This is a genomic window from Arcanobacterium hippocoleae (assembly GCF_031456295.1).
Classification (GTDB): Bacteria; Actinomycetota; Actinomycetes; order Actinomycetales; family Actinomycetaceae; genus Arcanobacterium_A; species Arcanobacterium_A hippocoleae.
Genome location: NZ_JAVDUJ010000001.1, coordinates 403,701 through 461,371, shown reverse-complemented (window position 1 = coordinate 461,371; position 57,671 = coordinate 403,701). Strand labels below are relative to the sequence as shown.

At 47.0% G+C, this 57,671-nt stretch carries 41 protein-coding genes, 3 tRNA genes and 1 riboswitch (2 of these 45 cut by a window edge); of the genes, 32 read left to right on the top strand and 12 right to left on the bottom strand.

The genetic code is table 11. From position 1 onward, the window contains the following. Positions 1-197, top strand: the 3' end of a protein-coding gene (locus J2S36_RS02040) for an RNA polymerase sigma factor (RefSeq protein WP_309955032.1). Its footprint begins 1,348 nt before the window's first position; 197 of the gene's 1,545 nt are visible here — the last part of the coding sequence; its start codon lies beyond the left edge, outside the window; it ends in the stop codon at positions 195-197. A 73-nt stretch (positions 198-270) separates the two neighbouring features. On the opposite strand, the gene J2S36_RS02035 is transcribed toward J2S36_RS02040, so the two are convergent. After that, entirely contained in the window at positions 271-1,035 is a 765-nt protein-coding gene (locus tag J2S36_RS02035) for a 3'-5' exonuclease (RefSeq protein ID WP_309955030.1), read from the bottom strand. Between the two features lie 110 nt (positions 1,036-1,145). Here J2S36_RS02035 and J2S36_RS02030 point away from each other — a divergent pair, with 110 nt between their 5' ends. The 7 genes from J2S36_RS02030 to J2S36_RS02000 all read left to right on the top strand — a co-directional run bounded on the left by J2S36_RS02030 (position 1,146) and on the right by J2S36_RS02000 (position 11,160). Beyond that, positions 1,146-1,367: a DUF7455 domain-containing protein gene (locus tag J2S36_RS02030; protein WP_309955028.1), complete on the top strand. Its 222-nt coding sequence runs from the start codon at positions 1,146-1,148 to the stop codon at positions 1,365-1,367. Between the two features lie 180 nt (positions 1,368-1,547). Further along, positions 1,548-3,710 (top strand): DNA gyrase/topoisomerase IV subunit B, encoded by a 2,163-nt coding sequence (locus J2S36_RS02025; RefSeq protein WP_309955025.1) that lies wholly within the window; start codon positions 1,548-1,550, stop codon positions 3,708-3,710. Between the two features lie 587 nt (positions 3,711-4,297). Beyond that, a complete protein-coding gene (locus tag J2S36_RS02020) occupies positions 4,298-5,281 on the top strand; it encodes an ABC transporter permease (RefSeq protein WP_309955023.1) in 984 nt (327 codons plus the stop codon). 4 nt (positions 5,282-5,285) lie between these two features. Further along, positions 5,286-6,278, top strand: coding sequence for an ABC transporter permease (locus J2S36_RS02015; RefSeq protein ID WP_309955021.1), 993 nt, complete (start codon positions 5,286-5,288; stop codon positions 6,276-6,278). Then, on the top strand, positions 6,275-8,335 hold the full coding sequence (locus J2S36_RS02010; RefSeq protein ID WP_309955019.1) for an ABC transporter ATP-binding protein: 2,061 nt from the start codon (positions 6,275-6,277) through the stop codon (positions 8,333-8,335). Before J2S36_RS02015 ends, J2S36_RS02010 begins: the two co-directional genes overlap by 4 nt. Before the next feature lie 51 nt (positions 8,336-8,386). Continuing rightward, positions 8,387-10,072: an ABC transporter family substrate-binding protein gene (locus tag J2S36_RS02005; protein WP_309955015.1), complete on the top strand. Its 1,686-nt coding sequence runs from the start codon at positions 8,387-8,389 to the stop codon at positions 10,070-10,072. 113 nt (positions 10,073-10,185) lie between these two features. Continuing rightward, positions 10,186-11,160 carry an N-acetyltransferase gene (locus J2S36_RS02000; protein WP_309955014.1) on the top strand — a complete coding sequence of 325 codons (975 nt, stop codon included), beginning with the start codon at positions 10,186-10,188 and terminating at the stop codon, positions 11,158-11,160. 102 nt (positions 11,161-11,262) lie between these two features. Here J2S36_RS02000 and J2S36_RS01995 read toward each other — a convergent pair whose 3' ends face one another. After that, complete coding sequence (locus tag J2S36_RS01995) at positions 11,263-13,746, bottom strand: DNA gyrase/topoisomerase IV subunit A (RefSeq protein WP_309955012.1); 2,484 nt, start codon at positions 13,744-13,746, stop codon at positions 11,263-11,265. 185 nt (positions 13,747-13,931) lie between these two features. On the opposite strand from J2S36_RS01995, the gene J2S36_RS01990 reads away from it, so the two are divergent. Then, a complete protein-coding gene (locus J2S36_RS01990; protein WP_309955010.1) occupies positions 13,932-15,116 on the top strand; it encodes an alkaline phosphatase family protein in 1,185 nt (394 codons plus the stop codon). Between the two features lie 2 nt (positions 15,117-15,118). Next, complete coding sequence (locus J2S36_RS01985; RefSeq protein WP_309955008.1) at positions 15,119-15,754, top strand: thymidine kinase; 636 nt, start codon at positions 15,119-15,121, stop codon at positions 15,752-15,754. A 106-nt stretch (positions 15,755-15,860) separates the two neighbouring features. Here J2S36_RS01985 and sepH read toward each other — a convergent pair whose 3' ends face one another. Continuing rightward, on the bottom strand, positions 15,861-17,009 hold the full coding sequence (gene sepH / locus J2S36_RS01980) for a septation protein SepH (RefSeq protein WP_309955006.1): 1,149 nt from the start codon (positions 17,007-17,009) through the stop codon (positions 15,861-15,863). Positions 17,010-17,375: 366 nt separating this feature from the next. Here sepH and J2S36_RS01975 point away from each other — a divergent pair, with 366 nt between their 5' ends. The 4 genes from J2S36_RS01975 (at position 17,376) to J2S36_RS01960 (ending at position 19,605) form a co-directional block, all read left to right on the top strand. After that, complete coding sequence (locus tag J2S36_RS01975; RefSeq protein ID WP_309955004.1) at positions 17,376-17,675, top strand: DUF4193 domain-containing protein; 300 nt, start codon at positions 17,376-17,378, stop codon at positions 17,673-17,675. 106 nt (positions 17,676-17,781) lie between these two features. Continuing rightward, the gene (locus J2S36_RS01970) at positions 17,782-18,450 is read left to right on the top strand and encodes a DUF3710 domain-containing protein (protein ID WP_309955002.1); all 669 of its coding nucleotides are present in this window, start codon (positions 17,782-17,784) and stop codon (positions 18,448-18,450) included. A gap of 5 nt (positions 18,451-18,455) precedes the next feature. Beyond that, positions 18,456-18,707 carry a hypothetical protein gene (locus J2S36_RS01965; protein ID WP_309955000.1) on the top strand — a complete coding sequence of 84 codons (252 nt, stop codon included), beginning with the start codon at positions 18,456-18,458 and terminating at the stop codon, positions 18,705-18,707. 67 nt (positions 18,708-18,774) lie between these two features. Continuing rightward, complete coding sequence (locus J2S36_RS01960) at positions 18,775-19,605, top strand: DUF3159 domain-containing protein (protein WP_309954998.1); 831 nt, start codon at positions 18,775-18,777, stop codon at positions 19,603-19,605. A gap of 72 nt (positions 19,606-19,677) precedes the next feature. On the opposite strand, the gene J2S36_RS01955 is transcribed toward J2S36_RS01960, so the two are convergent. Then, a complete protein-coding gene (locus tag J2S36_RS01955; protein ID WP_309954996.1) occupies positions 19,678-20,382 on the bottom strand; it encodes a potassium channel family protein in 705 nt (234 codons plus the stop codon). Next, on the bottom strand, positions 20,379-21,047 hold the full coding sequence (locus J2S36_RS01950) for a potassium channel family protein (protein WP_309954994.1): 669 nt from the start codon (positions 21,045-21,047) through the stop codon (positions 20,379-20,381). The genes J2S36_RS01955 and J2S36_RS01950 overlap by 4 nt, the downstream gene beginning before the upstream one ends. Before the next feature lie 45 nt (positions 21,048-21,092). Here J2S36_RS01950 and J2S36_RS01945 point away from each other — a divergent pair, with 45 nt between their 5' ends. From J2S36_RS01945 to dxs, 14 genes are all read left to right on the top strand, one after another. Further along, positions 21,093-22,898: an APC family permease gene (locus tag J2S36_RS01945; protein WP_309954992.1), complete on the top strand. Its 1,806-nt coding sequence runs from the start codon at positions 21,093-21,095 to the stop codon at positions 22,896-22,898. Positions 22,899-22,934: 36 nt separating this feature from the next. Beyond that, positions 22,935-24,194 (top strand): class I SAM-dependent RNA methyltransferase, encoded by a 1,260-nt coding sequence (locus J2S36_RS01940; protein WP_309954990.1) that lies wholly within the window; start codon positions 22,935-22,937, stop codon positions 24,192-24,194. 104 nt (positions 24,195-24,298) lie between these two features. After that, entirely contained in the window at positions 24,299-24,946 is a 648-nt protein-coding gene (locus tag J2S36_RS01935) for an NUDIX hydrolase N-terminal domain-containing protein (protein ID WP_309954988.1), read from the top strand. Between the two features lie 167 nt (positions 24,947-25,113). Continuing rightward, a riboswitch (ZMP/ZTP riboswitch) is annotated at positions 25,114-25,196 on the top strand. An 84-nt stretch (positions 25,197-25,280) separates the two neighbouring features. Continuing rightward, a complete protein-coding gene (purE, locus tag J2S36_RS01930; RefSeq protein ID WP_309954986.1) occupies positions 25,281-25,763 on the top strand; it encodes a 5-(carboxyamino)imidazole ribonucleotide mutase in 483 nt (160 codons plus the stop codon). A gap of 241 nt (positions 25,764-26,004) precedes the next feature. Next, the gene (locus tag J2S36_RS01925) at positions 26,005-27,507 is read left to right on the top strand and encodes an amidophosphoribosyltransferase (protein ID WP_309954984.1); all 1,503 of its coding nucleotides are present in this window, start codon (positions 26,005-26,007) and stop codon (positions 27,505-27,507) included. A gap of 3 nt (positions 27,508-27,510) precedes the next feature. Next, a complete protein-coding gene (gene purM / locus J2S36_RS01920; protein ID WP_309954982.1) occupies positions 27,511-28,554 on the top strand; it encodes a phosphoribosylformylglycinamidine cyclo-ligase in 1,044 nt (347 codons plus the stop codon). A gap of 58 nt (positions 28,555-28,612) precedes the next feature. Next, the gene (gene purN, locus J2S36_RS01915; protein WP_309954980.1) at positions 28,613-29,230 is read left to right on the top strand and encodes a phosphoribosylglycinamide formyltransferase; all 618 of its coding nucleotides are present in this window, start codon (positions 28,613-28,615) and stop codon (positions 29,228-29,230) included. A gap of 74 nt (positions 29,231-29,304) precedes the next feature. After that, positions 29,305-30,003, top strand: a complete 699-nt coding sequence (locus tag J2S36_RS01910; protein ID WP_309954978.1) for an IMP cyclohydrolase — start codon at positions 29,305-29,307, stop codon at positions 30,001-30,003. A 59-nt stretch (positions 30,004-30,062) separates the two neighbouring features. Further along, positions 30,063-31,247: a phosphoribosylaminoimidazolecarboxamide formyltransferase gene (locus tag J2S36_RS01905; protein WP_309954976.1), complete on the top strand. Its 1,185-nt coding sequence runs from the start codon at positions 30,063-30,065 to the stop codon at positions 31,245-31,247. A 75-nt stretch (positions 31,248-31,322) separates the two neighbouring features. Further along, a complete protein-coding gene (gene purD / locus J2S36_RS01900) occupies positions 31,323-32,600 on the top strand; it encodes a phosphoribosylamine--glycine ligase (protein WP_309954974.1) in 1,278 nt (425 codons plus the stop codon). Next, a complete protein-coding gene (locus tag J2S36_RS01895) occupies positions 32,597-36,349 on the top strand; it encodes a phosphoribosylformylglycinamidine synthase (RefSeq protein WP_309954972.1) in 3,753 nt (1,250 codons plus the stop codon). The genes purD and J2S36_RS01895 overlap by 4 nt, the downstream gene beginning before the upstream one ends. After that, the gene (locus tag J2S36_RS01890) at positions 36,327-38,069 is read left to right on the top strand and encodes a formate--tetrahydrofolate ligase (protein ID WP_309954970.1); all 1,743 of its coding nucleotides are present in this window, start codon (positions 36,327-36,329) and stop codon (positions 38,067-38,069) included. The genes J2S36_RS01895 and J2S36_RS01890 overlap by 23 nt, the downstream gene beginning before the upstream one ends. A gap of 400 nt (positions 38,070-38,469) precedes the next feature. Further along, positions 38,470-41,148: an aconitate hydratase AcnA gene (gene acnA / locus J2S36_RS01885; RefSeq protein ID WP_309954967.1), complete on the top strand. Its 2,679-nt coding sequence runs from the start codon at positions 38,470-38,472 to the stop codon at positions 41,146-41,148. Positions 41,149-41,319: 171 nt separating this feature from the next. Beyond that, complete coding sequence (gene dxs, locus J2S36_RS01880; protein WP_309954965.1) at positions 41,320-43,221, top strand: 1-deoxy-D-xylulose-5-phosphate synthase; 1,902 nt, start codon at positions 41,320-41,322, stop codon at positions 43,219-43,221. A 13-nt stretch (positions 43,222-43,234) separates the two neighbouring features. Here the strand turns inward: dxs and J2S36_RS01875 are convergent, their stop codons facing one another. The 3 genes from J2S36_RS01875 to mprF form a co-directional block, all read right to left on the bottom strand. Beyond that, positions 43,235-44,437, bottom strand: a complete 1,203-nt coding sequence (locus tag J2S36_RS01875; RefSeq protein ID WP_309954963.1) for an HRDC domain-containing protein — start codon at positions 44,435-44,437, stop codon at positions 43,235-43,237. Then, positions 44,434-45,033 carry a DUF3000 domain-containing protein gene (locus J2S36_RS01870; protein ID WP_309954961.1) on the bottom strand — a complete coding sequence of 200 codons (600 nt, stop codon included), beginning with the start codon at positions 45,031-45,033 and terminating at the stop codon, positions 44,434-44,436. The genes J2S36_RS01875 and J2S36_RS01870 overlap by 4 nt, the downstream gene beginning before the upstream one ends. Positions 45,034-45,221: 188 nt before the next feature. Next, the gene (gene mprF / locus J2S36_RS01865) at positions 45,222-47,969 is read right to left on the bottom strand and encodes a bifunctional lysylphosphatidylglycerol flippase/synthetase MprF (RefSeq protein ID WP_309954959.1); all 2,748 of its coding nucleotides are present in this window, start codon (positions 47,967-47,969) and stop codon (positions 45,222-45,224) included. A gap of 326 nt (positions 47,970-48,295) precedes the next feature. Here mprF and J2S36_RS01860 point away from each other — a divergent pair, with 326 nt between their 5' ends. Next, entirely contained in the window at positions 48,296-49,708 is a 1,413-nt protein-coding gene (locus J2S36_RS01860) for an alpha/beta hydrolase (RefSeq protein WP_309954957.1), read from the top strand. Between the two features lie 146 nt (positions 49,709-49,854). Here J2S36_RS01860 and treZ read toward each other — a convergent pair whose 3' ends face one another. The 3 genes from treZ to glgX all read right to left on the bottom strand — a co-directional run bounded on the left by treZ (position 49,855) and on the right by glgX (position 56,615). Continuing rightward, positions 49,855-51,690, bottom strand: a complete 1,836-nt coding sequence (treZ, locus tag J2S36_RS01855) for a malto-oligosyltrehalose trehalohydrolase (RefSeq protein WP_309954955.1) — start codon at positions 51,688-51,690, stop codon at positions 49,855-49,857. 13 nt (positions 51,691-51,703) lie between these two features. Continuing rightward, positions 51,704-54,271 carry a malto-oligosyltrehalose synthase gene (treY, locus tag J2S36_RS01850; protein WP_309954953.1) on the bottom strand — a complete coding sequence of 856 codons (2,568 nt, stop codon included), beginning with the start codon at positions 54,269-54,271 and terminating at the stop codon, positions 51,704-51,706. An 88-nt stretch (positions 54,272-54,359) separates the two neighbouring features. Continuing rightward, a complete protein-coding gene (gene glgX / locus J2S36_RS01845) occupies positions 54,360-56,615 on the bottom strand; it encodes a glycogen debranching protein GlgX (protein WP_309954951.1) in 2,256 nt (751 codons plus the stop codon). Between the two features lie 198 nt (positions 56,616-56,813). Here glgX and J2S36_RS01840 point away from each other — a divergent pair. The 3 genes from J2S36_RS01840 to J2S36_RS01830 all read left to right on the top strand — a co-directional run bounded on the left by J2S36_RS01840 (position 56,814) and on the right by J2S36_RS01830 (position 57,146). Further along, a tRNA-Gly gene (locus J2S36_RS01840) sits at positions 56,814-56,886 on the top strand. Positions 56,887-56,918: 32 nt separating this feature from the next. Then, positions 56,919-56,989, top strand: a tRNA-Cys gene (locus tag J2S36_RS01835). Positions 56,990-57,074: 85 nt separating this feature from the next. Continuing rightward, positions 57,075-57,146, top strand: a tRNA-Val gene (locus tag J2S36_RS01830). A 37-nt stretch (positions 57,147-57,183) separates the two neighbouring features. Here the strand turns inward: J2S36_RS01830 and J2S36_RS01825 are convergent. Next, a protein-coding gene (locus J2S36_RS01825) for an arginine deiminase-related protein (protein ID WP_309954949.1) crosses the window boundary here: on the bottom strand, positions 57,184-57,671 show its 3' portion. The gene runs 418 nt beyond the window's last position; the window shows 488 of its 906 coding nt (coding positions 419-906); its start codon lies off the right edge, out of view; the stop codon is at positions 57,184-57,186.

Genomic DNA, 57,671 nt, shown 5'->3' with positions numbered 1-57,671 from the left:
TTGATACGCTTTCTGAGCGTGAAGCAGGTGTCATTTCAATGCGTTTTGGACTGACTGATGGGCAGCCGAAAACTCTTGACGAAATCGGTAAAGTTTATGGTGTGACCCGTGAGCGGATCCGGCAGATCGAATCGAAAACGATGTCAAAGCTGCGACATCCTTCACGTTCGCAAGTACTTCGTGACTATCTCGAATAATTCTTGATTTTGTACTGAGAGCGCAATCGACAAAGTTTTAGCAACAATTGGGCTTGTGTACCTGAACTATCAACTACCGTAGTTTTGGTGCACAAGCCTCAGTAATATACATACTCGGAAATACTTTTTCCCCACTATGGCTACGCGCCATTTGCGTCTGCCGGATCCCAGCTAACTCATTTTTGACAAAATACAATAACAAATCGCTGGCTGAGCGTGCATCATCAAGTGCACAGTGCGCTTGACGCTGTGGTAATCCGATGCGAGCGACAAGCTGTTGGAGCGAATGCGAACCAGGAGTGCAGAAAATCCGCGACTGATCAAGAGTACAAATTGTTTCTGAAAGATTGACGCGAAACTGGTGAGCAGCCCGCACAAATTCCATATTCAGAAATCCAACATCGAAACGAGCATTGTGCGCAACAATGATTCGCCCAGCTAGAAGGCGGGAAAGCGGAGCTGCAATTTGGGAAAATCGTGGTGCGTTGCCAATGCTTGCATCGGTGATGCGATGTACAAAATGTGCGCCTAAATCACGGTCTATTTTTAGAAGAGTGGAAAATTCACCTTGTATCGCACAATCAGCAGCGAGCAAGACTAATCCGATTTCAACCACGCGGTCTTTTTCTGGGTGCAGTCCGGTTGTCTCAAGATCAAGTACTGCAAGCGGAGCTGCAAAAGAAACGTCAAAGCGGTGTGAAAAATTTTTATCACGGAAAATCGCGGAACTGACTGAACCGATTTGGGTAGTTTCATCCCGATTCCGCCCAAGTTTTTGCAAAGCTGCAAGCTGAAATTCGATTGTATCTGCGATGCCGTCATGATTCGTAATCTTCACAGAGAACAGCATACACTCGCAAGAATGAAAATCATCCGTGCGGTTTCGTCGTTCGCGAAAGTATGAAAATCAAAGGAAAAATTTTTCGATTATTGTGATTATATTTAAGTATGAATGAAAAGCACGAAGAGTTTTTGGAATCATCAAATCAAGATACATATAAGCTCACTACGCTAGATCGCTGTGATGCGTGCGGTGCACAAGCATATGTGCGGGCGCAGATGCCATTTGGGGTACTGCTATTTTGCGCGCATCATGCGAAAAAATATCAGGAGAAAATTTCCCAACTTGCCACTTCAGTGCTTGACGAAACTTATCGGATACAAGCATAAAAAATTCGATCTTGCAGAATTGTGAGCACATCTCTGGGAAAAATAAGTGACGATATTTGAGATCTATGATCCATCCTGATTTGTGCCAGTAAATACATCGCGGCTCATTTGAGTCGCGATGTGACTTTTCTAGCGTGTGCCGTTTAGCGGATCGAGAATCGAAATAGATACTATTGCAAAGTGACTGAGACTCAAGTAAAAGAAGCTTATACCGCACGGCACCTTTCAGTTTTGGAAGGTTTGGAAGCCGTTAGAAAGCGCCCTGGAATGTATATCGGCTCTACCGATTCGCGGGGCTTGATGCATTGCGCATGGGAAATTATTGACAATGCCGTTGATGAAGCGATCGAAGGTTACGCAAGTGAGATTTTCGTGACCTTACATGCTGACGGATCAGTAGAAGTGCAAGATGATGGGCGTGGGATCCCAGTCGATGAAGTGCCTGGTACTGGCGCTTCAGGCGTGGAAGTGGTGTATACGAAGCTCCATGCGGGCGGCAAATTTGGTGGCGGTTCTTATTCCGCATCCGGTGGTTTGCATGGTGTGGGTGCTTCTGTAGTGAATGCGCTTTCGGCGCGTTTGGAAGTTGCAGTAAACCGTGACGGGAAAACTTGGGCGATGTCATTTCGTCGCGGTGAACCGGGTATTTTTCAAGATAAACCGGGTACGATTTCGCCAGATTCGCCTTTTCAGCCATTTGTGGAAGAATCACAGCTGCGAGTGATCGGCAAGGTTGCAAAAAAGATCACTGGTACACGTGTGCGTTACTGGGCAGATCCGCAGATTTTCCCGATTGATGCGCAATTTAGTTTTTCTGAATTGCGTGAGCGTGTGCGCGAAAAAGCATTCCTGATTCCGGGGTTGAAGATTCACTTGCGCGATCAACGGATGCAAGCTCAAGGACGCTCCAGAGACGAAACTGAAATTGCAGCTAACGGCAATGAAGGGCAGCTAGAAGTATTTTGTTACGCAGGGGGAGTAGTTGATTTTGTAGATTTTCTGGCGCAAGATCCGGCAGTCACAGGCGTGATGCAGATCCACGGTTCAGATACTTTCACGGAAATAGTGCAAACTCTGGATAAAAATACCGGGCATTTGACGCCACAGGAAGTTGAACGTGAATGCATAGTTGATATTGCACTCAGATGGGGTACTGGGTATGAGAAGATCGAGCAATCTTACGTAAATATCATTGCTACACCAAAGGGCGGTACACATTTACAAGGATTTGAAAACGGGCTGGTAAAAGCAATTCGTGCACAGATCGAAGCGAAATCACGGCAATTGAAAGTAACTGCACGCGATGCGAAAATCGAGAAAGACGACGTGCTTGCCGGGCTTACTGCCGTCGTAACGGTAAAATTTCCAGAACCGCAATTTGAAGGCCAGACGAAAGAAATTCTTGGTACAGCACCGATTCGCCAAATCGTAGCGAAAATTGTCGATGCACAGGTGACAGAAATTCTGAATTCGAAAAAGCGTGATCAAAAAACAGAGAATGCGCGGTTGCTTGAAAAGATTGTGGCTGAAATGCGGGCGCGAATTGCTGCGCGAACGCAGAAAGAGATTTCACGCCGGAAGAATGCGCTAGAAGCATCGACATTACCTGCAAAACTGGCAGATTGCCGTTCAGATGATATTGCAAAATCGGAACTTTTTATTGTTGAGGGCGATTCTGCACTCGGTACTGCAAAGCTTGCTCGTTCTTCAGAATTCCAGGCGTTATTACCGATTCGTGGAAAAATTTTGAATGTGCAGAAGGCTTCAGCAGCCGATATTTTGAAGAATCAGGAAGTTTCGTCAATTATTCAAGTAATCGGTGCTGGTTCTGGGCGGACCTTCGATCTCGATAGTGCACGTTATGGCAAGGTCATTTTTATGACGGATGCTGATGTTGATGGAGCACATATTCGGACTCTCTTACTTACATTGTTTTTCCGATATATGCGTCCGCTTGTGGAAGCTGGGCGAGTCTATGCTGCTGTGCCTCCGTTGCATCGCGTTGAAGTGCTGGGCAAAGGTAAAGCAAAGCGTGAATATATTTATACTTACTCGGATGCGGAGCTGCATCAGGTGCTTGCGAAATTGGCTCGGCAAGGTCGCACGTATAAAGAGCCAATCCAGCGTTATAAAGGTTTGGGCGAAATGGACGCTGATCAGTTGGCAGAAACTACGATGGACCCCTCACGGCGGACATTGCGGCGGATCGCAATGTCGGATGAGGCTGCATTGCGGGATGCGGAGCAAACTTTTGAGTTGTTGATGGGGTCTGAGGTTGCACCGCGTAAAGATTTCATTATTGCTGGGGCTGCTTCAATTTCGCGTGAGCAGATTGATGCCTAAGAGTTAAAGATGATTCCAATCGGGCGTGAAGGATTATCTGATTATTTGATATTTTCGGAGCGTGGCGAACACAGAAGAGCTTGTATATTTATCCATGCCTATGTTTTACTATAAGTAAATATGGGTGCTATTTTCTTTTTGCGCAATCATCTAAAAAGTAAATAAATAATAAAACTTTGCGGAAAATACAGAAAAAGCGATTTAAGTAATGAAATAGTTTCTAAATCTCATTTCAGATTTACTATTTCTTTACTTATTTTAGAGGTGGTTTTGAATCAGAGAATATGTGAAGTATCTCTATACTTAGTATATTATTCGCCTTTTGAGGCAAAGAAATGACCATCTATGTAATAGAATATCAACAACTTGTAACTCTTTATCCACACCGTTGCACAATAAAATCCAATTCATGCGCTTTCAATAGCTGCTGAAAATGGGTAATGAATGCATTTTAATTCATTGGCATAAAGATTTACTGCAATAAGACAATGTCCACGGAATGTTGAGTGAGAAATATCGATACTTGGCAGTCCTCGATCATTTGGTACGGGATTCTGCGTCGCAGATCTTGTATCCAAGGAGAACCAATGGTTCGTTACTTAGCGAAGAAAGCGATTTCGTGGTTCGTGACGATATTTCTCGCCACGAATATCACTTATTTCTTGGCAAATTACTTTCTTGATCCAACCTCAACGTATGTTGGGCGACGGCCTCCATTGCCGCGTGAACAGATTCTTTCCACGCTTCAGCCACTGAATTTGAATCCGGAAGAGAATATTTTTGTCCGCTGGTGGCGGTGGATCACCGGAATTGTGACAAATTGGGATTGGGGTTATGCACCGCTCGGAACTCCAGTTGGTGAAGAAATTTCATACCGGATCTGGGTTTCTGCGCAGTTACTTTTGGGTGCAACGATTATTGCGGTGCTCATTGGGATAGCTCTGGGTGTATTCACTGCTGGTCGGCAATATTCAGGTTGGGATCGCGTGGTCCAAGGGATTGCAATTTTCGCTTTGAACTTACATATCGTGGTAGCTGGAATGCTGGTAGTGCTGCTGGCGCTGTGGATCAATAACGCGGCAGGAGTGCGGCTGCTCTATGTGACGGGAGCTGCTTCGCTTGATGTGGAAGGATTCTGGCCGCGGATGGTTGATATCCTGCAGCATTTAACATTGCCGACGATCGCGCTCGTTGCAACTTCCTTTGCTGGGTATTATTTCATGCAGCGTTCACTCCTATTGGACAATATCGAAGCTGATTATGTGCGTACTGCACGTGCGAAAGGTTTGACTCGTTCGCAGGCAATTCGCCGGCATGCCTTGCGCACTTCGGTGATCCCAGTTGCTACTTCCGTAGCTTTCTCGATTCCAGGCATCTTCACCGGTGCAGTGCTGACAGAAACAATTTTTAACTGGCATGGAATGGGTGAGTACTTTATCAAAACTCTCGCAGCAAATGATGTGCACGGCGTGGTAGCTGTGGCAGCTTTTGGCGCATTAACTACTGCAATTGGCGCAATCCTTGCCGATTTCCTTGTTGTCTATCTTGATCCGCGAGTGAGAGTGAGCTAAAAAGATGTCAAATAACTTTGAAAGCCGCACGACTACTTCCGATATCAATGCTAATTCTTCGTGCGAGACACAATCCCCACAGGCATACGTACTTCCAACGAATGAAGAATTGCGTGAGGAAAATGATGTGGCAGCTGAGCAGGAACTCTCGAAGCTAACGCTTTATCGGAAGCGTTTCTTCCGGAACAAGGCTGCCGTTGTAGGGCTGATCGTATTTGCGATTTTGGTACTTGCGGCGATCGTCGGGCCAATAATTGCCAGATTCTCATATGATTTTCTCGATTTTGCAGCTTTGTCTGAGCCGCCAAATGCGATTCACTGGTTTGGTACCAATGGCGATGGCGGCGATTTATTCGCAATGTCAATGCACGGGCTGGGGCGTTCGATCATTATCGCTGTTTCAGTTTCCTTCGCAACGGTACTGATATCCGCTATCGTTGGTTGTGTAACCGCATTCCTTGGCGGAAAAGTGGAAAAAGCAATGCTCACGGTGATCCACTTTCTGTTAGTGATTCCTTCTTTCCTGATTCTCGCATTGGTTGTTTCTTCCTATGGTGGAGATTGGAAGATTTTAATTGTGGCATTGATTGCCTTTGGCTGGATGTACCAAGCTCGCGTGATTTGGTCGCTTGCAATCTCTGTGCGGGAGCGTGAATACGTTACTGCCGCACGTTTTATGGGAGTGCCGGGTTTCAAAATCGTGCTGCGGCATATGATCCCAAATATTGGTTCGCTGCTCGTCATTAATCTGACGCTTGGCGTAGTTTCGACCGTCATGAGTGAAACTGGTTTATCATTCCTCGGGTTGGGCGTGAAGATCCCAGATGTTTCTCTTGGTACATTGCTCAGCGCTGGTGTGAATTCACTCGAATCTCAGCCGTGGTTATTCCTATTTCCAGCTGGTATTTTGACACTTTTGACAGTATCGATGGCACTTATTTCTGATGGCTTACGTGATGCCCTTGATCCAAACTCTGCTGCGGGAGGTAGAGCATGAAACCAATTCTTTCTGTGCGAGATTTACAAGTATCTTTTCCATCTGAAGCCGGGAGAGTAGATGCGGTCCGTGGTGTCTCATTTGACCTCGAACCAGGCAAGACGCTTGGGATCGTGGGCGAATCAGGCTCAGGAAAATCCGTTACTTCATTGGCAATTATGGGCTTGCTTCCAGAGTATGCAGCTGTGAGCGGTTCGGTAAAATTTGCTGGCGAAGAGCTCGTTGGGATGACGGATGCGCAGATGGCGAAACTTCGCGGAGCTGGGATCGGGATGATTTTCCAGGATCCGCTTTCCGCGCTCACTCCAGTTTTTGATGTTGGCACACAAATCGTGGAAGCTTTGCAGATTCATAATGATATTTCAAAAGAAGATGCCTGGAAGCGTGCTGTGGAATTACTGGAGATAGTCGGGATCCCGAATGCGAAAGAGCGGGTAAAATCCTTTCCGCACGAATTCTCCGGTGGAATGCGGCAACGTGTGGTGATTGCGATTGCAATTGCAAATAATCCAAAAGTATTGATTTGTGATGAGCCAACTACTGCACTCGATGTCACAATTCAGGCTCAGATTTTAGATGTGATCAAGACGGCACAGCGCGAAACTGGTGCAGCCGTAATCATGATCACCCACGATATGGGTGTGGTGGCAGGTAGCGCCGATGAAGTACTCGTGATGTATGCTGGCAAACCAGTTGAGCAAGCTCCGATCTATGAGCTTTTTGCTGCTCCGCGGCATCCCTATTCGGTTGGTTTGCTTGGTTCGATCCCGAAGGTGAATCAACGCGAGCATGAAGCTCTGGTGCCGATTGAGGGGAACCCGCCAATCGTCATTGATCTAGCTGATGAGTGCCCATTCATTTCCCGTTGCCCGGTGGCTACAGCGAAATGCCGGCTGGGTGAGCCACCACTTGTTGATGTGGCTGCTGAATATGTTTCAGATGCAGCGCATCAATCAGCTTGCGTACTTGCTGGGCAAATTCACAATGGAAAGATCGCTGGAAAAGATATTTTCCCAGTGCCAACACTTTCTGAGGCGAAATTCAAGGATGTTCCGCGTGAGGAACGCCAGACCGTGCTTGAAGTGCAGAATCTTGTAAAGACCTTCCCGCTGATCAAGGGCGCTTTGCTGAAGCGTCGTGTGGGAAGCGTATATGCGGTCAATGATATCTCCTTCGATTTGAAGGAAGGCGAATGTCTCGCGATCGTTGGTGAATCTGGCTGTGGTAAGTCCACTACTTTGCTCGAAATTATGGATCTTGGTGCGCACGTTACTGATGGTGTGGTGGTCTTGAATGGGGAAAATGTTTCCACTTTGAGCAAGCGCGATCGGCGGAATATGCGCAAGGATATTCAGATGGTATTTCAAGATCCAATGGGTGCCCTTGATCCGCGTCTTACAGTGAAAGAAATTATTCAGGAACCATTGACTGCTTTTGGACAAAAAGAAGGCTTGCGTGAGCGAGTGCAGGAATTGATGGCTTTGGTTGGTCTTGATCCAAAGCATATCGATCGTTTTCCAGGAGCATTTTCTGGCGGGCAGCGGCAGCGAATTGGCTTGGCACGTGCGCTTGCTACGAATCCGAAAGTAATTGTATTGGATGAGCCAGTATCTGCACTTGATGTATCGATTCAAGCGGGCATGATCAATTTGCTTGATGAGTTAAAGAATACGCTTGGGATTTCCTATCTTTTCGTCGCACACGATTTATCGGTGATTCGGCATATTTCAGATCGTGCTGCGGTGATGTATTTGGGGAAGTTTGTAGAAGTAGGTGATACTGATGCAATCTTTGAAGATCCGGTGCATCCATATACGCAGGCGCTGCTTTCCGCAATTCCGATTCCAGATCCAGAAGTTGAACGGAATCGTGAACGGCTGACGCTGGAGGGGGATTTGCCTTCGCCGACTTCAAATGAGCCAGGCTGCAGGTTTAAATCGCGCTGCCCGCTCTACAAGTCTTTTGATGGCGATGCTAAGGAGAAGTGCGATCATCAGACGCCGCTTTTGCAGGTGCGTCCAAATCATGATCATGCATATGCATGTCATCATCGGTAAAGATATACTACTTAAACTATCAGATACACACAACGAACAAAGGAGAAACGAATGCGTAAATCAGCAAAAGCTTTCGTCGCTCTTAGCGCAGCAGCAATGCTCGCACTAAGTGCATGCGGCGGAAAGAATGTTACGTCTTCTGGCTCTGCTGAGAAATCAGGGAAACAGGTTGAAGTAAAAGGTGTAGATTACACCAAGGCAAAGTATGAAGACTTGAAGGACGGCGGTACCCTTACGTTGCCTTTGGTTGAACTTAGTCCACAACAAAATCCATTCCATCAAGACGGTAGTGGGTACACGACTGATGTCTGGTACCTCTATAATCCACAAGTGGCGCTCTTCGATGACAAGGGTGAATGGTATGCAAATCCTGCATATTTGACCAATGTGAAAGCAGAAGAAAAGGACGGCAATACCGTCGTTACTTTCGATATTAACGAAAAGGCAAAGTGGAACGACGGCACCGATATTGACTGGACTGTATTCCGCGATACTTGGACGATCAATTCAGGTAAGGAACCAGATAAGTACCCTGCGGGCGGTACAGATGGATACGACCAGATTAAGTCTGTGGAGCAGGGCGCCAACGCTGATCAGGCAGTTGTGACCTTTGATGGCATTTATGCGTGGTGGCAGGGTCTGTTTAATATGTGGGCAAATCCGCATCTTGTTGACGCAGACGTATACGCAAATGGCTATTTGAAGACGCTGCACCCAGAATGGGGTGCTGGCCCATACAAGGTGAAGGAAGTTGACTTCAATCAAGGTGTGGTTTCTTTCGAGCCAAATGAAAAGTGGTGGGGAGATAAAGCAAAGCTTGATACCATCACCTACCGTCAGATGGAGACAAAGGCTGCAATTAACGCATTCAAGAACGGCGAAATTGATTACGTTTCTGCCGCAACGAAAGAAACGTATGCTGCTGTGAAAGAAATGAAAGACATCAAGATTTACACGGCAATGATTCCAAACAATTCCTTGCTGATGCTTAATTCTGAGTCTGAAGCACTGAAAGATGTAAAGGTTCGCGAAGCAATCATGGGCGGTATTGATCGTGCACAGATTTCAAAGATTCGCTTTGATGGTATTCCTTACACCGAAGAACTTCCAGGTTCATTCCTGCTCTTTGGTTCACAGCCGGGCTATGAAGATAATTTCGCAAAGAGTGTAAAGTTTGACGCGGAAGGTGCAAAGAAACTTCTTGATGAAGCTGGCTGGAAAGCAGGCGAAGATGGCATCCGTGAAAAGGATGGCAAGAAGCTTTCACTGGTTTACCCAGTTATCGGCGATGCTGAAGTAAGCAAATCAATTGCAAAAGCATTGCAGCAGATGATGAAGCAAATCGGTGTGGACTTCCAAATCAAAGAACGTCCTTCAAATGAATTCTCCCAGGTGTATACCAAGAAGGAATTTGATGCTTTCATGATGAGCTTTAGATCCTCAGATCCATTTGGTGTAGCATACTTCGATCAGATTTACGCATCTGATTCTGGACTCAATCTTTCCGGTACTGGTACTCCAGAATTTGATCAGAAGATTGCAGAATTGAAGAAGGTCGCTGATCCAAAAGAACAGATCGCTGCTGCAAACAAGCTCGAAGTTGAAGCTTTCAAGCTCCACGGGATTATGCCAGTGTTCAATGGTCCAGATGTGCGGGCGGCAAAAGACGGCTTAGCTAATTTGGGCGCAATGGGATTTGCAAAGAAGCCATGGGAGCATATTGGCTGGGTGAAGTAATTTCGCAAGTTACTGCATAATGCACAGACAGTAATCAAGAAATAGCAACTCGTAAAAAGGGTTGTCTGGGAAAGATTCCCAGACAACCCTTTTTCTATATTAAGATGAAGAACATGAATCATCAACAATGGTATTGGGAGTTTTTAACGCCAGCATGTATTGGCGAAGTAAGCACACTCATAGCTGCTGTTGAAGCCGCAGACCAGGCACCGATTCGGACCGCACGGCAAGAAGTAGAATCATATTTCAGTACGGTAATGCCATGGAAAGCACAAGGTGCAAGATCACTTCAGACTAACGAATTAATTGCTTTTGGCTTTGCACGTGCAGATACTGTGCTTGGCGAGTCAGTGATCACAATTTCAGGTGGTGTACATCCACAATGGCGCAGGCAAGGAATTGGTGCTGAACTGCTTACATTACAAATTGATCTGGCGCATCATCTCGGGGTGGAACTGGAGCTGGAGCAGTACACGATGAAAATGTTTATCGATGAGCGGCAGCAAGATTTTGCGCAACTCGTCAGTGCCACTAACTTCGTGCATGATTACACTTTCATCCAGGCACAGTTAAAGCTGCCAGCATTGAACGCAGATACTACCATTCCGTCTTTCATTGAAATTAAGCAACTTCCAGCAGAATATCTTGATGCGGTATTCGATGCGCGCAATAAACAAAGAAATCTCACTTTGGCACAGCAGGAGAAGGCAATCACTTTTAATGATTATACTGAACTCGGTTTTGAGCCGCGTTGGTGTTTCATCGCAGTTGATTTATTTGGCGATCGCCCTGAGCTTGCCGGGTATTTGCTGTGCTCAAGATTTAATCTGAGTAGTGAGATGGAAATCAGTGAAGAAGCCTATCTCGAAGAATTAGCTGTTTTTGAAAAATGGAGCGGACGCGGCATCGAAACCGCCATGTTTACTACTGCATTGGCGCAGTTCAGTGCGGATGGGATGGATCTTGCAGGTGTTGATTTGATCCAAAAAGCTGATGGCAGCGAAAAAGAAATCAATCAAATTCTGCGAGACCTTGGGTTCTCGCCGGTAGCTCGGACGAAGGTAGTACGTTGTGAAGTGAAGAATTGATCCAGCCTGCACCTGATACAATCAGCGCAAGCTATGATCTATGATCAGCGATTGTAAGCAGGCCAAGCAAAGGATCAAATTCCGGCGAAAGCTTCTTTCAAATCAGCCAATTCCAGTGATCATCCCAGTTACACGTGTGCCAGAAGCATCGCGGCGTTCATCAACTTCAGGTAATTCAACTGGTGCGCCACTTGTGGAAATCGCACGAGCTGGAGCTTGCCCAACCCACGCAATCGTCAGCTCATCTTCGCCACGCAAGAAACGCTGCGCCCGCACGCCACCTGTAGCTCGTCCTTTTGCCGGGAAACGATCAAGCGGAGTGACTTTTGCAGATCCAGGCTGTGTACCTGGAATTGCATCTGCAGAACTGGCAATAGTGACCACTAATTGCGCAGCTAAATCATCGCTTGGCACGGCTCCGAAAGCGATCACACTTGCTCCATCATTCAATCTGATTCCCGCAATACCTTGCCCACTGCGCCCTTGCGGACGCACACTAGTTGCCGGGAAACGGAGTAATTGGGCGTCAGAAGTAATGAAGACCAGTTGTGAATCATCATCAGCTACCGTGGCATTCACGATTTCATCGCCAGGAGCTAATTTGATCACTTCAAATGGTGCACGATTCGGATAATCTGGCACTACTCGCTTCACTTTGCCCTGTTTCGTAGCAATGGTTAAAGGAGGCAAAATATTTGTGCCAGAATCCGTGGCGGGATCCCCATGCGCTACCGGATCTGGGGAAGCGGGCAGCGGAATGATATTTACGATTTTTTCGGATTTTTCGAGCATCAGGATTTCATGCAATGAATTTCCTGCGGAAAGGCTCGGTGCATGTTCAGTTCCCGGAATTGCGGGCACATCAACTACTCTTAAATGATGTACCTCACCATTGGCAGTGAGCACGCCGATAGTGGAAAGATTGGAAGTAGCGATACAGCCAGCGATCGCATCATGCTTCGTCCGCGGACCTTCAAAAGAAATTGGTGTACTGCCAACGATTCGTGCCACTAATCCAGAAGCAGAGAAAAGTACATGGCAGGGATCATCCGAAACTTTCAACTGCAGATCCTGCTCCGCAGCAATTTGATTGCTGCTACCGTCAGTTTCCAAAAGGATCGTGCGGCGCGGTGTGCCAAACTCGTCAGCTATTTCCTGCATTTCCAGTGAAACCACTTGTTTCAGTTCATCTTCTGAACCGAGGATTTTTTCCAGCTCAGCAATTTTTGTGCGCAGTTCATCTCGTTCAGCGCTAAGTTCGATTTGAGAAAATTTCGTCAGGCGCCGTAAGCGCAGTTCGAGAATATATTCAGCCTGCAATTGACTCAAATTGAAAACATTCATTAAACGCTGGCATGCCGTTGTGGCATCTTCAGAAGTGCGGATCAGTTGAATTATTTCGTCAATATCGGCAATTGCAATCAGCAAACCTTCTACCAGGTGCAGCCGGTCGAGTGCCTTGTGCAGCCGAAATTCACAGCGACGCTTCGTCACACTCAAGCGATGATCAAGATAAACACGGAGCAACTCAAGCAATCCCAATGTGCGGGGTTGGCCAGCTACAAGTGCAACGTTATTAATCCCAAAAGATTCTTCCAGCGGTGTGTGCTTATAGAGCGCAGCTAATACAGCTTCTGGATGGAAAGCATTTTTTACTTCCACTACTAGCCGCATCCCATGATGCCGATCAGTGAGATTTTGCACTCCGGAAATGCCTTGTAATTTCTTTGACTGCACTCCATCTTTAATTTTTTCAATAATTTTTTCCGGACCTGTGAGATAGGGCAGTTCAGTAAAAATAATTCCCTTTTTCCGCGCTGTGATATTTTCAATCCGCGCTGTTGCACGGGTCTTAAATACTCCTCGACCAGTTTCATAAGCCTGTTTGATCCCGTCTAACCCAACGATTTTGCCGCCCTCAGGTAAATCAGGCCCTGGAATAAAACGCATTATTTCTTCGAGTGTGGCTTCAGGATGCGCCAATAAATGGCGTGCTCCAGAAATTACTTCACCCAGATTATGCGGCGCCATATTTGTAGCCATCCCAACGGCGATCCCAGCAGATCCGTTTACAAGTAGGTTTGGGATGGCAGCAGGCAATACTTCTGGCTGCAGCATGGTGTTATCGTAATTTGGCACCATATCGACTACATCTTCGTTGAGCGAAGCCGTCATTGCAAGAGCTGGCGGAGCCATCCGGACTTCAGTGTACCTTGGTGCAGCTGGCCCGTCGTCGAGCGAACCAAAATTTCCGTGGCCGTCAACCATTGGCAAACGCAATGTAAAATCTTGCGCAAGACGCACCATTGCATCATAAATTGCTGCATCACCATGTGGGTGCAAGCGCCCCATTACATCGCCGATCACACGGGAAGATTTTACGTGCCCTTTATCTGGACGTAAGCCCATCTGATCCATTTGAAATAAAATCCGCCGCTGTACTGGTTTCAAGCCGTCACGCGCATCAGGTAAAGCACGTGCGTAAATTACCGAATAGGAATACTCCAAAAAAGAATTGCGCATTTCCTGCGATACATCGATATCGATAATTTGTTCATTTACAGCTGTGTCTTTACTTTTTGCCATTCCTTAATTATCACTGAAAATCGGTAAATATCCGTGCTTGGCGCACCAGATGCTGCCGTGATGTTCCTGACGCTTGGCGCGCTTTACCGGCAAGGGCAGCAAAGCGTGCGAAAATGGGAAGGCTGGAGTGAATAATGTGAGGATGGATCGATTTGAGGTCGGCAAAGTGCGAGGAGCGAAAGCAAATGCAAAAAGATGATCACAATTTGGCAGCTGCAATATTTCCTCAAGCACCAAACCTCTCACATCTACTCTGGGGTGCATTTGGTGCACTCGAATTTGATTTTGCTGCATGTGATGATTTTGCATTGAATGAGCATCCAGCTGCGATAGAAGCCGAAGCTGCGCGAGCTTTGCTTGGTTTCCCATCCGTGCAACGAGTTTGCGTAGTGCTGGTAGACGGACTTGGATCACTGCAGTTACAAGCAAGACGTGGGCACGTGCCGAATTTGCGGCAGCTGAACTTGGAGTCGAAAATAACAACTGTAGTTCCTTCTACCACGGCTGCTGGAATTTCTGCTTTTGGTACGGGAATGCTTCCAGGGCAAAATGCAATGGCGGGATATTCCCTGCGTTCTCCGCGCACGGGAAATACATTCAGCCTCATCAAATGGGACGGATCGGGATACAATGCGCCGCAATGGCAAAGCGAGCCAACACTATATGAGCGTTTAAGCGCAGCACAACGTGCGCAAACGGCAATTATTCAGCCGCGTGAATATATCGGCTCGGGTTTGAGTTTAGCTGCTTTTCGCGGTGCGCCAGCGATTGCTGCAAAAACGCTCGAAGCACGCTTAGCTGCCGCTACCGCGCAATTTCAAAAAGGGTGCCGGATGGCATATGTGTATTGGGGCGAATTAGATAAGGTCGGGCATAAGTACGGGTGGCAATCTGATCAATGGATCGACGAACTGGAAAATCTGGATCGTGAGATTGGCATATTTTTGCGTTCTTTGCCGCCACAAACGCTGGTGATTTTCACAGCTGACCACGGAATGGTGGATGCTACTGAAAAAATCGATATCGCGCAAGAAACATTCCTTTCGAAAGGAGTTTCTCAAGTGGCTGGAGAGGAACGCGCCTTCCAAATTTATACCGATGAACCCCAGGAATTAGCGCAAAGGTGGCGTGAGCGCCTGGCGGATATCGCCTGGATCTTGACGAAAAATGAGCTGATTGAAAGCGGTTTATTCGGGCCGGTGAAAGATTTTACGGCACAAGTGATTGGCGATGTGATTGTTTTTTCCAAAACTGGTATTGGTTTTGTAGACTCAAGAGTGCATTCAGCAAGCGCGATTGGATTGATCGGGGTACACGGTTCTTTAACCGCGCAAGAGATGTATATTCCGTTGATTTGGGAGGTTTGCTAGCAGTGGCTGAACTCGTTTTTTATTCGGGCACAATGGATTGTGGAAAATCTACACTTGCACTGCAAACTGCATATAACTATCGTCAGCGTGGTCTGCGCGGAATTATTTTCTCGATGAATGACCGAGCAGGGGAAGGCAAATTATCCTCACGGCTCGGATTGATTTGGGATGCCTATGAAGTTCAAGCCAAGACGGATTTCTGGAAGGTGATCCACCAGCTGCGCCTCGAAAGCAGGGTGGACTATATTATTTGCGATGAGGTGCAGTTTTATAGTCGTGAGCAAGTAGATCAATTAGCGCGAATCGTTGATGAGGCTGGAATCAACGTCTATGGTTTTGGGATCACCACAGATTTTTTGACTCGTTTATTTCCTGGATCACAGCGGATGCTGGAACTGTCTGATCGTGTTGAACGGCTTCAGGTTGAAGCCTTGTGTTGGTGCGGAGCTCGTGCCACTCATAATGCGCGTACCGTCAACGGCAAGATGGTACGCGAAGGGGCGCAAGTGGTAGTAGGTGATACTGATGCTGGGGAAGTGGCTTATGAAGTACTCTGCCGGAAGCATCATATGCAAGGAATGACGGCAGTATCAGTGCACGCTAATGCACTTTCACAGCCAACACTCCTTGAAAAATAGTGCAGCAAAACTAGTGATAAAAATTGCATCAAGCTGTCAAAGATAAAGCAAAGCCAGCGTAGCTCTGAATTTGGCTGCAAAATTTCGATTGCCGGGTATTTCAGGTTTAATCACTATCTTTTGAATAGCCGTAGATGATCTCATCCCATGATGGCATCTCCGGGCGACCGCGCCGTGCTTTATTCTTAGCTTTCTCACCATTTGCACGTGAATTCTGGGGAGAATCAGCGCTTCTTGTATTTTCAAATCCTGGCAATGCCTGTTCTGTTTGTTGATTTGGTGTTGATGCTGGTGCAGAGTCGCCTTGCGCCTCCTGCAAATTTTGCGCAGAGTTTGCAGCACGTGCGGTCGGGAATTGTAAAATTTGTGCGTCCGTAGCATTTTCTGGCTCTGAATAGGCAGGATGTGCGCCAGCAAATGCTGGGTCTGTATCGATTGACGGAGCTGGACGCGAAATGCCGCGTTGTTCGTCAAGTGATGCCAGCATTGCGTCGATATCGATCGCAGGAGTAGCAGATGCGTCGTTTTGTGCTGGTACTTGAATCTCTGCAGATGCATTCCGATCGGTTTCAGCAGGCGAAGCAGGATCTGGATCTATTTGATTCCCACGTACCGCATTGATTTCGTTCACTTGCGGGGTGTTGAGCGGGCGCCACGGGTCGTTGGGAGCTGGGATCGGGGTATCCGTAAGCCAGGTGGCTTCATCATTTAATGGAGTAATGAATCGTGCCTTTGAATTTACCTGCCAGCGCGCTTCAACATCATTTCCCGCTACGCGATAGCGTGCAAGGAGGATCCACGGAGTGCCGGGGTGACGAATTGCATCCCACTCGATTTCTCCATCCGCTACGCCGCGGGAAATCAAACGTGAGGTGACGATTTCATCGATCGTCATTTCTGCCGAATCTTGATTTTTTTGAAATTGCCGTGCTTGATTCGCGATGAATTTTCGTTCGGCGATGATTGGTGAAGCAAGTTTTGATAGCTGTAGCGGGGGTAATGTACAGAGCTCTGAGACTTCGCTAATCGTTTTTCCTTGCCGGAAATAGGCTTGAATTTCTTTTGGTGAGGCGGGTGTTAAAGGGGCATCATGTGACTCTGCGGCGGCTTCATTTGCCGATTTTACTGGGATATCGCGCCGGAGCGCACCCCGGAGCTGGGGTGTGATTGCAGTTTCATAGCGATTACCGTCAGCATCATTGAAACTAAGTTTCTCGCCATTTGCATCTAAACCTAGAAACTCAAGTTCAATCATGAAAATTCTCCCAGCTGAAATTTACATTTTGTGAAATAACTAAATCCAGTGTTCATTCTCGCAGACCTTGCTTTTTGGAAATAAACACTTACAAGTTTGAATTTTAGTCGATTTGCACGAAAAAATCGGTCAGCAACACTGATTCTGATCACAGTGAATGAAATCGCTGAAAAGAAACTGTAATCTGCTCTTGCAAAAACTGCGCAGCTTTGATACAAAGACTTCGGACAAGAAAGTGCGTTTTACTCGGATTCCGCCTTCTGCAACATGTATCATTGCCGGAGTGATCCTTCGGTTTTGCCAATACTTGTTGCTTGGGATCACAGCGAAACGCAATTGGCACACACTTCCTGAAAGGCAGCCCAAATGGCCACCGATTATGATTCCCCACGTAAACAAGACGAAGAATTGAAGGCAGATTCGCTCGAAGAACTTGCCTCGCGTCGTTCGGATAATCAATCCAATGCGGTAGATGTAGATGAAGCAGAAGCTGCCGACGGCTTTGAACTTCCTGGTGCTGACTTATCCAATGTAGAACTTTCTGTGGCTGTGATCCCACCGCAGGATGATGAGTTTACCTGTTCACAGTGTTTCTTAGTGCATCACCGTTCGCAGCTGGCGTATGAAGAAGCTGGTTTGCCGGTCTGCTCCGAATGTGCTTCCTAAGATTGTGAAGATGATGGCGGGTAATTGAAATCCGCTGAATTTGCGAGAGCAAATTCTCGCCCTACGGCAACGGAAAATGCAATAAGAATTTGAGCTTGGAGGAATTATGGCTTTATTTTCCCGAAAAAAGCAAAGTAAGGCTGAGTCTGCACAAACAAATGAAGTGCAATTAGATGCTCCTTTCGCAGCTACTAATGGTGCAGATTCCGCTGATGCAAGTGCTCCGGTGGCAGAAAAGTTTTCACGTGCTGACGGTCCATTTGATGCCGCTGAATTAGCTGGGCCGGGAAATCGCTTGGAGGCAGGCTCGCTGTGGTTGCCAGTGACTCCCGATACGAGATTGCAGTTTTCAACGGATGAACGCCAGGAGACGATTCTCGGGGTGGTTTATTTAATGGAAGATTCGGCGTTGCAATTGCAAGCTTTCGCCGCTCCGAAGTCACGCGGGATCTGGGATCAGGTGCGCCTCGATATGCGCACTTCGATCGCTCAGCAAGGCGGTTCCTCGCAAGAGGTCGATGGTCCTTTCGGCAAAGAATTAATGGCAATGATGCCATTGGCAGAAAGCCAAAATTTTGCCCCACATCGTTTTCTCGGGATCGATGGGCCGCGCTGGCTCTTGCGTGCAACCTTGTATGGGCGTGCTGGTGCTGATCCGCAGGCAGCAGCGCCCTTGATCGCGATTTTGCAAAATATTGCAGTAAATCGGGGTGCTGATCCGTTGGTCCCGCGCTCACTTCTTCCGTTGCAGCTTCCGCAGCTGAGCCAAGAGTAAAGATTTTGAACAATAATTTGAGCCGCTGGATTGATGGTGTGGGAGTAGTGCGTGCAATTTCGTATCCCGGAAAAAGTTTGCACCCAGCTGTGCGCGTGACCATCGACTTCAACGGAGAGCCATTACTGCTTGTGTTCCAATCGCAGACGAATCTGCGTGCAATTGATATTGGTCAGTCATTGTATGTGCAAGGAAACTGTGTTGTAACAGGTGCAATGCGGATTTTATACAATCCGTCCTATCGAATAGTTAGTTGAATGATATCTGTGTACAGCACGGCAGGTATCTCAACAAGGTGCGGGCATGTAGAATGAGTGGATCAATTTGAAAGCGGAAAAAGAGGAAGTAGCTACTGTGAATTTTGCAAGCAATCACGAAAATAATATCGCTCCAGATGCCGTCTCTGCAGATACACAAAGTACACCGGATCGTGGGCACGCTAGTGAGAGCAAGATTGCAAACTCGCAAAAAACAACGAATAGCAGTGTCGCGCTGATTCTCGGATCACAATTTGACGTGATGGAAGCTGTCGGAGGAATTCGCGGGATCGTGGAAGCAGTTCTCCCGACGCTTGCATTTTTGCTTGGATTTATGCTGCTTTCAGATCATTTGATCCCTGCCTTTATCGCGCTTGCAGTATGCGTGGTGTTCATTTTTGTGCGGCTGCTGCAAAGAATTGCAATCACACCGGCACTCGGCGGTTTGCTGGCAATGGGAATTTCAGTATTTCTCGCGTGGCGTTCAGGCGAGGCAAGCGATATTTTTCTTTGGGGAATTTTGCTCAATGCAGTGTACTTTTTTGTACTTGCAATATCCGTGCTCGTGAAATGGCCAATAATCGGCGTTTTCATCTCATTATTACAAAATGACGGGATGGGATGGCGCAGTCAAAACAATAGTTCTTTGCGGCGTTGTTATTACCAGATCACCTGGATTTGGGTCGGGGTATTTGCGCTGCGGCTGCTTGTGCAGTTACCGCTTTATTTTGCTCGCGCTACACAGATTCTAGGTTTTGCCAAACTGATCCTGGGACTGCCACTTTTTGCGCTCGCCTTGTGGTTCTCATGGTTGATATATCATGCTGCACGAAAGGCAGAGGTTAATTTCGGCGCTGCCGCAAAAGAAGCTGCTCCAGCAGCTGCAAATGATCAGTAAATCAAGGAGCAAGATCCGGTTAGCTTGCTCAGCAGCTGAATCCGACTGCTTAAATTGTAAAGATGGCGTTGATTAAGCAGAAGCAACAGGTGAATTTTCTAATTCTGTTTGCGCTGGACCAAAAAGTCTCGTCACTTCATCCATTTCAGCTTTACTGGCCTGATATCCCATGATGATCAAGCGGTCTTGCGCTACTAGCTGGATTGCTCCCTGAGCTGGCAGCGGTACTCCTTCACGGACAATGGCGGAAATGAAGAATGGCTCGGGGAGCCGTAAATCTACCAAACGATTGCCGATCGTAATCGAATCGGGAGAGACAACAGCCTGATACAATGCGCATTGCCCATTATCAAATTCGCTTGTTTTGATCAGTTCCCCAGAAGCGACGGCTTCATCGATCACCATTGTCATGATTTTTGGCGTGGAGACAGCGAAATCAATACCCCAAGAATCATTAAAGAGCCATTCGTTTGAAGGATTATTTACTCGCCCTACTACGCGTGGCACGCCAAATTCTGTTTTGGCAAGTAAACCGAGTACCAGATTTACTTTATCATCGCCGGTAGCGGCTACTACCACATCAAAATTTTCGAGGCCAATATCTTTCAGCGTTGCCACTTCGCAGGCATCAGCCAGCACCCAGTTCGCTTTTGGGACGCGTGCAATACGCATTGCGTGCGGATCGGAATCGATCAATGTAATTGAGTATTTGCGTTGGATGAGTTCTTGGGCAATCGAACGTCCCACAGAGCCTGCACCGGCAATCATTACTTTCATCGAGCCTCCTGGGTGAGCGGATGGTTGAGGATCCGTTGAATTGCGGTTGCTTGCCTGGTGGGCGCGGTGAGATAGAGTTCGTCTCCGTCTTGGATCACGAGATTTGCCTCAGGGATGATGGCTTTCGCTGCTCTGCCTAAATAAGCGATCCGGGCATTGGTAAGACGCTCAATTTCGGCACATGAAATGCCGTACCATGAGTGATGCAAATCAGCTAAAAAGAGCGAGATCTGATAGTTTGCATCCTGGAAAATCGTGTATGGACCAAAATCGATCAGTTTCCGGATCATTGATTCGGTAGTCCATTTCACTGTGGGGACGGTCGCGATCCCAAGCCGTTCGTAGACATTTGCACGGGAAGTATCGTAAATACGCGTGACCACATTTTCAATGCCGAAGTTATCGCGGACCACTCTTGCAGCGATGATATTTGAGTTATCACCGGAAGAGACGGCTGCGAATCCGGCGGCATCTTCGATCCCCGCCTGGCGTAGCGCGTCTTGATCAAATCCAATTCCAGTAACGCGCTGACCAGCAAAATTTTCCGGAAGCCGTCTGAAAGCGTCCGGATTCTTATCAATGATTGCAACTGAATGGCCAAATTCTCCAAGATCCAATGCAAGTGCTGCACCGACCCGACCACAACCCATAATGACGAAATGCACGTATTTAACGCTACCTTAAACTTTGGAAGAGCGTAACCTATTCATGTGTCAATTTATAAACACCAAGACTTTCATCCTCGTTTTGCGATATCTGCTGCAGCGATTTTGTTATCTGCAATAGTGGCAATCGTGCCGCAAATCGTACTTCGTCCGACCGCTGGGATCGAGGCCAGTTTCGCTGTGTTTCTTCCTGGATTTCTTGGATTTTTCATCTTCACCGTTTCGATTGCAGTGATTCACCAACTAAATCTGGTGGTGCCACGCAAACCGTCGCGGAAAATCGTCAGTGAATATCTCGGACACTCGCTTGGCGTAGCTACTGGTGCGGCACAGATTCTGGCGTATGCGATTTTGGTTGTCTTAGGTGTGGAGATCATTATTGGTGCGCTGCGCTTCATTTTTCCCATCGGAGCATCAAAATCGCTGCTCACAGCATTACTGGTAGTTATTTTCGCGCTTCCTACATTATTTCGTTGCCCGAAATGGGCGCCCGCTGCAATTATTTGGATCGCGCGCCTGGCAGCGTTTTGCTTTGTTTTTGTGATCAGCGTGGCATTGGTTTCTGAAGCCTTAGAAATTGGAGTTTTTCGCTCTCAGGTAACTGATTTTCCCGATACTTCTAGCGAGTTGAGTTACTCTTTGGCAGCACAAGTAGAGTCTTTCCTGGCAGCTTGTCTCCCTGCAGGGACGATTATTTTGCTTGGCGAGCGGATTCTGGTGGCGCCCGAGAATTGCCGGGTGCGGCTCAAACGCAGCATTCGTTTCTTTTTCCCGGTACTTTTGCTGATCGCGTTGACACTCTATATTTCAGTAATTTTATTCCATCCGTATCAGCTCGATGTGATGCCGATTGTGGCAATTTCAATGCTGGTATTGCCACGCGGAGTCACGTATTTTGTGCTTGGGATATTAGTGTGCTTAGGCAGTGCCCTCACTCTCAGTTCCTATTGGCAATTACCACGTATTTTGCGTGAAATGGCGTTGGAAGGCTTACTGCCAAATAAACTCGGGGTCCAAGATTCAGTAAATGCGCGCAGATTTATTGTGCTTGCGATCGCAATACTTGGCGGGTGCTCGACCTTCTTTATTTCGACGGCGCAGTCCTTGGCAATGATCTTTATTTTGGCTGCTTATCTCATTGCACTATTTACGTGTTTAGCGATGATCTCCCGTTCGCAGGCGATTTTACGCACTTCGCTGGTCGGTGATGAACGGCAGGATGCGAAGAAATTACGATGGATCTTTGGCGGATATTCACTTGTGCTGCTTTCAATTTCGGCAAGTTTCCTGATTATTTCTGTGAAATGGGTATTCTGGACGCTGATTTTGCTTGCTGGCCCGGTTCTTGTTTTAGGATTCTATAGTTTTGGGCGCGGACGGGTGAATCGTGCACTGAATGTTGAAGATTTTCTTGCAAATCGCGAAATTCCAACAAAAGTGCATGGTGTTATTTTGCTTTCGCAGTTAAATGAGGCAGCCTTGAAAGCAGTAGATTGGGCAAAAGCGATGCGTTTTGCTTCGACCCAGGCAATTTGTGTAGATATTGATTCAGTGCGCACAAAGCAATTGCGGAACGACTGGATCGATGCGGAGATCCCGTTAAGCTTGACGATTCTTGGTACACCTGCGGGTGCGCTGCGCGGTCCAGTGATTGAGTTTATCCAGTCTTTCAGGGCTCTGCATCCGCATGAGCCAGTAACAGTGATTCTTCCGCGAGTGATGGGCATGAATGCAATTTCACAACTTTTCGGCAAGCTTTATACACCAGGGATAGTCTCGCAATTGCGCCGCGAGCCGGGTGTAATGATTCTGGAAGTGCCCTATCTCGTTGATACGATTTCCCAAGACTGATTTCAAAAGCAAAACACGTACAGGTAAGGCGGTCGCATGCTTGAGGTAGGTTCGTTAGTTGAACTAGATATTGTGGATGCTGCTTATGGTGGCGAATTTATTGCCCGCTATGAAGATCTGGTGGTTTTTGTACGTGGCGCAATCATTGGTGAAAAGGTAATTGCGCAAATCACGAAGCAGCAGGCAAAGTTATGCCGTGCGATAGTGCGGGAAGTGATTAAAAGCGCCCCAAACCGGATTGTTCATCCGTGGCCGCTGGGTGCGGTTGAAGCAACGGGTGCTGCCGATTATGGGCATATCAAGCTTTCTGGGCAGCGTGAAATGAAGTCGCGGATGCTTGCAAATCAGTTACGGAGGATTGCGGGTGCCAAGATCAGTGCACAATTTAGTGCGCAGATGTTGCAGGTGGAGAGTGTTGAGTTTGGGCGTGATGGAGGGCTGCGCGGGAATCCGGATGCGCAAGGATGGCATTACCGGACCCGCATCGATGTGTTGAAGTTAGACACTGGTGTGGGCATGCATTTATTGCGTACAAATCAGCTGATTGCATTGCAGGAGATGCCACTGGCAACTCGCCGTCTGGATGAATTAGATTTATTTGCGGCGGCTTGGGATAAATATGTGCCGCCGAAAACTCGCATGCGCCTGGTGGCGCCGAGTGCTTCGCCAGTGATTGCAGTGATTGACGGGAAAACTTATCGCGAGCCAGGAATGCTGGTTGATCCAAAAATCAAGGAAGTGGTGCAGTACCGCGGAAAGAGTTATGAATACAAAATTGCGGCGGGAAGTTTTTGGCAGATCCACGAAAATGCCCCAAATTCTTTGGTCGCACACGTATTTGACGGGCTTGAATTACAGCCAGGTGACCGGCTCGTTGATTTATATTCTGGATCAGGGTTGTTTTCATTGATCGGTGCAGATTTAGTGGGCCAGCGTGGCAGCGTTCGCAGTTATGAAGGTGACCAGCGGGCTACTCTTTCAGCGCAGGAAAATTTACGGGCAATGCCGTGGGCAAAAGCGGAAGCGGTAAATATTCGTGCAGAAAATATTGCAAAGTTAGTGGCTGGTGCGGATTTTGTGATTGCCGATCCGCCGCGTGCTGGGCTTGGTGTGGATGCTGCGCAAGAATTGGCAAAATCGCAGGCAAAGAAAATTGCGCTTGTTTCGTGTGATGCTGCGTCGATGGCGCGTGATGTGAGTGCAATGCTTGCAGCCGGGCGGAAATTAGATTCTTTTACGGCAGTCGATATTTTCCCGAATACGCATTATGTTGAGACGGTGTGTATCTTTTCTTGATTCAGTTTTCGGAGAAAATTTCTGGTAGTGCAGATCTGTCAGTTGCTGTTGCGAAAATTGAGCAGGCTTCGCAGATAGTAGCCTGAGACGGTAGATTGGATGCTATGAGTAGTGCATTTTATCCTTCTGAACCACAGTGGCTTTCCTGGGCGAAAGAATTGCAGGCGCTTTCGCAATCTGGTCTGGCATATAGTCAAAATGCTTTTGAGCGTGAGCGCTATGAGCGGATTCGTGAGATTTCCGCAGAAATGCTTGCGGCATATGCAGCGGAAGAGATTTCGCTTGAAACGGTAAAAGCCTTGTTTTGTAATGAAGACGGATATCAGACTCCAAAGCTGGATTCGCGGGCAGTGGTTTATGACGCAGTTGCAGATAAGATGCTGCTCGTTAAGGAAAGCAACGGGTTATGGTCTTTGCCTGGCGGATGGGTAGATGTTGATGAAACTGTTGGGACGAATACGATCAAGGAGGCGCGTGAAGAAGCTGGGGTGGATGTGCGCTTAGAGCGTTTACTGGCAGTGTTGATTCGCGATAACCGTTCGAGTAATTCGTGGATCCATAATATTGTGAAAATTTTCGTTCTCTGCACTGAATTGAGCGGGCAATTCAAACCAAACCTAGAAACGCTTGATGCGCAATACTTCGGCGAAGATGAGCTGCCTGAAATATGTGAAGACAAGGTCACGACTGCACAAATCAAGCTTTGCTTTCAGGCGGCAAAAGATCCGCATTGGCAGCCAGTACTGGTGTGATGAGAGTTTGCAGGAAATATTATCAGCCGGTAAATAATGGTATTCACGTCAAAATTCACCACTTGTTTCAAATTGTGAAACGGGTGGTGAATTTTTCGTATCGAAATATGATACGAATTTATTTTATTTAGCAACTGAGCCGCTCACACTGTTAAATTAAGGGTGTCAACAGTTTTGGCGACTGACGGTTTGAGCTGAATTAACAGCATGAAGCCAAAGCTGATTCCTATCGTCCGTCTGGGTATAGTCAAATACTTTGCATCGATCCTGGAAATCTCAGAATGGATGCAACAAGTGCTCATAATTTGGGGGATTCGTGAAAAAAATTGGCATCGTGATGGGATCAGATTCCGATTTGCCGATCATTGAAAAAGCGATTAATTATTTACAGGAAACCGGTGTGGAATTCACCGTCAATGTATATTCTGCCCACCGTACTCCTGATGAAGCTATTTCCTTTGCACGTAATGCGCAGCAAAATGGCTATGGCGTGATTATTGCCGCAGCTGGGATGGCAGCGCATCTTGCGGGTGTGCTTGCGGCAAATACAATCCTGCCGGTTATCGGGATCCCCTGTAAATCAAAAGCGCTTGATGGTATGGATGCGTTACTCTCAACTGTGATGATGCCACCAGGGATCCCCGTAGCGACGGTAGGTGTAGATGGTGCAAAGAATGCTGCGATTCTCGCATGTGAGATTCTTGCCCTTGCTGATGCAGAACTTGCTTCAAAACTTGCTGCACAACGCGCTGAAAATACGTCAACGATACTTCAGAAAAATGCCGAAATAGCTGGCAAATATTCTTCGGTGCAATAGAAAGCAGTGATTATCTTGAGCGGCTTTCTTTTCGCTCAAGGAAGCAGCGAAAACTTGTGCCGGAAGAAGAATCGAAATTGTGAGTGATTTGCAAAAGCTGAACACGCGAGGCGCGTATTAAGTTCAGCATTTTGCATCAATCGCGATCATGTATCACACAAATTGCAGATGCATAGATTGAGCATTGAGAAATATTCGCTTCGGAAGATAGTCAAATATTCGAAAAGAACGGAATAAAATTATGGGCGGCTTTTTTGCGCTGACATCTCGTCGGCAGATCGAAGAAGATATCTTTTTTGGCACCGATTATCATAGTCATTTAGGTAACTATCGCGCAGGGCTTGCCCTCTGGGATGCTGAGTTTGGCTTCCAACGCGAAATCCACAGTATTCAAAAGGATTCTTTCCGTTCCCGGTTTGCAGATTTTCTTGCTCATTCGCGCGGAACTGCTGGGATTGGATGCATTGCTGATGACGCGCCATCCCCATTGATTATCTCCTCGCATCTGGGTGCTTATGCGATTTGTTTCGTGGGGGTAGTAAATAATCTTGACGTATTGCGTGATGAATTATTGCAACACAATGGAATACATTTCAATGCGCAAAGTGCAGCGCGTGTGAATCCCACCGAACTGATTGCAGCGCTGATAAATACGAAAGCAAGTTTTGCGGAGGGAATTAGATATGCGCAAAGCCGGATTGAAGGTACGTGTAATCTGGTATTGATGCTCGCAGACGGGACCCTCATTGCTGCACGTGACAGGCTTGGGCGGCTGCCAATAATTATCGGTAAAGATGATTCTGGATATGTGCTCAGTGTGGAATCATTTGCTTTTGAAAAGCTTGGTTACGAATATGCATACGAGCTCGGCCCGAGTGAAATCATGAAAATCACACCTGAAAAGATCACGCAGTTGGCTCCAGCTGGGCAGGAAATGAAAATCTGTGCCTTTATGTGGAACTACTACGGGTATCCCACATCCACCTACGAAGGCGTGAATGTAGAGATCATGCGGAATCGTAATGGTGAGATCATGGCTGAAAATGAAACTGATCCGGCACTTTACGAAAAATTGGATTACGTCTGTGGAGTGCCAGATTCGGGTACGCCACATGCAATGGGATTTTCCTTTCAAAGCGGTGTGAAATTTGCCCGCTGCTACATTAAGTACACGCCTACCTGGTCACGGTCATTTATGCCGCATATGCAGGGGTCACGAAACCGAATTGCGAAAATGAAGCAGGTGCCGGTGAAGGAGTTGATTGACGGAAAGAATATTTTATTCGTCGATGATTCGATCGTGCGCGGCACTCAATTGCGGGAAACTGTGGAGTTTTTGAAAGCTAACGGTGCGCAGGAAGTGCATATGCGTTCGGCGTGTCCACCGATGATGTATTCTTGCCCGTTCTTGAATTTTTCGGCTTCAAACTCGGAAATGGAGTTGATTACCCGTCGGATCATTATGGAATTTGAAGGTGAAGCAGGGTTTGCGCATATTGCTGAATATGCAGATGGGAAAACTCAGCGTGGCCAGAAACTGCGGGAAAGTCTGGCACAGCGCTTTAATTTCACCACTCTCGAATTTCAATCTCTTGACGGTATCATCAAGGCGATCGGAATTGATCGGGAAAAAATCTGCACTTACTGCTGGTCGGGAGATAAATCGGCATTCGGTACTCAGGGCGGGGCAGATCGTCTCGCACAGGGCGAATCAGTAACTGCACAACTAAGTGAAATGGAATAAATAATGCGCGATTCACAGTCATTAAGCTACAAGGATGCCGGGGTAGATATTGAAGCTGGCTATGAGGTCGTCTCGCGGATCCAGAAACATATCAAAACCACGATGCCGGAAAATGCGCAGTTCGATGGTGCAGGTTTTGGCGGGATGCTTCCGTTACCAGTTGCTGGGATGGAAGAGCCGTGTATTATTTCTGCCACTGACGGTGTTGGTACAAAACTAAAACTCGCTTTTTTGGCAGATCGGCATGATACCGTCGGTATCGATTGTGTCGCAATGTGTGTTAATGATGTACTTTGCGTAGGGGCAATGCCGATCAATTTTCTCGATTATATTGCGTGTGGGAAAAATTTTCCTGAAAAAATTGAGGCAATTGTAAAAGGGGTTACGGATGGTTGCCGTCAGGCTGGAATTCCGTTAGTCGGTGGTGAAACTGCTGAAATGCCTGGGTTCTATCCGGAAGATGAATATGATCTTGCCGGGTTCTGTAACGGGATCGTTGACCGGAAAGATGTGCTGGATAAAACGAGTGTGGCAGCAGGCGATGTGCTGATTGGCATTGCGAGTTCAGGCGTGCATTCAAATGGTTTCTCTTTGGTGCGAAAAGTTTTTGATTTAACTGATCGAGAAGTGCTTTCACGCCGTTATGCTGAATTGAATGATCTTCCCCTTGGTGAAGTACTGCTTACGCCAACCAAAATTTATGTGCCGTCAGTTGGCAAGTTACTCAAGGAAAAACTCGTGAAATCATTGGCACATATTACCGGCGGCGGATTTTATGAAAATATTCCGCGTTCCCTGCCCGCTGGCTGTGGGGTAGTGATTGAGCGAAACCAGCTACCGGTATTGCCGATCTTTGAATTGATCGCAAAAGTTGGCAAAATTTCGCAGCACGATATGTTCAATACTTTCAATATGGGTATTGGAATGACAGCCGTTGTGGCAACAGAAAATGTGCAAAAAGTGCTGACAAGTTTGCATGAAAGTGGCGAAGCAGCCTTCGTCATTGGTCATGTAGTCGAATCTGATAAATTAGTTGAATTTATCTAATTGACGTTTATCTTTGAGACAATCAAGCAGGTGGATGAAAGATGCAAGGTGGATTCTGATGACGGCAGCGAAAGCGCGAGTAGCGGTGCTGATATCTGGTGGGGGGACGAATCTGCAGGCAATAATTGATGCAGTATCCGCCGGTAATTTACCGCATGTGGAGCTAAGCTGCGTGATTAGTAATAAGGCTGATGCGTATGGGATCAAACGTGCGCAGGCTGCGAAGATTCCGGTGCATGTGCTGGAAAATGTGCCAAATGCGCAGGGGAAGAAAGCTTGCGAGGCGCAAATCTTGCAGATTTTGCATGAAAATCGGATCCAGTTGGTTGCACTTGCTGGTTTCATGGCAATTCTTAGTGCAGATTTTATTGCGCAGTGTCCAGCTCCGATCATAAATATTCATCCCTCATTGATTCCGGCATTCTCCGGTCCAGGATATTACGGCTTGCGGGTGCACGAAGCTGCTCTGGCAGCTGGGGTGAAAGTCAGCGGTGCAACGGTACATTTCGTGAATGAGATTTGCGATGGCGGAAAAATTCTTGCGCAAGATACGGTGCGGGTGCAAGAACTTGATACGCCGCAGAGTTTGCAACAAAGAATCTTGCATGAAGTGGAGCATGTAATATTTCCGCGCACAATCGAAGCGCTTTGTGCAGAAATTGTAAACCGGAAATAGCTGCATTTTCGTCTGTGTACCTGATGGTGCAATTGCTGGCGATATCGAAACCGAACGGGAAAGAAGAAAACACAATGCAAACACAGTCAATCACTGCATATTTAGGGAAAAAGAGCTATCCTGGCCGAACTTTGGCACTTGCTGTGAGTCCTGATGGGAAGACTGCTACGATCACATATTTCATTATGGGCAGATCGGCAAATAGTCAAAACCGGATTTTTGTCCAAGACGGAGATCTGGTTCGCACACAGGCTTTTGACGAAGCAAAAGTTGAAGATCCACGCCTGATCATTTATCCGGTTTATCGTCGTTTTGCAAATATGCATATTGTTACGAACGGTGATCAAACGGAAACGATTTATCAGGGTCTGGGAGCAGGAAAGCATCCGGTAGATGCACTATTAGAGCGTGAGTGTGAGCCAGATGCGCCAAATTTTACTCCGCGGATTTCGCTTATTACCACCGAGAGTGGCTATGAACTGAATCTGATCAAAGCAGCACAGCCTGATGGGGAGACTTCCGTTCATTTCGATTATAAATTCCCTTATTTGCCCGGCAGCGGACATTGTATTCACACCTACGGAGATGATGGAGATCCGCTGCCAAGTTACAGTGGCGAACCAACTGCTTTTGCCTATATCGAAAATATGGGCGAGCAGATTTGGCAGGCAATTAACTCCGAGTACAAAATCTCCTTACTTGAATGCGTGCTTGATTTAGAAACACACGAAATGAAGTCAATGAAAATTTGGAATAAACACATGGAGCGTTAATCCGCTCCTGGATGTACCAAAAGTAGACTTCATGAATTAAAAAAAAGAAAGTATTGCAGATGCAGACCCTCGAATTAAAATATGGAAATAATCCTCATCAAAAGCCAGCAAGTATTTTTATGGCTGACGGCAGTGAATTGCCTTTAACAGTGAAAAATGGGCGTCCAGGTTATATTAATTTGCTTGATGCGCTTAATTCGTGGCAGCTTGTACAAGAATTGCGCGAAGCTACTAGGATGCCTTGCGCGGCTTCGTTTAAGCACGTTTCGCCGACTTCAGCTGCGGTGGGTAAACCACTTTCCGCAACACTGAAAAAAGCCGTCTTTTGTGATGATGTGGCGCAATTAGATGCTTCACCGCTTGCTTGTGCATATGCGCGTGCACGCGGCACTGATCGACTATGTTCTTTTGGTGATTTTGTGGCATTATCTGATGTTTGCGATGTGACCACTGCAAAATTAATTCAACGGGAAGTTTCTGATGGCGTGATTGCTCCAGGATATGAGCCGGAAGCGCTCGAAATTCTGCAAGCGAAGCGTGGCGGGAATTATACTGTGCTTGAAATTGATCCAGATTATCAACCTGCACCGATTGAGCTGAAAACCGTCTTTGGAATCACTTTCCAGCAGGGGCGCAATGACCACAAAATCACGCCAGCGCTCTTCGAAAATATTGTGACTGAGTGTAAAGAACTTCCGTCAGATGCACAGCTAGATTTACTAGTTGGGTTAATCACTTTGAAATATACGCAATCCAATTCGGTTTGTTTTGCTTATGACGGTCAGGCGATCGGCGTCGGGGCAGGGCAGCAATCACGGATTCATTGTACTCGCCTTGCTGGTGGGAAAGCCGATACCTGGTTTTTGCGCCAGCATCCGGCAGTGCTGAATCTGCCGTTCAAGGCAGATTTACGCCGCGCTGATCGAGATAATGCGATCGACGGATATATTAACCAAAATGAAGCAGATGTGTGTGCCGACGGGATTTGGCAACGCTACTTTACTGCGCAACCAGAAAAACTTACGGCACAAATGAAGCAGGAGTATCTTGCGCAAATTCGGGGAGTGAGCCTCACATCAGATGCTTTCTTCCCATTCTCTGACAATATTAAACGGGCAGCTGCAAGTGGCGTCTCCTATGTGGCGCAGCCAGGTGGATCGATTCGCGATGATGCAGTAATCGATGAATGTAATCGTCATAAAATGGTGATGGTATTTAATCAGCTGCGGCTTTTCCATCACTAAAATGATGGAATAATACCATCTGGTGCGCAAAGTATTTACAGCAAAAATTTGTAGGGCAACAAAAGAGGCAAAACAGTGAAAATTGGTGTGATTGGAAGCGGCGGGCGTGAATACGCGATCATCAAAACGCTGCATACACAAAACCCGGAAGCAGAAATTCATGCCTTTCCAGGAAACGCGGCAATGAGTGAATTTGCGGTGATACATCCGCAAATCACCGCAATGGATCTTGCAGGCGTGCGTGAATTTTGCCTGCTGGAAAAAATTGATTTATGCATCGTTACCCCAGATGATCCGCTGATGGCGGGGATGGTTGATGAATTGGAAGCTGCCGGGATCGCATGCTTTGGTCCGCGTCGAGCAGGGGCATTACTCGAAGGATCGAAGAGTTTTGCAAAAGCTTTCATGGCTCGCCATCATATCCCTACTGCTGCTTACGAAAGTTTTACAGATTTTTCAGCAGCACTGGAGTATGTGCAAAATGCGCAATATCCATTGGTGATCAAAGCTGACGGTTTGGCACTTGGAAAAGGTGTGACGATCGTCGAAAATAAGGCCGCTGCTGAAACCACTTTGCGTGAGTTTATGCTTGAGCAAAAATTTGGTGCGGCAAGTTCCCAAGTGGTAATTGAAGAATTTCTTACTGGTCCAGAAATATCCGTGCTCACATTTTGCGACGGGAAAACGATCAAACCAATGCTTTCGGCAATGGATCATAAACGTGTATTCGATTTTGATAACGGGCCAAACACTGGGGGAATGGGCGTGATTGCGCCTAATCCGTGGTTTACTGCGGAAGTAGCGCGTGAATTTGAAACAAAAATCATGCAGCCAACGCTTGCCGGACTGCGCGCGGATGCATGTGATTTTCGCGGGTGTCTCTATTTTGGGTTGATGCTTACAGATACCGGGCTGAAAGTAATTGAATATAACGCACGTTTTGGGGATCCGGAAACACAAGCGCTGCTCCCGTTACTGGAAAGTAATTTGCTGGAAATTTTTCAGGCAGTTTCGCGCCAGGAACTTCGCACAGCAGAGGTTAAATTTACTGATTTGCATTGCGCTTGTATCGTCCTTGCAGCAGCTGGTTATCCTGAGAATCCAGAAAAAGGCAAAGAAATTGATTATGCGCCAGAAGTTGCCAAGAACCTGATCTTTGCGGGAGTAAAACGCAGTGCAGCAGGTAAACTGATCACCAACGGTGGGCGCGTATTAAACGTGCTTGGAACAGGGAAGACTTTGCCTGAGGCAATTTCGCAAGCGTATCAGAATGTTGCAAAAGTAGAATTTGCAAATTGTCACTTCCGCACCGATATTGGCGCAAAGGCATTGGGAATTGAGGAAGAAAAATGATTTACCGGATTTTTGTTGAGGCGAAACCTGAAACAAACACGTCTGCTGCCAATATTGCTGTTGAGCTGCGTGATTTTCTCGGAATCCAGAATTTAGAGAATGTGCGGATGATTAACCGCTATGATGTTGCGGGCGTGAGCGAAGAAGTTTTTGCTGCTGCCGTCACAAATATTTTAGCGCAGCCCCCTTTAGACGATTATTTCTCTGAACTCGAAATTCCTGCCAACTCAACAGCGTTTGCAGTCAGTTATCTGCCAGGGCAGTATGATCAGCGAGCTGATTCTGCTGCCGTCTGCATCCAAATGCTTTCCCAGGTAGATCAGCCTTTGGTGAGTTACGCGTGCGTTTATCTGCTTACTGGAGATTTAAGCACAGAAGATATTGCGGCGATCAAGAAATATTTGATCAACCCGGTTGATTCCCATGAAGTGAGCCTTGCAAAGCCAGATAGTCTCGCACTGCAAACCAGCCAGCCGCAAGATGTTCCGATAATTAGCGGCTTTACTGAGTATAAAACGGCAGAGTTAGAAAAGTACTTGGTAGATCATGCTTGTGCGATGGATTTGGCAGATTTGCATCTGGTCCAAAGCTATTTCCAATCGCTTCATCGTGATCCTACTGAGACTGAGCTAAAAGTAATTGATACCTACTGGTCTGATCATTGCCGTCATACTACTTTTAATACTGCCCTGGAAAATATTGAAATTGCTGATCCGCGCGTGCAATCCACATATGATGCTTATCTTGCGATCAAGAGTGAAATCAATCCGGAGCGTCCTGTGACGCTGATGAATATTGCGACGATGGCGATGAAACATTTGCGCCGTAGCGGGAAACTGGCGCAACTCGATGAATCTGATGAAATCAATGCTTGTACGATCAAAGTTACTGTGGATGTAGACGGGCAAGATGAAGATTGGCTCTTACTGTTTAAGAACGAAACACACAATCATCCAACCGAAATCGAGCCTTTTGGTGGTGCTGCTACGTGTATTGGCGGAGCAATTCGCGATCCGCTTTCTGGGCGCGCATACGTGTATGCGGCAATGCGAGTGACGGGTGCAGCCAATCCGCTTACTCCGCTTTCCCAAACACTGCCTGGAAAGCTACCGCAGCGGAAAATCGTCACCACGGCTGCTGACGGTTATTCTTCATATGGTAATCAAATCGGGTTGGCTACCTCATTTATTGATGAAATCTATGATCCATCGTATGCTGCTAAGCGGCTCGAAATTGGTGGAGTGCTGGGAGCTGTGAAGGCTGCTCAGATCCAGCGTGCAAAGCCACTTCCGGGCGATTTGGTAGTCCTTGTTGGTGGGGCTACTGGTCGTGATGGAATTGGTGGTGCAACTGGCTCATCGCGTGCACATAAGCTCGAATCAGTAGCTGAATGCGGAGCCCAAGTACAAAAAGGGAATGCTCCTGAAGAACGTAAATTGCAGCGGCTTTTCCGACGTCCGGAAGTAACGCAGCTGGTAAAGAAATGTAATGACTTTGGTGCAGGTGGTGTATGCGTAGCTGTTGGCGAACTTGCAGCAGGGCTCGATATCCGGCTTGATGCGGTGTACAAGAAGTATGAAGGGCTCAATGCGACAGAACTTGCTGTGAGCGAATCGCAAGAGCGAATGGCACTGGTGATTGCGGCAAAAGATTTGCCAGCTCTTGGAAAGTATTGCGGGGAAGAAAACTTGCGGTATGCCGTTGTAGCCGAAGTTACTGCCGAGCCAGTATTGAAAATGAGCTTTCGGGGTCAAGAGGTAGTGCGGCTGGAGCGTTCTTTCCTTGACACGAATGGTGCGGAAAAGCAAAACGATGTTGCAGTACCTGATTTTTCGAGTTTTAGTGCAGCTGAGGCAGAGTCAACTACTGTGCCTGCAGCAAATAGCTGGGGGCAGAGACTCGAAGCAATGATGCAAGAGCTGAATCATTGTGCTAAGGAAGGGCTGATTCAGCAATTTGATGCATCTATTGGTGCAAATACAGTGCTGATGCCCTTAGGCGGAAAATATCAAAAAACGCCGACGCAAGCGATGGTGCATAAACTTCCAGTATTGCGGGGAGATACGCATACCTGCTCGGTGATGGCTTATGGTTTCAACCCAGTTCTGAGCCGGATAGATCCTTATCGTGGAGCATATGAAGCTGTGGTTGATTCGGTTGCAAAGGTGATTGCAGTCGGTGGCGATTTAGCGCAAGTCCATCTCAGCTTCCAAGAGTACTTCCCGTCACTGGGGCAGGATAAAGCAAAATGGGGGATGCCGTTTGCGGCGTTAATGGGTGCATTCCAAGCCCAGTTGGATTTAGGGATGGCAGCAATCGGTGGTAAAGATTCGATGAGTGGCACTTTCGAGGATCTTGAGGTGATTCCAACGCTCGTGTCCTTTGCCGTCTCGCTGACGAAACTGGAAGCTGTGATCTCGCCCGAATTGAAGAGCGCTGGAGAGAAGGTTGTTTTAATCAAACCATCTGCAGGGAAGGATCCCTTGCGTTCGTATTTCCAGGAAGTGGTAGAATTTTTCGCCACCAAGAATGTGCGCAGCGCATATTCTTTGACCAATACTCCGCTTTTTGCGGCAGCATTCAAGATGGCTCTCGGCAATCGACTCGGCATCGAGTTCACCTCAGATTTCATGCCGGAAATGGGCTTTAGCAATATTTGTGGAGGATTCTTGGTTTCAGTTCCAGCGGAAGTAGCTATTACTGAACTTGCTGGGAATGAATGGCTTGAAGCCATCGAAATCGGTACCGTCATTACGCAATACGAGTTGCGGGCAAATGGCGAAAGTGTGCAAATAGATCAGATCCAGCAAGGTTATGAAGCGAAACTTGAGCCGGTTTATCCAGTACATGCCACAGAGAATCATATTGCAGCGGAGGATCATATCTATCCGGTGATTGAAAATGGAGGAGCGGTAAATAAGTATCGCGGTCCGCAAATTTCCCGTCCACGCGTATTGATTCCAGTGTTCCCTGGTACAAATTGCGAATATGATACGCAGCGTGCTTGGGAAAAAGCGGGCGCACAAACTCAGATTATCGTGATCAAGAATCTCAGTGTGGCTGATATTGAGCAAAGTATCGACGATTTTGCTGCGGCACTTGCCCAATCACAGATTCTTTTCCTGCCGGGCGGTTTCTCAGGCGGAGATGAGCCAGATGGGTCGGCAAAATTTATTACTTCCTTCCTGCGCAATGCAAAGGTAGCTACTGAAATCGATCGTCTACTCAATGAACGCAACGGATTGATTGGCGGGATCTGCAATGGGTTCCAGGCTCTGATCAAGCTCGGTATGCTTCCGGGCGGAAAAATTATGGAACCGAATGCGAATATGCCAACACTTGCGCATAATACTATCGGACGGCATCAATCCTCGATCGTGAATGTACGGGTCTGTAATAACACGAGTCCATGGCTGCAAAAAGTGCCATTGGGCGCAGTGTATCAGGTGCCGATTTCACATGGTGAAGGGCGGATTGTCGGCGATGTGCCAGAAAAAAATATTGCAACGCAATACGTTGATCGAAATGGCACACCTACTTCTAATATCGCGGTGAATCCGAACAATTCATACCTTGCAATTGAGGGGATTATCTCTGATTGTGGGCGTGTATTTGGGAAAATGGGGCACAGCGAACGGTTCAGTCAGGGTACCTATCAAAATGTGCCTGGCGAATACGATATGCAAATTTTTGCATCAGCCGTCGCATATTTCCAAAATCCAGAAAATGCGTCAGCTCGCAGTTGCTGAAAATCTTTGCCACAAGTGGAAACGAAAGAAGATAACCATGACTTTTCTCAGCGATATTGAAATTGCGCAGGCAGCGCAACCGCAAAAAATAACTGAAATTGCCGCAAAAAATGGCATTGGAAGTGAGCTTTATGAGCCGTATGGGCATTACAAAGCAAAACTAGATTTGGCTGCGATTGATGAAAATCGCATCGCGAATAATAAGCTTGTGCTGGTTACGGCGATGTCTCCGACGCCTGCTGGTGAAGGCAAAACCACTACCACGATCGGGCTTGCTGACGGTCTTGCGCAAATCGGGAAGAAAGTCTGCGTGGCATTGCGTGAGCCCTCACTTGGCCCTGTCTTTGGGATGAAAGGTGGAGCGTGCGGGGGTGGATATGCGCAAGTGCTCCCAATGGAAGATATTAATCTGCATTTTACCGGCGATTTTCACGCAATCTCGGCGGCAAATAATTTGCTTTGTGCAATGCTTGATAATCATATTTATCAAGGGAATGATCTTGCGATCGATCCGAAGAAAATAGTGATCAAACGCTGTGTCGATATGAATGACCGGCAATTACGTAATATCGTGGACGGAATGGGCAGAGCCACCGATGGTGTTGTGCGCGAAGACGGATTTGAAATCACCGTCGCCACGGAAGTAATGGCAATTTTTTGCCTTGCAAATTCACTGGCAGATCTGAAGCAGCGACTCGGAAAAATAATCGTGGCATACAATAAGCGGCAAGAACCGGTCACGGCGAATGATTTGCAAGCTGCGGGGGCGATGACGGCGCTGCTAAAAGATGCATTTAAGCCGAATCTTGTGCAAACTCTTGCAGGTACACCGGTAATCATTCACGGTGGCCCCTTTGCAAATATTGCGCACGGTTGTAATTCAGTAATTGCGACAAAGATGGCGCGCAGCATCGGTGATTACACGGTTACTGAGGCTGGTTTTGGCGCTGATCTGGGCGCGGAAAAATTCCTTGATATCAAATGTCGTCTCAGTGGGCTGCAGCCAGATTGTGCAGTAGTTGTTGCCACGATTCGGGCCTTGAAAATGCATGGTGGGATGGCGAAAACGGATCTTGAAAGCGAGAATCTGCCTGCCTTGCAGGCAGGTCTGCCAAATCTGCTGCGGCATATCACGAATCTTCGCGAAATTTTTGGGATGCCAGTTGCCGTTGCATTAAATATTTTTCCGACCGACACCGAAGCTGAAATCGAGCTCGCAACTGATGAATGTGCGAAGCTTGGTGTAAATCTTGTCCGTTCTGATGTGTGGGCAAAAGGTGGAGCTGGGGGAACGGAGTTGGCGCGCGAAGTGGTGCGTTTGTGTGAAGCTCAAACGGAACCAGTAAAGCTGCGATTTGCTTACGACCTGGATGCGCCGATCGAAGCGAAACTTGATGCTTTGGTGCGGAAGGTATATGGCGGAAAAGCTGTTGAAATATCTGCTGTTGCGCGTCGTGAGATTGCGCAGCTCACGGAGCTCGGATTTGGCGATCTCCCCGTGTGTGTTGCGAAAACGCAATACAGTTTTTCAGATGATCCGAAACTGTTGGGGGCGCCAGCTGATTTCCAGATACATGTGCGAAATGTGAAAGTAAATGCTGGTGCTGGATTCGTCGTTGCTTATGTCGGGACCTTGCTTACCATGCCTGGTTTACCGAAAAATCCTGCTGCAAATGCGATTGATGTTTCTGAGGATGGGAAAATTCTCGGCTTATTCTAATTTTTGGGTGCCAGATTTTGATCTGAGTTGTTGAAAATTAGGGACGGCGCGGGTTTACATTTGGAAATTCGCGCCGTTAGTTCAGCTTTCCTTGTGTTGCGATCACTAGCAAACAGTGCTGTTGCTCTGGCGAAAGCGTGGTCGGATATTGCTGGATGCGCCTTTGGATCTGAAAATACCCGGTAATTATTTGAGAAGCGCATTTTGCTTGCAAGATCAGCTTGGAAAAACGCGCGTATTTCCTTACGTAAAAGCTTTGGTTAGAATGGCAAATTAGTCTCTCGATATCAAGATAAGTGGTAGGGTGGTGCATAAGAAAGATGAAATCTCGCCAGTCCGTTCATCTGACGGAGGCGGCGAAATAATTTCTGGGAGATCCAGATTTTCAAGGAGCTTCACGATGAGCAAGAATACCTTTGGCGCAAAGCAAATTCTGCGTGTAGGATCAACCGATCACACCTATTACTCCTTAACGGCAGTGCCAGGTTTGGAAAAATTGCCATATTCGCTGAAGGTGCTTGCAGAAAATTTACTCCGCACTGAAGACGGCGCGAACGTAACTGAGGCCCATATCCGAGCGTTGGCAAATTGGGATGCGGATGCTGAGCCGAATCAAGAAATTCAATTCACCCCGGCACGAGTCGTGATGCAAGATTTTACCGGTGTACCGTGCGTGGTCGATTTAGCTGCGATGCGCGAAGCAATGCTTGCTCTCGGTAGCGATCCTGAGCAAATAAATCCGCTCAATCCAGCTGAAATGGTTATTGATCATTCAGTGCAAATTGATATTTCTGGGCGAAGCGATGCACTCACGCGAAATATGGATTTGGAATATCAACGCAATGCCGAGCGCTATCAATTCTTGCGCTGGGGGCAAGGTGCATTTGAAAACTTTCGGGTTGTACCGCCAGGTACCGGGATCGTGCATCAGGTAAATCTCGAATATCTCGCGCGTGTCACAATGGCTTGTGAAAAAGACGGTGAAATGCTCGTCTATCCCGATACTTGTGTCGGTACTGATTCGCATACTACGATGATCAACGGTCTGGGTGTGCTTGGTTGGGGAGTGGGCGGAATCGAAGCTGAAGCAGCAATGCTGGGGCAGCCCATTTCGATGCTGATCCCACAAGTAGTCGGTTTCAAATTAAGTGGGGAAATTCCTGCTGGTGCCACAGCTACCGATGTCGTGCTCACGATTACACAAAAGCTGCGTGAACACGGGGTAGTTGGAAAATTTGTCGAGTTTTACGGTGACGGTGTGGCACAAGTGCCGCTTGCAAATCGTGCGACAATCGGTAATATGAGTCCAGAATTTGGCTCTACTGCTGCGATTTTCCCAATCGACGAAATTACACTTGATTATTTGCGACTGACTGGCAGAGATGCAGCGAAAATCGCGTTGATCGAAGCCTATGCGAAAATACAGGGTTTATGGCATGATCCGAAGCGGGAAGTAAAATATTCGGAATATTTAGAGCTTGATTTGGCGTCCGTGGTGCCTTCGATTGCAGGCCCGAAACGTCCGCAGGATCGGATCGAATTGACGCAGGCAAAAGCTGCTTATCAGCTTGCCGAGCCGGCTTATCGGGCAGAAAATTCCACATCCGATCCGGTGAAAGTGCAACTTGCGAATGGCGAAAATACGCAGCTGCAAAATGGTGATGTAGTAATTGCCTCGATCACATCATGTACGAATACATCGAATCCATCAGTGATGCTTGCGGCAGCACTGCTTGCAAAGAATGCCGTTGATAGAGGATTAAAAGTAAAGCCGTGGGTAAAAACTTCACTTGCGCCAGGATCGAAAGTAGTAACGGATTATTATGCACAAGCCGGACTTTGGCCAGCATTGGAATCCCTCGGATTTAATCTTGTTGGATATGGGTGCGCAACATGTATTGGCAATTCGGGGCCGTTGGCGCCAGAAATAAGTGCAGCTGTAAATGATCATGAACTTACCGTCGTCTCTGTACTTTCAGGGAATCGGAATTTTGAAGGGCGCATCAATCCGGATGTGAAAATGAATTATTTGGCGTCCCCGCCGTTAGTGATCGCTTATGCGCTTGCTGGCACAATGAATTTCGATTTTGCAACGCAGCCTTTAGGGCAGGATTTTGACGGAACCGATGTTTATCTTCGCGATATTTGGCCTGATCCGCAAGATGTGCAAAAAACTATCGAAGTGGCGATTGATGCGCAAATGTATGCTCGTAATTATGATTCCGTCTTTTCGGGCGATGCAAGATGGCAAGCATTGGATACGCCAGCAAGTGAAATCTTTACCTGGAATGAAGAATCTACTTATATCCGTAAGCCCACTTATTTCACCGGATTAACTATGGATCTTACGCCGGTAGAAGATATTTTCAAGGCACGAGTACTTGCAAAACTCGGTGATTCGGTCACCACTGATCATATTTCACCAGCTGGAGTAATCAAAGCCGATTCGCCAGCCGGAAAGTATCTTTCCGCTCATGGTGTAGAACCGAAAGATTTCAATTCGTACGGTTCACGGCGGGGGAATCATGAAGTGATGATTCGGGGTACTTTTGCCAATATTCGCTTGAAAAATCAGCTGCTCAATGGAGTTGAAGGCGGATATACAATGAATTTTTTAACTGGTGAGCAAGAAACTATTTTTGATGCAGCACAAGCATATGCGAAAGAAAATGTGCCACTTGTGGTGATTGGTGGGAAAGAATACGGATCTGGATCATCGCGCGATTGGGCAGCCAAAGGGACTGCACTACTTGGAGTGAAAGCTGTGATTTGCGAATCATTTGAACGGATCCATCGCTCGAATCTGATTGGAATGGGTGTGCTTCCACTGCAATTCCCGGAGGGAGAAAATGCGGAATCGCTCGGTTTGGATGGCACTGAGGAAATTTCAATCACCGGGATCAGCGAACTGAATAAAGGAATCACGCCGCAAAATGTAGTTGTGTTAGCCGTCGGAGCTACCGGAAAGCGGATTGAATTTGCTGCCAGAGTGCGTATTGATACGCCTGGTGAGGCAGACTATTATCGCAATGGTGGAATTTTGCAATACGTATTACGCAACCTTGCAAGAACGGACTGATCCGTTTTTGTACTTGCCGATTGGGTGCTGTGAATCAGCTGCATTGATTCGCCGCACCCAATTTTCTGATCCCGAAAAATGAAACTTTGCGTTAAATTGCATAGAATAGGAAAGAAATTTTGTGCCATGCCGCGTGATGGTGAATCGATATTTGGTGAGTGAGGCGTACGGATGAGCATACTGAGCTCAATCGATAGACCAGCAGATTTGAAAAAACTACCGGCATCTATGCTGCCAAAATTAGCAGCTGAAATCAGGCAATTTTTGATCACGAATGTCGCCCAGACCGGCGGGCATCTCGGACCGAATCTCGGAGTAGTAGAGCTTACGATCGCTTTGCATCGCGTATTTGATTCACCAGCTGATGCAATAATTTTCGATACTGGTCACCAAGCTTATGTGCATAAAATTTTGACTGGACGCAAAGATTTTACAAATCTGCGTCATGCAGGTGGACTTTCCGGATATCCCTCACGCGCAGAGTCAGTGCACGATGTGGTTGAAAATTCACATGCAACAACATCGCTTTCATGGGCAGATGGGATCGCTCGTGGGAAGCAACTTGCGAACGATCCACATTGCGTAGTTGCCGTCATCGGAGATGGTGCTTTAACTGGCGGAATGGCTTGGGAAGCGTTGAATAATATTGCTGAAGATCCGAATCGTCCGATCGTGATTGTGATAAATGATAATGGGCGTTCATATTCACCGACTGTTGGTGGATTTATGCGCCGCTTGGATGTAGCTCGCAAACTCGATAATATGCGGGTAAATAAAAAGTATGAAGAGTTCCTCGATTGGGGTAAAGAACAGCTGCAAAATGCTGGAAATCCGGGAAAATTTGCCTATGACGCCTTGCGCGGCTTAAAACACGGGTTGAAGGATGTCTTTTTTGATGCAGGTATTTTTGATTCACTCCGGCTAAAATATCTTGGGCCAGTTGACGGACATGACATTACACAACTATCCGAAGCTTTTACAATGGCAAAGAATTATGGTGGGCCAGTTGTGGTGCATACAGTTACCGAGAAGGGGCGCGGATATAAACCGGCAGAAGAAAATACTGAAGATCATTTTCACGCAGTGGGGGTGATTCATCCGGAAACTGGCTTGCCAGTAGTCGCATCACGCTTTGGTTGGACGAAAGTATTCGCTGATGAAATCGTGCAGCTTGCACGCAAAGACAAACGGATCCTTGGCGTGACGGCTGCAATGATGTATCCAGTGGGTTTGGCTCTGATGCAGCAAGAATTTCCGCAGCGGGTAATTGATGCTGGGATTGCCGAACAGCATGCGATCACAATGGCAGCAGGATTGGCGCACAGTGGATATCGGCCAATAGTAGCGCTCTATGCAACCTTTTTGAATCGCGCATTTGATCAGTTACTCATGGACGTTGCATTGCATCAGGCTCCCGTCACTATTTGCCTTGATCGTGCTGGAATCACCGGTGATGACGGTCCTTCCCATAATGGGATGTGGGATTTGGCGATTGGGACGATCATACCAGGCTTGCATCTGGCAATTCCGCGAGATGAACAGCAGCTGCGTAAGCTTTTGCAAGAATCTGTAAATCTTGCAGCGCCTACTGTGATCCGTTATCCGAAAGGAGAATTACCACTGCCTTTGCCAGCACTTCGTACAATTGACGGTGTAGATTTGATTTACGAAGCGAATACAGATGCTGTAGATGAATCTTTGCTTATCGTGAGCTACGGGCCAATGGTGCAAACAGCAGTGGATGCGATTAAATATTTGCCTGAAAATCTTCCAGTGAAAATAGTTGATCCGCGTTGGGCATTACCGATTTCTGAATCATTGCTTTCGCTTGCAAGTACTGCGAAAGCCGTTGTAACGGTTGAAGATGGTATTGTAGCTGGCGGTATTGGCACAGAAATATCGCGAATTTTGCGTGCCCGGGGAGTCTTTACTCCAGTGGTTAATCTTGGAATCAGGAAAGAATTTTTGCGCCACGATTCACGCGAGTCACTGCTGCAGCAGCAGGGTATCGATTCACCTGCGCTTGCAAAAACAATAAGTGATATTTTCAAATCTGAAAATATCACTTTGTAATGACGCTGATAAATCATTTAGCTGCAGCGAGGATGGCTTGTGCACACTGCTCGATTTGCCATGGTCGAGCGCCTAAATCGGAAAGTTTCTCGCTTAAATCTGTGGCTGAAGCCCAACCGCTCCAGGCGATAGACTTTTGTACTTTCGGTTTGAGCAGGATATCTTGCCGAATTCCTAAATCTGCCGCGAGCTGGAAAATATTAGTACGAAGTGCGCTATAGCGTGCTGCTGCTGGAGGATTCTTCGTTGCCCATGTGGAGAGATGCGGAAAAGGCTGATGTTGGGAAACATAGTTTCTTTCTGGTAAATCTTCTGTTTTGATTTTCCATGCAGCAGCGATTGCTTGCCAGATGTTTGGGGCAAATTCGCGTAATGATCCGCGTCGAAGCAAAGTTGAATGTGTAATCTCGCCAAGCGAGCGTGGTTTACGTCGTGCAATTTCACCCAAAATTTCACTTCTGATCAGTTTGCTTGGCGCAATATCACGTGCACATGCCAACTCATCCCGCATTTGCCAGAGGTTTTTCAGCATTGCTAAAGCGCGTCGGTCTTTGATCTCAATGCGGTTCGCAATTTTGCGCCACGGTTGCTGTTTCGGTGCGGGTGGTTTACTTGTGCGGATTGCTTCGCATTCTTGCAAAAACCATGTATCACGTTTGGCATCGTGGAGCATTTGTGATAATTCGTTGCGTAAATCGTGTAAAAGAGCTACATCAAGCGCAGCATATGCACGCATCTGCGCCGGAATCGGGCGCATTGACCAATCCGAATTTGAATGTTCTTTTGCCAGCTCATATCCGAGTAGATGCGCAATAACTGCTTTTAAAGAGACTTTTTCAAATCCGAGTAAAAGTGCTGCCATTTGGGTATCAAAAATACGTTTTGGGAATAAACCTAGTTCTGCCAGTGAAGGTAAATCTTGTGCTGCATCATGTAGAATCCATTCTTCATCCATGAGTTTAGCAAGCGGGAAAAGTTGATCTTCAATTCCAACTGGATCAAGCAAGATGATTTTAGAATCAAATCGTTTGATCTGCACCAGATAAGCACGATCCGAATAACGAATGCCGCTTGCGCGTTCAGTATCAACCGCGAAAGGACCAGTACTCTTCGCAAGTTCTGCCAGTTCTTTGGCTAAATCATGATGCGTTACCTGCGGGATTCCGCCCTCGGGGACGGTGAGCAAGATGGGTTCAGAATTATTGGAGAGAATCAAATTCGTTCCAATCTTCGCGGAAGCGCAGCAATCTTTGCTCCTTCTGGCGGTAATCCGCTGAGGCGTTCAGCAAAATGTGCCCAAGCCAGTAGATGTTCTCCTAAATATGGTGTGGACGGTGTCCATGAGGCACGAACTTCAAGTTCAACTCGTGCTGTGTTGAGCATTAAACCGCCAAAGGTTTCATTGAATACACGGGTGACGGTGCCATTGAGTGAATGAAATGAGGCATGTAGGTCAAGCAGCGAATCGTGCAGCCAAGACCAGGCAACTTCTCCGAGAAGCGGATCATCGCCCATTTCATGATCCATTGGCGCGCGGGCATGAAGAATAATCCGAAAATCTCCATTCCATGCAGTTTGCCCAGCTGGATCGTGAAGTACTACAAATTTAGTTTCTCCCCGATAACACTCAGGATCTTTTACTTGTGATTCATTTACTTCAGCTTGAAGTGCTACTGCCCAGGGAGCGATCCGAGTTGGCGCAGGAATCTGCGTCAGATGAAACTCAGGACGAAAAGTGTGCCCCTTGAGTGAGTCAAGGGCAGTAACAAAATCCTGCGGAGGTGCGTCTGGATGATTTTCAGCTGTAACCACACACTAGACTTTAACGGCAGTTTCGCGAAAGAATATCAGGCGCGCCGCCAAAACACACATTTTTGGCGCTAAATGACGTATAAAATCGAGTGGATCGAAACAAATTAGGGCGCAAGCTATCTGGAAATAACTGCCGCAGGCGATGTTCCTGATATCAGTAGTGTGATCATAAATTTGACCCGCAGCACTTATTTTTCAATTTTTTGTTGCGGTTTTTGTTGCAGCCGTTGTTTTTGTTTTTGAGTCAATCCTGCAAAGGGGGAATCGGTAGTAATTATTGGAGTCCGGTTCAAATTTGGCAATACGTCTTCACGTACACGTTGTCCGAAACTTTTCCGTACTTCACAGGCAAAATAGTCGTAATCATTCTTTGGACGATTAATGATTTCAAGTAGACCAAAGAGTACGACCGGGAGCGAGCGTGCTGATGAATAAACTAAATAACGGGATTTCCACGTCGGCTTAAATTTTTCTTTATAGGCTCTTAGCCCGCGGAAGTTATAGATTTGATTGCCGAAGTCATGAACATACTTCACGACTTTCTCCGCGCCATGTGAATAAGCACGCCGTCCAACATTCGAGAGCGGAGCCATGCCAATATTTAGTTCTTGGAATCCAAGTGCTTTTGCCCATTCAATCAAAGAAATCATGATGCCATCCATCGTGCCGCCAGGAGCATCAGGGCGGAAGCGCATTAAATCAAAGCTAACACGTGCAGAATCAATGAAAACGATATTGACGAAGCCTTCAAAACCGCGGTCACTCTTGATCACACCGATTGGACCGGCAGAAAGATACTCTGGATCAAAGAAACCTAGTGAGAAGCCCATTTCTTCACGTTTTCCAAGCCAACTATCGGACACTTCACGTAATTGTGACATCGTTTGATCATCAAAAGGTGGATAGAGGATTTCAAATTCAGTATTATTTTGCGTCATCCGATTGCGCATCCGGCGGAATACTTTCCCACAATTTCCGACATTGGAATAAGTGGTAAGTGAAATCGATGCATCCTCACCAATTTTTACGAAACGCATCCCGTATTCAACCAACATTTCGAGATATGTGGCAGAAACTTGGTAGAAAGCAATCTTCATATCGTGCATGATTGCATAATCAATCAGCTCACCGATCGCATCTGCGAAATCAGCATCTGCGCCGATCGGATCTCCCAGGACGAGCATTGATCCTTTATGTGCACGGTAAAGAAAAGCAACAGTCTCGTTGTTATTATAAAAAACTTGTTTATCGCCGAGGGCAAAAAGATAGGAATAGGAAGAACCTTTATGGCGCAGGAGAAAATCGGCAAAGCGATTTACATCTTCGGCAGTGGGAGGCGTAAAAACAAGTTTTTTGGACTTGGTAAAGATCAGTGCGAAGACGATCAATAAGGTCACTGCAATATTTACAAAAATGATGTTGCTTGGCTTGCTGGTGCCAATCAGATGATAGTAAATCGTATTTTGGTGGTAGAAAAATTCTTGCAGCAAAATCACTACAAACGGAATACAAAGTACCAGAATTCCAGAGATAATCAGACGTCGGCGTGTGGGTTGTAACGGTTCAGCAGTGAAACTCTCTCGTGCCAGCACCAGTAGTACGGCAAATACTGCAAGAATCATTGCCTCTTCATAATTCAAACCAGAAAGCATTACGCTGAAACTGCCAAAAATTAAGGCGCAGAGCGTAGCCCAATAAATTCGCCGTACACGATGGCGAATCCCGATGGAAAGTACGAGCAGCGCAATTCCAATATTTAATGTAGTAAGTGCAGAAGTACGTTGAATCGAGAGTGGAATCAGCTGGTGCAAGCGCAATAACCGGGCAATTACATCCGGAGTTATTGCTGAGAGCACGAGCATCGCGCCGCAAAAGAACATCCCGATCCAAAGCAAAGTATGGAAAATATTGCGCCGCCGATAGATACCAGATAGTGAGTTTCGATTCATCAAGTATTCATTTGCGCTAAGTAATAATGCAAGCAGCCAAGGCACCAAATAGTAGCTGACGCGGAAGAGCAGAATCCCAAGTAGAATCCGTGACGGTTCCGCACCGGCTGCTGTGAACATTGCGATCACAGTTACATCAAATGAGCCGATACCTGCTGGCAGCATTGAAATCAGCCCGACAATCGTCGCGAAAGAATATCCAAAAAGCACAAAAGGTAAATCGAGATTTGTGCCAAAAACATGCAAGCAAGTCCAGAAGAAAAATGCTGCCGCTAACCAATCGATCACTGAGGCAAACAGTAGCTGGCTCTTTTGCGCAAAATTCGGTTTGGCCAAAAATGAGTTACGGAAATTGATTTTTCCGATTCGGAAATGCTGACCGAAAAAGAAAAATCCAATGTATCCTGATCCGATTATGGCCACGATGATCTCTCGATTTAAGTACTCGTGCGCAAAAGGTACAGTTAGTATTGTTAATACAAATAAGCCAAGGAGATTTGCAAGCCAGATAATCATCGTCAGATTGAGTGCCTGCTTTGTATTAATCCCACGTGCGGTGTAGTGTTTGGTGCGCAAAGTGCCACCCGTCAGCCCGCCTAAGCCTGCGAAGTTATTAAAAGCTTGTGCAATACACCCAATCATCAACGCTTTATGTGCAGGAATATCGATGGAAAAATGCCGGCGAGTGAAGAGATCATAGATACCGGTTGCCAAAAAAGCGAGTAGACCGAGAGCAAACATTCCAATCACTACAGAAGGGGATTGCGAATGAAAGATTTCCTGTAAATGCTGGTATGAGAGACTTTGCAGTTCGTGGAATGCCACTATCACCACAGCAATAATCATTGCGCCGTAAAATATCCGCAGCAACATTTTACGGTGAGCGGTGAAATATTCTTTGAGCCTTCCAAATGCACAAGCTGCTTTTCCTTTTGCAGGCGGCTGGTTTGCATGATCTTGCATTTGGTGCTGCTCTCTTTCACTCATAATTTAACTCTAAACGTTTTTGAACTGCGAATATTGCAGCAACAGGCGGAAGTTCACAAGTACACGTCATACTTTAGTATGAAAACTAGCTAATCAGGAAGATCCACACTGGTATAGTTAGGATTCAGGATCAGCACAGCTGTATTGATCTGTAATGTTGATTCGCAGCGTGTTGAATGGGAGAAGGAATATTGCAGCCAACATCGCACCTACTGCTTTATTTAACGTTAATTTTAGCTTTATTTGCGCTTTTGAGAGCGATTTTATGGTACCGAGAGAGAAAATCATTCCGATTTATGCTAACGGTAGGTTGGAGCAGTTTTCTATTGATCGTTTTTCTTGCGCTGCAAATCAATGTTACTGGCGGTTATGTGAAAAATTGGCGGGAAATCCCGGCATTGCTTGGTTGGAGTGGAAATCAGGAAATTTCTTTGACGGATGTGAAACTGCCGAGTGAACAAGAACGCATTCCGATCCCAAAATCTGAAATAGATCCTGGATATCGTACTTCTTTTCGTGAAATCACTGACCCAAAATTGCGGGGTGCTGGTTTTCGCGGTACTTATCTGGAAACCAATTTTCACGGCCTGGAATCGGATATCTCGCAGCCAGTCAGGATTTGGCTACCAGAAAATTGGGAGCAGGCAAAGGAACTCAAAGTAATCATTTTTCTGCATGGCTTTCCAAGTAACCCGCACTTGGCGCAAGCGAATCTGGGAATTGGCAGACAATTGGGAAAATTAGTGGCCGCAGAAAAGATTTCCCCAACAATGATTGTTTTTCCAGAAATTCGGCCTGATGAAAAAGAGCCCGACTGCCTTGATATTGCTGGTCGCCCGGCAATTGCGACTTTTATCGTGCGCGATGTAGTGCAAATGGTGAAAGCTAATTTTCCAGTTTCGCAGCAGCGGGAAGATTGGGCGATCACTGGAAATTCTGCAGGTGCTTATTGTGCCGGTTTGTTGGCCGGCGTGTATCCGGCAAATTTTGGCAGCGCGATTATTCTTTCTGGCTACGATCAACCACTTTTGGGCGCATTGAAGTATTTGCCGCCAAAGGATCGGCAGGAGTACCGAATCAGTGAAATTTTCCGGAATAGTGATTTGCCTGTCCGGATCTATAACTATTGGGCAGGTAATGATCGAGATGCGAAAGAACTGGCAGCGCGAATTTCTGCGGTCAATAATCCGCAGCTTGCAATGACGAATGTCTACGATGCTGACGGGAGTCATAATTGGCGTGCCTGGTCACGTGCTTTTCCTGATGCAGTTAAATGGTTTGCACCCGGAAAGTACGCGCAAGAAAAAAATACTTCGCAAGAGCGAATTAATGATCGTGCAGGAGCGCAGGCAAATCTATTTGCGGATATCTCGATCAATACTTTTACAATCGGATATTTCTTATTGATGACGGGATGGATCATTTATTTAGTCTGGCATTTTTCCCGCACTGAATGGCTGAAGAGGTTTCCAGTGAGTGGTGTAATTTTCCGGCGCGAGAAAATTTTGCAATACTCCGAAGCATTCTCGCAAAACGAAGATGGAGTATCGGTAGCGGGCACCGCTAAATATCCTCAGCAGGAACGCACTTTTAGATCAAGCTGGATCAATGCGGTTGCTGCTACAGTGCTGACGGTCGTTTTTATCAGCGGAGCCATTGCACTGCTTGTGAATCAAAAAATGGGGACTATTTCAAATTTGGGAAATCTCCAGGCGCTATTTCAGCTGCTAGGCTTGTAGCTGTTAATTATCCGAAACCAGATTAAATGTAAAATATCTGCACGGCTTGCGGGAAATACTGGCAGTGCGGATTATTTGGCGCGCATTTCCACTTCGTCGGCAAAATAATCAAGTTTGTTGATCGCGATGTTTGCAGCAATGAGAGATTAAGATCTGCGCGGGATGATTACAGCCACGCCAGGGGTGAAAAACTTTACTGCAGCTGCGTTTGCTTGTGCCGTTAGCGTGCATTCTCCCCAGTTCAAAGCGATCTTGAAATCATCTGTGCAGGTGGCAGAAAGATCAGGAAGTTCCACTGGAACATGATGATCACGAGAAAAGACGATGAATGAGTTTTCTCTGCGAATCCATCCGCTGCGATCGTGGATGGAGAGTGTGATCGCCTCCCGATCGCCGCTGTTAAACTCTGGCTGGCATTTGCGAAACTGAATTAGTTTGCGCACGAATAGATAGAATTCCTGGTGGAATGTTTGTGAAAGTTCGTTCCAATCCAGTTTTGCACTGTGAAAAGTATTGCGATCTTGTGGGTCTGGCATCACTAATTGAGGATCTGTATCGCCCGTTACCGCAGAAAAATCCCAGTTTGCAAATTCGTTCATCCGGCCTTGCAAGATATGTGGACCAATTTCTGCACCGTGATCTGTGAAAAATGGGAATGGAGTTTTTGTGGCCCATTCTTCACCCATAAACAGCATCGGCGTGAATGGTGAAAGTAAAATCAGGGTACGTGAAATTGCGAGGTCTGCGGTTGATAAACTTGCCGCTGGACGATCTCCAAGCAGACGATTACCAACTTGATCATGGTTTTCATCACAGACGATGAAGTGATGTCCGGAAAAATTTTCTGGCACAGGAGCACCGCGCATTTTTTGATCGAAATTACTCCAACTGCCGTCATGATAAAAACCATTTTTCCACACTTTTGCCAGTGTGCCAGGCGCGGTGTATTCGCTATAGTATGCATTTTTTTCACCGGTAAGCCAGACGTGAATACCGTGATGTACATCGTCTGCCCATTGCATCTGTGCCCCACGCCCGCCCGCGTTCGTGGGAGTGACCATGATGATATTATTTGCATCAGATTCGACACTTAATGTGAGTTCTTTGCCTAACTCTTTTCCAAGAGCTGCAAGCGCGTCAGAAATTTCGGCAATGATATGATATTCGGAATCGTCCTTCAGCTGATCAACCGCATCCATCCGGAATACATCAAAATGAAAATCGCGTGCCCACTGCAAAATATTATCGATCAAATAGCGACGCACATGCGCTGAGGATGCTCCGTCGAGATTAACTGCTTGCCCCCACGGAGTGTGATGTTTATCGGTGAGGTAAGGACCGAATGCGCCTAAATAGTTCCCATCTGGGCCAAAGTGATTGTAAACTACATCCAGGCAAGCCATTAATCCGCGTGCATGCATCGCGTCCACTAAGCCAGCTAGATCTGCAGGTGAGCCGTATGGCTCATAGGTGGACATGATCGAAACGCCATCATAGCCCCATCCGCGGTCGCCCGGGATCGGATTGACGGGCATGATTTCAACTACATCAACTCCGAGATCTACGAGATGATCGAGTTTTTCAATTGCGCTGCGGAATGTACCCGCAGCGGTGAAGGTGCCAATATGCAGCTCATAAAAGACCTTCCCAAGCGCACTTTCTGGAAGCCATTGGGAATCAGTCCACACAAAATTTGCTGGATTGATAATTTCGCTCGGCCCATGAATCCCAAAGGGCTGACGCCGCGAACGTGGATCTGGCATGAGGATCCCGTCATCTAATTGCAGGAAATAGCGGGTGCCGGCAGTGGAAAGCTGCGGATCTTTGCTTTGCCAAATCCCATCAGCTTGGGGCGTGAGTTGTATTATTGCCTTTATCTGCGCTGGCACTAAATCAGCGCCTCTTTCGCAGTGTGCAGATGGTTGTAATAAATATGCTTTGACGGATTTTGCAAAAGGTGCCCAAACTGAAAATTCTTGCATCTGGATCTCGATCCTATTTGTGGGCGCGCTCTAAAATTGCGGCAGGGAAGCGTCCGAGAACATCTGAAATAGCACATAATCCGCCGCTGATTTCGCTTCCCGTAAAAATGTTGATCCAATTTCCCGCTGGGAGCACTACTGACTGTTCTCCGTGCCGCTCTGCCTCCTGGAATGAGCGCTTTAGCCGGGTGAAAAGTCCAAGGAGTACGGGTGCGTCGTTGATCGTCCGGGTAAAGCCGAGCGCGTATCCGGTAGTGACTGGCAGTGTGCCGATACCTGCTTGTGCTGAGCACAATTCGGGATACTTTTGCCGGATCCGCATTGCCCGCGAAGTAATCCAGAGTTTTTCGATATCGAGAGTGGGGGAACTAGGTAAACCGTGTTCATCCAGTTGCGCAAGCATTTGTGTGAGTGATTGGTAATCTACGGCACGGCGATTATCTGGATCGACGAGTGAATTTTGGGTGATTTCTTGCCCTTGATAATTATCAGTAACACCAACCAATAGAAAGGAGAGCGCTTTCATGCTGAGAATATTTGTTCTCGCACTCTCAGCGATCAAGTGTGAGAAATCTTCGAGCAATGCGAAACTTTTCTCGTTATCGATGGCGGAATTTGCGTAGCTGATCAATGCTTCTTCCAGATCATTATTTACTTCGGTCCATGTAGTCCATGTTTTTTGTTCACGTGCAGCTTTCCGCAAATAATCAGCCAAACGTTGCTTTGCGATCGGCCCGGTGTTTGTCCAGGTACCAAGCAAAGTTTGGTAGAGCAGATTCTCGATTTGCCCATCAAGCTGGATCGGGCGTACTGGCGCAAGTTCATGTCGAAGATTTTCGATGGCCTCGCTCCATTCTTTCGAATACTCACTGAGCGCAGAAATTCTTGCCCGCACATCTTCACAGCGTTTTGTATCGTGTGTGGAAAGTGAATTTAGTGATAGTGGCCAAGCTGCATCCATTTGCGTTTGCCACGCGTAAAATTCATCGGTGCTGACTGCTGGTGTTGCTGGCGATGATCCCACCTCATTTGCGCTTAAAAGCGGGGTGTACCGATAAAAAGTGGTATCTTCAACGGATTTTGCCATCACCGGACCGCAGAGCTGTTGGAAGCGTACGATTGCTTCATGACGGAGTTCTTCGTGAGTCCGACCAGCTGAGCCAACCTCATTCCCGAGTAAGATCTCTAAAATTACTTCCAATGTTTCAGCCAGCTCTGCATCAAGCTTTCGGATCGCCCGCTCGGCAGCTTCCCGCAAAACTCGCTCATCCTCAGGATTTGGGCGTTCGCCGGGCACTACGTAGACGCGGTAACGATCCATCTGAATTGTGAGTGCGACGAGAGATTCCCGAATCATCCGGAAAGTGTGATCACGTAAGCGCACGTCATTGGTGAAAATTCGTTCCAAAATCTGTGCCAGGCGATTTACCTCAGTGAATAAGGTGGAATCGATGATTTGTTGTTTCGCTGCATTTTCAGTAGCACTCAGACCAGCAATTTGCTGCGAAATTTCAGTGTAAAGATTTGTTAATTCGGAAATTCCAGCTGGATCAGTATATAAACCTTGCAACATCTTCATTGCGTCATATCCGGTGGTGCCTGCGCAGATCCAATCATTGGGAAGTTTTTCACCGTCTGCAAGGATCTTTTCGGCAACAACCCATGCACCTCCAGTTACTTGGTGCAACTGACGTAAATAACCACGTGGATCGGCTAAACCATCAGGATGATCGATTCGGAATGCGTCAATCAGTCCATCATTGAAAAGCTTGATCAGGAGCGCATGGGAAGCATTGAACACTTCCGGATCTTCGACACGGATTGCAGCTAATGTATCAACATCGAAAAACCGGCGATAGTTAAGTTCGTCATTTGCAACGCGCCAGTATGCAAGGCGATAGAATTGGCGGTCAACGAGTTCAGAGATTGGCAATGATTCAGTGCCCGGGCGAATTGGGAAAATGTGCTCATGATATTTCAATACAGGCACTTCGCCGTCAGCTTCGAACCCTGGTACTACCTGCTGTACTATTTGTAGATCATTATTTGCAATAACGGTGCCAATACGCTCGCCGAGGATCGGCATCAAAATACCTTCACCGTGCGCTTCAAGACTGATATCAAACCAATTTGCATAATCTGATTCTGCACCATATCGCAGTACATCCCACAAGGCATGATTCAGGTACAGTGGGGTGGGCACTGCCATATGGTTGGGTACGATATCCACTACAAGATGCATTTTTGCGGCATGAACTTTTTCCGCGAAACTGCAGAAAGCAGTAATTCCGCCCATTTCCTGCGAAATTTGGGTGTGGTCAACAATATCGTATCCGTGAGTTGAACCAGGAGCTGCTTGCAAAATTGGCGAAAGATAAATATCGCTCACTCCAAGCTGTGCAAGGTAGGGGATAATTTCTTCGGCTTGTGCGAAAGTGAATTGTGGTCCGAGTTGGAGACGGTAGGTGTTAATCGGAGTGTGTCGGTTTTCGGCAGGGGTGTGTGAATGGTGCTTGCCGCGAATCGCCTTAGCTCCTTCGCTCGCATTATCGTGAGTTTTCAGCTCTTGTTGTAGATCCATTCATCTCTCCATTCAATGCTTGGAAGCGGATTTGCACTGTGTGGCACGCAAATTTTTGATTGTCGTATTTTGGCTAAAATCGGGGGCGTCACTGCGTGCTAATGGATACTGCGCTGGAATCTTCAGAAGTTTGCTGCGGATGATCCTCGAACGGTTCAATACCGGATTCGCTACCGCGCTCACGGCGCTGACTTTCGGCAGTGATCGAATCAAGGAGTGATTCTTCTTCAAGGATCGCAATTTTCCGTTGTAATACCCAGATTGAGCGTGAGCGAACCAAAAAGCTGGCTTCTGAAATGAGCTGTGCGCCGATCTCGATTTCCGAATCAGTACATAAAACGACTTCCCAAGGGGTGGGATTATCAGTTTGCGGAATCACGAACTGGAGATCTTCAGCTGAGGCGTTGAAGGCGAGGAGGAAATCGTCATCAATGATTTTCTCGCCACGTAAATTCGGTTCAGCAATCTTTTGCCCGTTTAAGTACACCATCAAGGACCGCGCATAGTGTGTTTCCCAATCGGCGTCTTCCATCAGCGAAGAATCATTGCGCATCCACTCGATATCGCCTTGGAGCGAGGTGCCGCCACGGCTGGATTCGCCCTGGAAAAAACGTCGTCTGCGAAATACTGGATGGTCTTTGCGCAGCTGGATTAACTTTTGTGTAAAGAGGAATAAATCGGTAGCTTCTGGATGCAGCTCCCAATCCATCCAGGCAAGTTCATTGTCTTGCGCATAAGTATTATTATTTCCTTGCTGGGTGCGGCCAATTTCATCGCCATGAGAAATCATTGGTACACCTTGGGAGAGAAGTAAGGTTGCAAGCATATTTTTAACTTGCCGTACTCGCAGGGTGCGAATCTCAGAATCGTCCGTCGGGCCTTCGACTCCGCAGTTCCATGAACGATTATGGGATTCTCCATCACGCGAATCCTCGCCATTGGCTTCGTTATGCTTTTCGTTGTAAGAGACGAGATCACGCATGGTGAAGCCATCATGCGCGGTGATGAAATTGATCGATGCTACCGGGCGGCGCCCTGAATGCGCGTAGAGATCTGAAGATCCGGAAAGACGGGAAGCGAATTCGTCGAGAGTTGATGGCTCACCACGCCAAAAATCGCGCATCGTATCACGGTATTTCCCATTCCATTCGGTCCATAATGGCGGAAATTCGCCGACATTATAGCCGCCTTCGCCAACGTCCCAAGGCTCGGCGATCAGCTTTACTTGGGAGATGATCGGATCTTGCTGGATGATATCAAAGAAGGTGGAGAGTTTATCTACTGCGTGCAGTTCACGTGCAAGAGTGGAAGCAAGATCAAAGCGGAATCCATCTACGTGCATTTCGAGAATCCAGTATCGTAATGAATCCATGATCAGTTGGAGTGTGTGCGGGGCGCGCATATTCAGCGAATTGCCGGTGCCGGTGGTATCGAAATAGTGACTCGAATCGTCGGGTACGAGTCGGTAGTATGCCGCATTATCCAGACCGCGGAAAGAAAGGGTCGGACCAAGATGGTTCCCTTCTGCGGTGTGGTTGTAAACCACATCTAAAATCACTTCAATATTTGCTTCATGAAGGGCTTTGACCATCGATTTGAATTCTTCGACTTGCTCGCCGCGAGTACCTGATGACGAGTAGGTGTTTTGTGGGGCGAAGAAGCCAATGGTGTTGTAGCCCCAATAATTTGAAAGACCTTTTTCGATTAGTGAAGTATCATTCACGAATTGATGCACAGGCATTAACTCGATAGCTGTCACTCCAAGCTCTTTTAAGTATTCGATATTTGCTGGGTGTGCAATCCCCATATATGTACCGCGAAGTTGCTCTGGGATATGCGAGTTTAGTTTCGTCATTCCTTTGACGTGTGCTTCGTAGATGATTGTGTCGTGATATTGATGGTGCGGAGGACGGTCGTGACCCCAGTCAAAGAATTGGTTATGGACTACTGAGAGCATCGTCTGACCAAGTGAATCTTCATTTACGAATTCTTCTGGATTGGTAAAATTGTACGAAAAATTTGCCTGGCTGTTTTCGACTTGCCCGTCAATCGCTTTTGCGTATGGGTCAAGTAAGATTTTCGACGCATCAAAGCGCAGCCCTGCCTCCGGATTGAACTCGCCGTGAGCTCGGAATCCGTAACGTTGCCCGGGGCGGATGCCCAGTACGTAGCAATGCCATACGTGTGCATCTATTTCGCGCATTTCAATGCGCTCTTCATGATAGTTATCGTCAATCAGGCATAATTCGATTTTTTGCGCCGCTGACGAAAAAACTGCAAAATTCGTGCCGGCACCATCGAATGTGGCACCGAGTGGATACGGTTTACCTGGCCAAATTTCCATGATTCAAGGTTCTCACTTTTCTTTTCGAAGTACGTGAGATTCCACCAAAAGCGTGAAAACTCTAATTTAAGTTTAGCTAAATATGCTTAGTGTTGCAGGTCACGGTAATGTAATTGGACATCTTGGAGAAAGCCTCGCTATATTAGAACAGTCGCAAGGATGGAAACGAAATGTTTCAAAGTATTCGAGCGGTGAAATGCGGATGTAGCTCAGTTGGTAGAGCGCAACCTTGCCAAGGTTGAGGTCGCGGGTCCGAGCCCCGTCATCCGCTCGATGGCCAGGCAGTTCACTGCTCAACCACGTGGTGGGTTGGCCGAGAGGCGAGGCAGCGGCCTGCAAAGCCGTATACACGGGTTCGAATCCCGTACCCACCTCGATGCAATCTCAAAAGTGCCAGGAAAGTCATTAGATTTTCTGGCTTTTTCTTTTGTCCAAAATTGCTTTGAAAAAATAAATATTGGGCGATTAGCGCAGTGGTAGCGCGTTTCCTTGACACGGAAGAGGTCGCTGGTTCGATCCCAGTATCGCCCACTGGTGAAGGTGGCTGAGTCTAATGATTCAGCCACCTTCATTCATGATGCATCTGCGAGAAGATTTCTCCGACCATACACCGCACTGATCCGCCGCCGAGTTTTTCAATTGTTGCTACGTTTACTGAGCAAATCGGGAGATATTTTTCGATTTGGCTGATTTGGGATGTTTCCAGTGAACTGTAAGCTGTACTTGACATTAGTAAAAATGGTCCGTCAGCTCCGCGTAACTCAAGCATATTACCTGCAAATTTTGTGATTTGCTGCGGGCTAAGTTCCACTATTTCTCGATCCGCTACAAGATTTTCGATCACGGTGTGCCGATTTTCAATATCGATCAGCGATGTGCCGATCAGGGCAATATCTGTGCCAAGAGAAAGTAAAACATTCGTATGGTAGATGGGCATCCCCAGATGTTGAGAGCGGAATGAAATTGCTTCGTAATCTAAAGTAGCTGCCACTTTTTGCAGTAGGTCTGCATTACAACGGTTTGAAAGTGAAGCATAGATGCGTCCATTTCGACGGT

What these genes read in the sequence shown, in the direction of transcription:
- sepH (WP_309955006.1), bottom strand. Translation starts at nt 17,009, where the DNA reads ATGATTGAACTTGAGTTTCTAGGTTTAGATGCAAATGGCGAGAAACTT.
- glgX (WP_309954951.1), bottom strand. Translation starts at nt 56,615, where the DNA reads ATGGAAATTTGGCCAGGTAAACCGTATCCACTCGGTGCCACATTCGAT.
- J2S36_RS02000 (WP_309955014.1), top strand. Translation starts at nt 10,186, where the DNA reads ATGAATCATCAACAATGGTATTGGGAGTTTTTAACGCCAGCATGTATT.
- J2S36_RS01890 (WP_309954970.1), top strand. Translation starts at nt 36,327, where the DNA reads ATGCGTCAGCTCGCAGTTGCTGAAAATCTTTGCCACAAGTGGAAACGA.
- purN (WP_309954980.1), top strand. Translation starts at nt 28,613, where the DNA reads ATGACGGCAGCGAAAGCGCGAGTAGCGGTGCTGATATCTGGTGGGGGG.
- acnA (WP_309954967.1), top strand. Translation starts at nt 38,470, where the DNA reads ATGAGCAAGAATACCTTTGGCGCAAAGCAAATTCTGCGTGTAGGATCA.
- treY (WP_309954953.1), bottom strand. Translation starts at nt 54,271, where the DNA reads ATGGATCTACAACAAGAGCTGAAAACTCACGATAATGCGAGCGAAGGA.
- J2S36_RS01905 (WP_309954976.1), top strand. Translation starts at nt 30,063, where the DNA reads ATGCAGACCCTCGAATTAAAATATGGAAATAATCCTCATCAAAAGCCA.
- mprF (WP_309954959.1), bottom strand. Translation starts at nt 47,969, where the DNA reads ATGAGTGAAAGAGAGCAGCACCAAATGCAAGATCATGCAAACCAGCCG.
- J2S36_RS01975 (WP_309955004.1), top strand. Translation starts at nt 17,376, where the DNA reads ATGGCCACCGATTATGATTCCCCACGTAAACAAGACGAAGAATTGAAG.
- J2S36_RS01910 (WP_309954978.1), top strand. Translation starts at nt 29,305, where the DNA reads ATGCAAACACAGTCAATCACTGCATATTTAGGGAAAAAGAGCTATCCT.
- J2S36_RS02005 (WP_309955015.1), top strand. Translation starts at nt 8,387, where the DNA reads ATGCGTAAATCAGCAAAAGCTTTCGTCGCTCTTAGCGCAGCAGCAATG.
- J2S36_RS01935 (WP_309954988.1), top strand. Translation starts at nt 24,299, where the DNA reads ATGAGTAGTGCATTTTATCCTTCTGAACCACAGTGGCTTTCCTGGGCG.
- J2S36_RS01970 (WP_309955002.1), top strand. Translation starts at nt 17,782, where the DNA reads ATGGCTTTATTTTCCCGAAAAAAGCAAAGTAAGGCTGAGTCTGCACAA.
- dxs (WP_309954965.1), top strand. Translation starts at nt 41,320, where the DNA reads ATGAGCATACTGAGCTCAATCGATAGACCAGCAGATTTGAAAAAACTA.
- J2S36_RS02010 (WP_309955019.1), top strand. Translation starts at nt 6,275, where the DNA reads ATGAAACCAATTCTTTCTGTGCGAGATTTACAAGTATCTTTTCCATCT.
- J2S36_RS01995 (WP_309955012.1), bottom strand. Translation starts at nt 13,746, where the DNA reads ATGGCAAAAAGTAAAGACACAGCTGTAAATGAACAAATTATCGATATC.
- J2S36_RS02030 (WP_309955028.1), top strand. Translation starts at nt 1,146, where the DNA reads ATGAATGAAAAGCACGAAGAGTTTTTGGAATCATCAAATCAAGATACA.
- treZ (WP_309954955.1), bottom strand. Translation starts at nt 51,690, where the DNA reads ATGCAAGAATTTTCAGTTTGGGCACCTTTTGCAAAATCCGTCAAAGCA.
- J2S36_RS01895 (WP_309954972.1), top strand. Translation starts at nt 32,597, where the DNA reads ATGATTTACCGGATTTTTGTTGAGGCGAAACCTGAAACAAACACGTCT.
- J2S36_RS01925 (WP_309954984.1), top strand. Translation starts at nt 26,005, where the DNA reads ATGGGCGGCTTTTTTGCGCTGACATCTCGTCGGCAGATCGAAGAAGAT.
- J2S36_RS02015 (WP_309955021.1), top strand. Translation starts at nt 5,286, where the DNA reads ATGTCAAATAACTTTGAAAGCCGCACGACTACTTCCGATATCAATGCT.
- J2S36_RS01990 (WP_309955010.1), top strand. Translation starts at nt 13,932, where the DNA reads ATGCAAAAAGATGATCACAATTTGGCAGCTGCAATATTTCCTCAAGCA.
- J2S36_RS01940 (WP_309954990.1), top strand. Translation starts at nt 22,935, where the DNA reads ATGCTTGAGGTAGGTTCGTTAGTTGAACTAGATATTGTGGATGCTGCT.
- J2S36_RS02020 (WP_309955023.1), top strand. Translation starts at nt 4,298, where the DNA reads ATGGTTCGTTACTTAGCGAAGAAAGCGATTTCGTGGTTCGTGACGATA.
- purM (WP_309954982.1), top strand. Translation starts at nt 27,511, where the DNA reads ATGCGCGATTCACAGTCATTAAGCTACAAGGATGCCGGGGTAGATATT.
- J2S36_RS01955 (WP_309954996.1), bottom strand. Translation starts at nt 20,382, where the DNA reads ATGAAAGTAATGATTGCCGGTGCAGGCTCTGTGGGACGTTCGATTGCC.